This window comes from Mycobacterium sp. WUMAC-067, assembly GCF_020217485.1.
Taxonomy (GTDB): Bacteria; Actinomycetota; Actinomycetes; order Mycobacteriales; family Mycobacteriaceae; genus Mycobacterium.
In genome coordinates, this window is the sequence record NZ_JAEKMI010000015.1 from 1 (window position 1) to 57,671 (window position 57,671).

The 57,671-nt window shown below is 67.5% G+C and carries 49 protein-coding genes and 1 pseudogene (1 of these 50 running past the window's edge); 25 read left to right on the top strand and 25 right to left on the bottom strand.

The features are described 5' to 3' along the window. The 4 genes from JF781_RS12820 to JF781_RS12835 all read right to left on the bottom strand — a co-directional run. Nucleotides 1-420: DUF222 domain-containing protein (locus JF781_RS12820; protein ID WP_225341172.1), on the bottom strand; the 420-nt coding region annotated here is incomplete at its 3' end. Between the two features lie 211 nt (nucleotides 421-631). Further along, nucleotides 632-1,903 (bottom strand): alpha/beta hydrolase, encoded by a 1,272-nt coding sequence (locus tag JF781_RS12825; RefSeq protein WP_225328603.1) that lies wholly within the window; start codon nucleotides 1,901-1,903, stop codon nucleotides 632-634. Beyond that, the gene (gene fadD12 / locus JF781_RS12830) at nucleotides 1,903-3,534 is read right to left on the bottom strand and encodes an acyl-CoA ligase FadD12 (protein WP_225328604.1); all 1,632 of its coding nucleotides are present in this window, start codon (nucleotides 3,532-3,534) and stop codon (nucleotides 1,903-1,905) included. The genes JF781_RS12825 and fadD12 overlap by 1 nt, the downstream gene beginning before the upstream one ends. Before the next feature lie 3 nt (nucleotides 3,535-3,537). Then, on the bottom strand, nucleotides 3,538-4,347 hold the full coding sequence (locus JF781_RS12835; protein ID WP_374109697.1) for a lysophospholipid acyltransferase family protein: 810 nt from the start codon (nucleotides 4,345-4,347) through the stop codon (nucleotides 3,538-3,540). Nucleotides 4,348-4,527: 180 nt separating this feature from the next. Between JF781_RS12835 and JF781_RS12840 the strand changes: the two genes are divergently transcribed. Then, entirely contained in the window at nucleotides 4,528-6,273 is a 1,746-nt protein-coding gene (locus JF781_RS12840) for a DUF3556 domain-containing protein (RefSeq protein ID WP_225328605.1), read from the top strand. Next, nucleotides 6,270-7,697, top strand: a complete 1,428-nt coding sequence (locus JF781_RS12845; RefSeq protein WP_225328606.1) for an NAD(P)/FAD-dependent oxidoreductase — start codon at nucleotides 6,270-6,272, stop codon at nucleotides 7,695-7,697. The genes JF781_RS12840 and JF781_RS12845 overlap by 4 nt, the downstream gene beginning before the upstream one ends. Nucleotides 7,698-8,073: 376 nt before the next feature. Here JF781_RS12845 and JF781_RS12850 read toward each other — a convergent pair whose 3' ends face one another. The 4 genes from JF781_RS12850 to JF781_RS12865 form a co-directional block, all read right to left on the bottom strand. Then, nucleotides 8,074-8,454 (bottom strand): hypothetical protein, encoded by a 381-nt coding sequence (locus tag JF781_RS12850; protein WP_225328607.1) that lies wholly within the window; start codon nucleotides 8,452-8,454, stop codon nucleotides 8,074-8,076. 221 nt (nucleotides 8,455-8,675) lie between these two features. After that, entirely contained in the window at nucleotides 8,676-10,289 is a 1,614-nt protein-coding gene (locus tag JF781_RS12855; RefSeq protein WP_225328608.1) for a wax ester/triacylglycerol synthase family O-acyltransferase, read from the bottom strand. A gap of 222 nt (nucleotides 10,290-10,511) precedes the next feature. Then, nucleotides 10,512-10,694, bottom strand: a complete 183-nt coding sequence (locus JF781_RS12860) for a DUF6307 family protein (protein WP_225328609.1) — start codon at nucleotides 10,692-10,694, stop codon at nucleotides 10,512-10,514. Between the two features lie 122 nt (nucleotides 10,695-10,816). Next, on the bottom strand, nucleotides 10,817-11,578 hold the full coding sequence (locus JF781_RS12865) for a TetR/AcrR family transcriptional regulator C-terminal domain-containing protein (RefSeq protein WP_225328610.1): 762 nt from the start codon (nucleotides 11,576-11,578) through the stop codon (nucleotides 10,817-10,819). 365 nt (nucleotides 11,579-11,943) lie between these two features. On the opposite strand from JF781_RS12865, the gene gap reads away from it, so the two are divergent. From gap to JF781_RS12895, 6 genes are all read left to right on the top strand, one after another. Then, nucleotides 11,944-12,963 carry a type I glyceraldehyde-3-phosphate dehydrogenase gene (gap, locus tag JF781_RS12870; RefSeq protein ID WP_225328611.1) on the top strand — a complete coding sequence of 340 codons (1,020 nt, stop codon included), beginning with the start codon at nucleotides 11,944-11,946 and terminating at the stop codon, nucleotides 12,961-12,963. A gap of 3 nt (nucleotides 12,964-12,966) precedes the next feature. Next, the gene (pgk, locus tag JF781_RS12875; protein WP_225328612.1) at nucleotides 12,967-14,196 is read left to right on the top strand and encodes a phosphoglycerate kinase; all 1,230 of its coding nucleotides are present in this window, start codon (nucleotides 12,967-12,969) and stop codon (nucleotides 14,194-14,196) included. Between the two features lie 14 nt (nucleotides 14,197-14,210). Then, nucleotides 14,211-14,996, top strand: a complete 786-nt coding sequence (gene tpiA / locus JF781_RS12880; protein WP_225328613.1) for a triose-phosphate isomerase — start codon at nucleotides 14,211-14,213, stop codon at nucleotides 14,994-14,996. Between the two features lie 30 nt (nucleotides 14,997-15,026). Next, nucleotides 15,027-15,260: a preprotein translocase subunit SecG gene (gene secG, locus JF781_RS12885; RefSeq protein WP_225328614.1), complete on the top strand. Its 234-nt coding sequence runs from the start codon at nucleotides 15,027-15,029 to the stop codon at nucleotides 15,258-15,260. Between the two features lie 108 nt (nucleotides 15,261-15,368). Further along, nucleotides 15,369-18,185: a phosphoenolpyruvate carboxylase gene (ppc, locus tag JF781_RS12890; RefSeq protein WP_225328615.1), complete on the top strand. Its 2,817-nt coding sequence runs from the start codon at nucleotides 15,369-15,371 to the stop codon at nucleotides 18,183-18,185. 130 nt (nucleotides 18,186-18,315) lie between these two features. Further along, nucleotides 18,316-19,305: an aldo/keto reductase gene (locus tag JF781_RS12895; RefSeq protein WP_225328616.1), complete on the top strand. Its 990-nt coding sequence runs from the start codon at nucleotides 18,316-18,318 to the stop codon at nucleotides 19,303-19,305. A gap of 12 nt (nucleotides 19,306-19,317) precedes the next feature. Here the strand turns inward: JF781_RS12895 and JF781_RS12900 are convergent, their stop codons facing one another. The 7 genes from JF781_RS12900 to tkt are packed head-to-tail and all read right to left on the bottom strand — an operon-like array spanning nucleotide 19,318 to nucleotide 27,150. Then, nucleotides 19,318-20,247, bottom strand: a complete 930-nt coding sequence (locus JF781_RS12900) for a histone deacetylase family protein (RefSeq protein ID WP_225328617.1) — start codon at nucleotides 20,245-20,247, stop codon at nucleotides 19,318-19,320. Nucleotides 20,248-20,267: 20 nt separating this feature from the next. Further along, nucleotides 20,268-20,666, bottom strand: coding sequence for an ATPase (locus tag JF781_RS12905; RefSeq protein WP_225328618.1), 399 nt, complete (start codon nucleotides 20,664-20,666; stop codon nucleotides 20,268-20,270). A gap of 45 nt (nucleotides 20,667-20,711) precedes the next feature. Next, nucleotides 20,712-21,467, bottom strand: coding sequence for a 6-phosphogluconolactonase (gene pgl / locus JF781_RS12910; RefSeq protein WP_225328619.1), 756 nt, complete (start codon nucleotides 21,465-21,467; stop codon nucleotides 20,712-20,714). Next, nucleotides 21,464-22,375: a glucose-6-phosphate dehydrogenase assembly protein OpcA gene (opcA, locus tag JF781_RS12915; RefSeq protein ID WP_225328620.1), complete on the bottom strand. Its 912-nt coding sequence runs from the start codon at nucleotides 22,373-22,375 to the stop codon at nucleotides 21,464-21,466. Before opcA ends, pgl begins: the two co-directional genes overlap by 4 nt. Continuing rightward, nucleotides 22,372-23,916 (bottom strand): glucose-6-phosphate dehydrogenase, encoded by a 1,545-nt coding sequence (gene zwf, locus JF781_RS12920; protein WP_225328621.1) that lies wholly within the window; start codon nucleotides 23,914-23,916, stop codon nucleotides 22,372-22,374. The genes opcA and zwf overlap by 4 nt, the downstream gene beginning before the upstream one ends. After that, nucleotides 23,913-25,034 carry a transaldolase gene (gene tal, locus JF781_RS12925; RefSeq protein WP_225328622.1) on the bottom strand — a complete coding sequence of 374 codons (1,122 nt, stop codon included), beginning with the start codon at nucleotides 25,032-25,034 and terminating at the stop codon, nucleotides 23,913-23,915. The genes zwf and tal overlap by 4 nt, the downstream gene beginning before the upstream one ends. 16 nt (nucleotides 25,035-25,050) lie before the next feature. Further along, nucleotides 25,051-27,150 (bottom strand): transketolase, encoded by a 2,100-nt coding sequence (gene tkt / locus JF781_RS12930; protein WP_225328623.1) that lies wholly within the window; start codon nucleotides 27,148-27,150, stop codon nucleotides 25,051-25,053. Between the two features lie 255 nt (nucleotides 27,151-27,405). On the opposite strand from tkt, the gene JF781_RS12935 reads away from it, so the two are divergent. Continuing rightward, on the top strand, nucleotides 27,406-28,332 hold the full coding sequence (locus JF781_RS12935) for a heme o synthase (protein ID WP_225328624.1): 927 nt from the start codon (nucleotides 27,406-27,408) through the stop codon (nucleotides 28,330-28,332). Between the two features lie 12 nt (nucleotides 28,333-28,344). Here the strand turns inward: JF781_RS12935 and JF781_RS12940 are convergent, their stop codons facing one another. After that, nucleotides 28,345-29,319: a quinone oxidoreductase gene (locus JF781_RS12940; RefSeq protein WP_225328625.1), complete on the bottom strand. Its 975-nt coding sequence runs from the start codon at nucleotides 29,317-29,319 to the stop codon at nucleotides 28,345-28,347. A 19-nt stretch (nucleotides 29,320-29,338) separates the two neighbouring features. Here JF781_RS12940 and JF781_RS12945 point away from each other — a divergent pair, with 19 nt between their 5' ends. Then, nucleotides 29,339-29,989, top strand: coding sequence for a hypothetical protein (locus tag JF781_RS12945; RefSeq protein ID WP_225328626.1), 651 nt, complete (start codon nucleotides 29,339-29,341; stop codon nucleotides 29,987-29,989). Here JF781_RS12945 and JF781_RS12950 read toward each other — a convergent pair. From JF781_RS12950 to mptB, 4 genes are all read right to left on the bottom strand, one after another. Continuing rightward, entirely contained in the window at nucleotides 29,939-30,892 is a 954-nt protein-coding gene (locus JF781_RS12950) for a heme A synthase (protein WP_225328627.1), read from the bottom strand. The genes JF781_RS12945 and JF781_RS12950 overlap by 51 nt on opposite strands. A 62-nt stretch (nucleotides 30,893-30,954) precedes the next feature. Further along, nucleotides 30,955-31,731, bottom strand: coding sequence for an ABC transporter permease (locus JF781_RS12955; RefSeq protein WP_225328628.1), 777 nt, complete (start codon nucleotides 31,729-31,731; stop codon nucleotides 30,955-30,957). After that, nucleotides 31,728-32,675, bottom strand: a complete 948-nt coding sequence (locus JF781_RS12960; protein ID WP_225328629.1) for an ABC transporter ATP-binding protein — start codon at nucleotides 32,673-32,675, stop codon at nucleotides 31,728-31,730. The genes JF781_RS12955 and JF781_RS12960 overlap by 4 nt, the downstream gene beginning before the upstream one ends. A 61-nt stretch (nucleotides 32,676-32,736) precedes the next feature. Continuing rightward, on the bottom strand, nucleotides 32,737-34,449 hold the full coding sequence (mptB, locus tag JF781_RS12965) for a polyprenol phosphomannose-dependent alpha 1,6 mannosyltransferase MptB (protein WP_374109698.1): 1,713 nt from the start codon (nucleotides 34,447-34,449) through the stop codon (nucleotides 32,737-32,739). A 46-nt stretch (nucleotides 34,450-34,495) separates the two neighbouring features. On the opposite strand from mptB, the pseudogene JF781_RS12970 reads away from it, so the two are divergent. The 9 genes and pseudogenes from JF781_RS12970 (at nucleotide 34,496) to JF781_RS13010 (ending at nucleotide 44,405) form a co-directional block, all read left to right on the top strand. Next, nucleotides 34,496-35,348 (top strand): annotated as a pseudogene (locus tag JF781_RS12970) (helix-turn-helix transcriptional regulator). Continuing rightward, a complete protein-coding gene (gene sufB / locus JF781_RS12975) occupies nucleotides 35,345-36,793 on the top strand; it encodes a Fe-S cluster assembly protein SufB (RefSeq protein ID WP_225328631.1) in 1,449 nt (482 codons plus the stop codon). Before JF781_RS12970 ends, sufB begins: the two are co-directional and overlap by 4 nt. After that, on the top strand, nucleotides 36,793-37,977 hold the full coding sequence (gene sufD / locus JF781_RS12980) for a Fe-S cluster assembly protein SufD (protein ID WP_225328632.1): 1,185 nt from the start codon (nucleotides 36,793-36,795) through the stop codon (nucleotides 37,975-37,977). The genes sufB and sufD overlap by 1 nt, the downstream gene beginning before the upstream one ends. Beyond that, nucleotides 37,977-38,750: a Fe-S cluster assembly ATPase SufC gene (gene sufC, locus JF781_RS12985; RefSeq protein ID WP_225328633.1), complete on the top strand. Its 774-nt coding sequence runs from the start codon at nucleotides 37,977-37,979 to the stop codon at nucleotides 38,748-38,750. Before sufD ends, sufC begins: the two co-directional genes overlap by 1 nt. 1 nt (nucleotide 38,751) lies before the next feature. Next, on the top strand, nucleotides 38,752-40,080 hold the full coding sequence (locus JF781_RS12990) for a cysteine desulfurase (RefSeq protein WP_225328634.1): 1,329 nt from the start codon (nucleotides 38,752-38,754) through the stop codon (nucleotides 40,078-40,080). After that, nucleotides 40,077-40,577 (top strand): Fe-S cluster assembly sulfur transfer protein SufU, encoded by a 501-nt coding sequence (sufU, locus tag JF781_RS12995; protein WP_225328635.1) that lies wholly within the window; start codon nucleotides 40,077-40,079, stop codon nucleotides 40,575-40,577. Before JF781_RS12990 ends, sufU begins: the two co-directional genes overlap by 4 nt. Further along, nucleotides 40,552-40,899 (top strand): metal-sulfur cluster assembly factor, encoded by a 348-nt coding sequence (locus tag JF781_RS13000; RefSeq protein WP_008258091.1) that lies wholly within the window; start codon nucleotides 40,552-40,554, stop codon nucleotides 40,897-40,899. The genes sufU and JF781_RS13000 overlap by 26 nt, the downstream gene beginning before the upstream one ends. A 141-nt stretch (nucleotides 40,900-41,040) precedes the next feature. Then, nucleotides 41,041-41,463, top strand: a complete 423-nt coding sequence (locus JF781_RS13005; RefSeq protein ID WP_225328636.1) for an MmpS family transport accessory protein — start codon at nucleotides 41,041-41,043, stop codon at nucleotides 41,461-41,463. Further along, nucleotides 41,460-44,405, top strand: coding sequence for an RND family transporter (locus JF781_RS13010; RefSeq protein ID WP_308011560.1), 2,946 nt, complete (start codon nucleotides 41,460-41,462; stop codon nucleotides 44,403-44,405). Before JF781_RS13005 ends, JF781_RS13010 begins: the two co-directional genes overlap by 4 nt. A gap of 540 nt (nucleotides 44,406-44,945) precedes the next feature. Here JF781_RS13010 and JF781_RS13015 read toward each other — a convergent pair. The 3 genes from JF781_RS13015 to JF781_RS13025 form a co-directional block, all read right to left on the bottom strand. After that, a complete protein-coding gene (locus JF781_RS13015; RefSeq protein WP_225328658.1) occupies nucleotides 44,946-45,671 on the bottom strand; it encodes a DUF5666 domain-containing protein in 726 nt (241 codons plus the stop codon). A 125-nt stretch (nucleotides 45,672-45,796) separates the two neighbouring features. Then, nucleotides 45,797-46,585, bottom strand: coding sequence for a DUF5666 domain-containing protein (locus JF781_RS13020; RefSeq protein WP_225328637.1), 789 nt, complete (start codon nucleotides 46,583-46,585; stop codon nucleotides 45,797-45,799). A gap of 74 nt (nucleotides 46,586-46,659) precedes the next feature. Beyond that, on the bottom strand, nucleotides 46,660-48,489 hold the full coding sequence (locus JF781_RS13025) for an acyl-CoA dehydrogenase (protein ID WP_225328638.1): 1,830 nt from the start codon (nucleotides 48,487-48,489) through the stop codon (nucleotides 46,660-46,662). A 143-nt stretch (nucleotides 48,490-48,632) separates the two neighbouring features. Between JF781_RS13025 and trxA the strand changes: the two genes are divergently transcribed. The 4 genes from trxA (at nucleotide 48,633) to JF781_RS13045 (ending at nucleotide 51,821) form a co-directional block, all read left to right on the top strand. Then, on the top strand, nucleotides 48,633-48,986 hold the full coding sequence (gene trxA, locus JF781_RS13030) for a thioredoxin (RefSeq protein ID WP_225328639.1): 354 nt from the start codon (nucleotides 48,633-48,635) through the stop codon (nucleotides 48,984-48,986). 43 nt (nucleotides 48,987-49,029) lie between these two features. Continuing rightward, nucleotides 49,030-49,839, top strand: a complete 810-nt coding sequence (locus JF781_RS13035; protein WP_225328640.1) for an enoyl-CoA hydratase — start codon at nucleotides 49,030-49,032, stop codon at nucleotides 49,837-49,839. 27 nt (nucleotides 49,840-49,866) lie between these two features. Further along, on the top strand, nucleotides 49,867-51,504 hold the full coding sequence (locus JF781_RS13040; RefSeq protein ID WP_225328641.1) for an ABC-F family ATP-binding cassette domain-containing protein: 1,638 nt from the start codon (nucleotides 49,867-49,869) through the stop codon (nucleotides 51,502-51,504). A gap of 116 nt (nucleotides 51,505-51,620) precedes the next feature. Beyond that, nucleotides 51,621-51,821: a helix-turn-helix domain-containing protein gene (locus JF781_RS13045; protein WP_225328642.1), complete on the top strand. Its 201-nt coding sequence runs from the start codon at nucleotides 51,621-51,623 to the stop codon at nucleotides 51,819-51,821. A gap of 69 nt (nucleotides 51,822-51,890) precedes the next feature. Here JF781_RS13045 and JF781_RS13050 read toward each other — a convergent pair whose 3' ends face one another. Next, nucleotides 51,891-52,454, bottom strand: a complete 564-nt coding sequence (locus JF781_RS13050) for a TetR/AcrR family transcriptional regulator (RefSeq protein WP_225328643.1) — start codon at nucleotides 52,452-52,454, stop codon at nucleotides 51,891-51,893. Between the two features lie 21 nt (nucleotides 52,455-52,475). Then, a complete protein-coding gene (gene acnA / locus JF781_RS13055; RefSeq protein ID WP_225328644.1) occupies nucleotides 52,476-55,310 on the bottom strand; it encodes an aconitate hydratase AcnA in 2,835 nt (944 codons plus the stop codon). Between the two features lie 260 nt (nucleotides 55,311-55,570). On the opposite strand from acnA, the gene JF781_RS13060 reads away from it, so the two are divergent. Both JF781_RS13060 and ripA read left to right on the top strand, forming a co-directional pair. Further along, nucleotides 55,571-56,143 (top strand): DUF6676 family protein, encoded by a 573-nt coding sequence (locus JF781_RS13060; protein WP_225328645.1) that lies wholly within the window; start codon nucleotides 55,571-55,573, stop codon nucleotides 56,141-56,143. A gap of 203 nt (nucleotides 56,144-56,346) precedes the next feature. Continuing rightward, a protein-coding gene (ripA, locus tag JF781_RS13065; protein ID WP_225328646.1) for an NlpC/P60 family peptidoglycan endopeptidase RipA crosses the window boundary here: on the top strand, nucleotides 56,347-57,671 show its 5' portion. It continues 112 nt past the right edge of the window; the window shows 1,325 of its 1,437 coding nt (coding positions 1-1,325); it begins with the start codon at nucleotides 56,347-56,349; its stop codon lies off the right edge, out of view.

Below are 57,671 nucleotides of genomic sequence, written 5' to 3' on the forward strand. Positions count from 1 at the left end.
GTGGTGGTAGAAGTTGCGGATCACCGTCACCTGGCCGGCGCCGAGTTCGCCGCGGCGTTGGGCGGCTGCGGTCGCGGCCAGGACCGGCGGCAGGGGTTCACCGGTCAGGGCATGGCGTTGACCTAAATCGGCGGCCTCTTGGATGCGCCGAGAGGCTTCGTTGCGGCTGATCAGGGTGCGCTCGACCAGGGCGTGGGAGAGCCCGGCGCCCAGTTCCTGGGACGGGACTTGGCGGGCAAGGGAATTGAGCAGCGGATGCTCGATGACCGGAAGACGCCGGCGCAGCCGCTCACAGCGCTCCAACACCGCCAACTGCTGCTGGATCGTCAACGCATCGAGCACCAACCCGCACGCGCGGTCCACCTCGGCATCGAGCGCATCGAACACCGCATCGACCTCGGGCAAACCAGTGGAACTCACACCGCCAAACTAACGACACCCTCTGACAAAAACCCTCGCATTGTGACCACTGAAACCACAGTGACACAAGGGAATTCGCTATGCGTTTCCGATATCCGAAATCGTGTCGGGGGAAGGTGTTGGCCCGGGGCGACACCTCTGGAAAGCCCGGGCGCACAGCCTCAAGCGACAAAAGCCGCCGCCTCAGCCGCGCTCGAGCGAAAGAACCGCCTCAGTCGCGCTCGGGCGGACGCGTCGCGTACACCCACGACAAGAAGCGCGCCACGGCCTCCGCGGACCGATGCGCGCGCGGCGAACTGAAGATGTCGAAAGCGTGCTGGGCATGCGGCAATTCGGCGTAGGCGACCGGCGACTTCGACACCGCGCGCAGCTCCTCGACGAACTCCTGCGCCTCACCCACCGGGATCAGGGAATCGTCGTGGCCGTGCAGGACGAAGAAGGGTGGCGCGTCGGCGCGCAGCCGCCGGATCGGCGAGGCGTCGATGTAGATGTCGCGGTGGGTGCTGAATTTCCGCTTGACGACGAACTTTTGGAGCAACTCCACGAATTCGCGCCGGCCCTCGCCCTCGGTGGAAAACCAGTCGTAGCGCCCGTACACCGGGACGGCGGCGACCACCGACGTGTCGGCGTCCTCGAAGCCCGGCTGGAACGCCGGGTCGTTGGGTGTCAGCGCCGCCAGCGAACACAGATGGCCGCCGGCCGAACCGCCCGTGATCGCCACGAAATTCGGATCCCCGCCGTAGCGGGAGATGTTCTCCTTCACCCAGGCCAGCGCGCGCTTGACGTCGACGATGTGGTCGGGCCAGGTGTGCCGCGGCGACACCCGGTAGCCAATGGACACGCACACCCAACCGCGCGCGGCCAGGTGGCTCATCAGCGGATAGGCCTGGGGCCGGCGCATTCCGATCACCCATGCGCCGCCGGGCACCTGGACCAGCACCGGCGCCTTGCCGTCGCGCGGCAGATCGTGGCGGCGCCAGATGTCGGCGAGATTGGCGCGGCCGTGCGGTCCGTAGGACACCACGTTCGTCTTCTCGACGTAGCGGCGCCGCGCGACCGTATTGCCCAGCGGCAGGGTGCGACGCCCGCTGCGGGTGGGCTTGGTCTGCGGCAGCTTGTCGAGCGCCTCTTCGTAGTCGTCACCGAGTTGCTCGCGCAGCCCCGCCTCCAGCGCCGGGCCGGGGGTCGTCACGCCGCGGTACTTGATCACCGCCAGGATGGCCCAGGACGCCGCCGTCAGCGCCAGCGCCACTTTCCCGCGCCGTCCCGCGAAGTCGCCGCGGCGCCCGCGCCGCAGCACGTCCAAAAGCGAAGCGGAGAAGTACACGCCCGGCACCTCGGACGCCGGCCACCCGAACCAGAACACCAGCACCGTGCTGTAGCCCTTGCGGGCCAGCGGCCGTAATCCGTTGGCGGCGTTGGCCAATTCCAGCGCGGCGCGCGCCAGCGGCCTGGGCCTTCTGATCACCCGGATGAACCGCATCAGCCGCCGACCCGTGCTCTCAGCTCCGCCCGCAGGATCTTGCCGGTGCTGCTGCGGGGAAGTTCATCAAGGACCGCGATCTCGCGGGGCACCTTGTAGTTGGCGAGGTTGTCCCGCACGTGTTGCTTGAGGGCGTCGGGGGTGGCCTTCTCAGTAAGGTGGCCGCCCGGTTCCAGCACCACGAACGCCGCCAGCCGCTGCCCGTACTGCTCGTCGTCGACGCCGATCACCGCCGCCTCCGCCACGTCGGGGTGTGCGGCGAGCGCCTTCTCCACCTCGATCGGGTAGACGTTCTCACCGCCGGACACGATCATCTCGTCGTCGCGGCCGACGACGAACAGCCGGCCCGCGGAATCCAGATACCCGACGTCCCCCGACGACATGAATCCGGCGTGAAAGTCTTTCGTGCTGCCCGAGGTGTAGCCGTCGAACTGGGTGTTGTTGCGCACGTAGATGCTGCCGACTTCGCCGGCGGGCAGCTCGTTGAATTCCGGGTCCAGGATGCGGATTTCGGTTCCGCCCGCGGGCCGGCCCGCGGTGTCGGGCGCGGCGCGCAGGTCGGCCGGGGTGGCGGTGGCGATCATGCCGGCCTCGGTGGCGTTGTAGTTGTTGTAGATCACGTCGCCGAACGCGTCCATGAACGCGGTGACGACGTCGGGGCGCATCCGCGAGCCCGAGGCCGCGGCGAACCGTAGCGACCGGCCGCTGTAGCGGCGCCGAATCTCGGGCGGCAGGTCCATGATCCGGTCGAACATCACCGGCACCACCACCAGGCCGGTCGCCCGGTGCCGGTCGATCAAATCCAGCGTGGCCTCCGGGTCGAATTTGCGCCGGGTGATCACCGGGCAGGCGAACGACGCCGCGAGCAGCAGTTGGGAAAAGCCCCAGGCGTGAAACATCGGCGCCACGATCACGACGGGCTCCTCGGCCCGCCACGGCGTGCGGTCCAGGATCGCCTTCAGCGTGCCGATTCCCGCGTTGCCGCCAGATTGCTTGGCGCCCTTGGGGGTTCCGGTGGTGCCGGAGGTGAGCAGGATCATCTTGCCCTTGCGTCCGGTGCGCTTCGGTTGCGCCCCGCTGTGGACGGCGATCAGCTTCTCGATCGTCAGCTCATGCTCGGCATCGGTCCACGCCACGATGCGGGTCGCGCCGGGGGTGCCGGCCAGCGCGCGGTCCACCGTCTCGGTGAACTCTTCGTCGTAGATGACGGCGTCGACGCCCTCGCGGGTCACGACGTCGGCCAGTGCCGGCCCGGCGAACGACGTGTTGAGCAGCAGGATGTCCGAGCCGATCCGGTCGGCCGCCACCAACGCCTCGACGAACCCGCGGTGATTGCGGCACATGATCCCGATGACCCGGGGCTGGCCCGACGGCAACCCCTGCAGCGCCGCGGCGAGCGCGTTGCACCGCTCGTCGAGTTCCCGCCAGGTCAGGCTGCCCCGCTCATCGATCAGGCCGGGCCGGTCCGGGCAACGTTGGGCGGCGCTGGCGAATCCGGAGGTCATGCCCATGCCTTCGCGGCGCATGGCCGCGGCGATCCGCACGTAGCGATCCGGGCGCATGGGCGCGATCAGCCCGGCGCGGCGCATGGTTCCGATCAGACCAAGGGTCTCGCTGAAAGGATTCGGCATGATTCAGCCGAGAATCGGGAATCGGCGCTTGGCGGCGAGCTCGGTCAGGGCCTCCTGCATCACCGATCGCACATACTCGTCGACCTCGTCGACGTCGGGGTCCTCGCCGAACTCCTTGGCGATGTCGATCGGCTCCAGCACCCGGGTCACGATTTTCGTCGGCAGCGGCAGGTTGGGCGGGATGACGGCGCTCAAGCCGAAGGGGAAACCGAACGACAGCGGCAAAATGGCGCTGCGCAGCAACCGTTTGATGCCCAGTCGCTCGGCGAGCCAGGTGCCGCGGGTCAGGTAGAGCTGGGTCTCCTGCCCGCCGATCGACACCGCCGGCACGATCGGGACGCCGGCGTCGATCGCGGTGCGGATGTAGCCCTTGCGGCCGTTGAAGTCGATGACGTTCTCCGACAGGGTGGGCCGGTAGGCGTCGTAGTCGCCGCCCGGGAACACGATCACCACCCCGCCGGACCGCAGCGCGACGGCCGCGTTCTCCCGATTGGCCCGGATGTACCCGGTGCGGCGGAAGAAGTCCGCGGTGGGGCCGGTCATGAGGATGTCGTGACTCAACGTGTAGACCGGCCGGTCGTAGCCGAGCTTGTCGTAGAAGTGAGCGCTGAAGATCGGGACGTCCATGGGGAACATGCCCCCCGAGTGGTTGCCGACCACCAGCGCCCCGCCGGGCGGGAACGAATCCAGGCCGTGCACCTCGGACCGGAAGTAGGTCTTCAACACCGGGCGCATCACCGCCATCAGGCGCTGGGTCAAGACGGGGTCGAATTTGCCGATGTCCCCGCCATCGGCGTTGTCGCTGTCGGTCACGTTCCTCCCTTGACGCTCGCGCCGGGCCAGATCGCCGAGTCGAGTCCCTCGATGGTAGCGACCGGGGCGGCGCCGCTGTGATGGTGTTTCGGCATTTTCGCCCGCGTAAACCGTTTAGCCGGCTGCGGTGCCGATACATTCGATGGGCTAGCTGGTTTTCCGACAGGAACGAGGCCGCCCATGGGATTCATGTCACCGGAACTTCCGGACGTCGACCGCAGCACCTGGCACACCTTGCCCCGGGCGACCCGGCTGCAAGTCGTGACCCGGCACTGGGCGGAACACGGATTCGGAACGCCATACGCCGTGTATTTGCTGTACCTGCTCAAGATCGCGCTCTACATCGCCGCGCCCGCCGCGATCATCTCGTTCACCCCCGGCCTGGGCGGCCTGGGCCGCATCGGCGACTGGTGGACGCAACCCATCGTCTACCAGAAGGTCGTCATCTTCACGCTGCTGTTCGAGGTCACGGGCCTCGGCTGCGGATCCGGGCCGCTGACCGGGCGGTTCATGCCACCGATCGGAGGCATCCTTTATTGGTTGCGGCCCAACACGATTCGGCTACCGGCCTGGCCCGGCAAGGTTCCGTTCACCCGTGGGGATACCCGCACCGCCGTCGATGTCGCGCTGTACGCCCTCGTTCTGATCGGCGGGGTGTGGGCGCTGCTGTCGCCCGGTCACGGCGGGCCCGTCACCGCCGCGGGCGATGTCGGCCTGATCGACCCCGTCCTGGTCGCCCCGACGATCGTGGCGCTGGCCCTGTTGGGTTTACGTGACAAGACGGTGTTCTTGGCGGCCCGCGGTGAACACTATTGGCTGAAGCTGTTCGTGTTCTTCTTCCCGTTCACCGACCAGATCGCGGCCTTCAAGATCATCATGCTCTGCTTGTGGTGGGGCGCAGCGGTTTCCAAGCTCAACCACCATTTCCCCTACGTGGTGGCGGTGATGACGAGCAACAACGCGCTGCTGCGTCCCAAGCTGTTCACTCCGATCAAGCGCCTGCTCTACCTCGACCATGTCAACGACCTGCGACCGTCGCTGCTGCCCAAGCTGATGGCCCACGTCGGCGGCACCACAGCGGAATTCGTGGTTCCGACGGTCCTGGTCTTCTTCGCCGCCGATCATCCGTGGCGGTGGTTCCTGATCGGGTTCATGGTGCTGTTCCATCTCAACATCATTTCCAACCTCCCGATGGGAGTCCCCTTGGAATGGAACGTGTTCTTCATCTTCTCGCTGTTCTATCTGTTCGGGCACTATGGCGCGGTCCGGGCCACCGATCTTCGCTCGCCCGTGCTGCTCGCGCTCGTGATCCTCGCGGTGGTGGTGGTCATCGTGGGAAACATGTTCCCCGAAAAGATTTCGTTCCTTCCGGCAATGCGGTACTACGCCGGCAACTGGGCCACCAGCGTGTGGTGTTTCCGCGCGGGCGCCGAGGAGAAGATCGACGCCGACATCGTGAAGAGCTCCGCGCTCGTCGTCAATCAGCTGGCGAGGCTCTACGACCCGGACACCGCCGAACTCTTGGCAGACAAAATCGCCGCCTTCCGCGCGATGCACGTGCATGGCCGGGCGCTCAACGCGCTGCTGCCGCGCGCGATCGACGACGAAGCCGACTACAAGATCCGTGAGGGCGAAATAGTCGCCGGGCCGCTCGTCGGCTGGAACTTCGGCGAGGGCCACCTGCACAACGAGCAACTGGTGCAGGCCGTGCAACGGCGCTGCCACTTCGAGGACGGCGACGTCCGGGTCATCGTCCTGGAGGGCCAGCCCATCCACGCCCAACGGCAGTCGTATCGCATCCTCGACGCCAAGGCCGGCGTGATCGAGGAGGGCTACATCGACGTCAAGGACATGCTGACCCGCCAGCCCTGGCCCGAGCCCGGCGACGACTGTCCCGTCCACGTCGCCACACAGCGCACCAAATGACGACCGCGGTGGTGGTCGGCGCCGGGCCCAACGGCCTGGCCGCGGCGATCCATCTCGCCCGCCACGGTGTCGACGTACAGGTGCTGGAGGCCCGCGAGACCGTCGGCGGGGGAGCGCGCTCGGCCGAGCTGACGGTGCCCGGGGTGATCCACGACATCTGCTCGGCCTTTCACCCGCTGGGCATAGGTTCGCCGTTCTGGAAAGAGATCGACCTGCAGCGGTACGGGCTGGCCTGGAAGTGGCCGGAGGTCGACTGTGCGCATCCGCTCGACGACGGCACCGCCGGCGTCCTGTACCAATCCCTCGATCGGACGGTCACCGGCATGGGGCCGGACGCCAGTCGGTGGCGACGCGCCGTCGGGGGCCTGGCGTCCGGATTCGATCAGCTGGCCGAGGACCTGCTCCGCCCGGTGATCAACGTTCCACGCCACCCGGTCCGCCTCGCGGGCTTCGGGCCCCGCGCGCTGCTGCCGGCGACCGTCCTGGCCCGCTGGTTTCGCACCGAGCAGGCGCGGGCGCTGTTCGGTGGATCGGCCGCGCACATCTACACGCGGCTGGACCGCCCGCTCACCGCATCCCTCGGGCTGATGATCCTGGCCAGCGGGCACCGCTACGGGTGGCCGGTCGCCGAAGGCGGTTCCGGGTCGATCACCAAGGCGCTGGCCGCCGCCCTGGAAGCGCACGGCGGCGCCGTCACCACCGGAATCACCGTCGCAAGCCGCCGCGACATCCCGGACGCCGACATCGTCATGCTCGACCTGGGCCCCGCCGCGGCGCTGAACATCTACGGCGACGTGATGCCCGCCCGAATCAAGCGGTCCTATGCGCGCTACCGCCAGGGGTCCTCGGCGTTCAAGGTCGACTTCGCCATCGAAGGCCACGCCCCCTGGACCAACCCCGACTGCGGTCGCGCCGGCACCGTCCATCTGGGCGGCACGTTCGACGAGGTCGCCGACACCGAACGTCAACGCGCGCAAGGCACGATGGTGCGGCGGCCGTTCGTCCTCGTCGGACAGCAGTACCTGGCCGACCCGTCGCGCTCGGCGGGCGACATCAACCCGATCTGGGCGTATGCGCACGTGCCCTTCGGCTACACCGGCGACGCCACCGCGGCCGTCATCGACCAGATCGAGCGCTTCGCCCCGGGATTCCGCGACCGTGTCGTCAACACCGTCAGCAGGGGGACCGCCGATCTAGAGGCCTATAACCCCAATTTCATCGGCGGCGACATCATCGGCGGCGCCAACGACGGGCTCCAGGTCATCCTGCGCCCGCGCGTCTCGGTCAACCCGTATGCGACCGGTGTGCCGGGCGTCTACCTGTGCTCGCAGTCCACGCCGCCGGGCGCCGGCATCCACGGGCTGTGCGGCTATTACGCCGCCGAGGCGGCGCTGGGCCGGCTGCGCAAGCGTCGCAGCGATTGACGGCGTAGCCCCGTCGACGGGACGGGCGGTCATACCGCGCCGCCGCCGCGGTTATCGCGTGGTGCCGCCCAACGGCACGTCGGTTGTCCACGGCTTGCCTACGCCGCCGTCGGAATCCCAGATCGATTGCCGGGCCATTCCCTTGCGTCTGGCCCTGCGGCGCATGCCCGCACGGAGTACGTCCTGGACCCTCAAGGGGCCATTATGGATCAACGAGATCCCGGATTCTGTTGAGGGCGTTGCGCGCTCGTCAGCGGTGACGACGGAATGCGTGTCAGTGGTGTGCATCATGTTCGTGCATCTTTCTGTTCGTTGAAGGCAGTTGCTGTTTGGTTGGGTCCTGAACCGCGTGCCGGGCCACCTCGAACGGTGTGCGCTAGTCCGGATGGCGGATGGTCGCGCGCTTGAGCCGGCGATTGTTCATCGGATCGTGTGTCGACTTCTGGTGTTCGAGCTGCCGGCTCAATTCGCGCTTTGCATCGCACAGAGCACGGGTGATGTCCGGGTTTTCCGCGACTGCTACGAGCAGTGGATGGCCGGGAAGGGTTGTGCGCAACGTGATGCGCTGTTCCTTGCCGCCGCGGTCCTGCAGGGTGACTTCGATGTCCACATCTTTCGGATGCCATCTGCCTAGCTGCGCCTCGAGCGTGGACAACGTCTGTGTGACGTGGAGACGCTCCTTCGCGAGAAAGCCTGCGCCCACGTGGATCACGTTCTCGCGGAAAGTGTTTCGCTTTGCGTGGTCAGAGTTCCTCATGGTGGCCTCATTCCGGGTGTCAAGTTCCGAGGGTCTTGATCTGAGTTGGTCGACGCGTGGCCAGACGAATGTCATGCTGGCCGGCGACCGAAACAGCCAGGCCCAGAGCGGTCACAATGCCGATCGTGAGCACCAAAGTGCGGTGTGCTGCGGCGAACTCGTGAACGCCGATGACCAGTTTCCGGACTAGAACTCCAGTAAACGCCCCGTCAGACCGGTTGTCAACGCTGTGGGCCTACGGCGTGGGACTGTCCTCCGAGGAAGTGGGCTATGCCGGCATTTCGTGCCGCGAGGCCGCGGTCGCGCCGGCCTGCTTCGCCCCCGGCGAATTGCGTTGTGGCAGTGCCATTCATGGCGGGTTCCGGCTCGCTGGAGCGGGATAAGACTGCGCCCTGGCCGGACTTTTCGTCGGCGGCGATTTTCAGTTCACCGACCACGTCTTCGATGCAGGTCGCGATCGATGCGACGTCATCGACGTTATCGGGACACGCGACGATGCCGACAGCCAGGGTGGAGCTGTAGGACACCGCGGTGATGTTGAGATTTGAGCCCTCAAACAGCGGGGCCAGGGCGTGAATTCCCAGGACATGAGCTCCGGCGCAATAGATTTCGTCGCGAGGGCCCGGAACGTTGGAAGCGATGACATGAGCCACTGGCGAGTGGAATCGCGACAGTTGCAGACCGGTGTACACACCCATCACCAAGCCGATGACGACCGGTGGAACGAGATCGATGACATCGGCGAGATTGACGGGCCGCACTGCCCGTCGCCCGTCCTTGATCCTGGATGTCGCATCGTGAATGTTGGCCAACTGCTGTGCCGGGTCGGCCAGATCCACCGGCAATTTGACGACAACAGGCGACCAACTATTGGACGCGTCGCCGTCGACACCGCGGGTCGAGATCGGCATCATGGTGCGCAGCGGATGACTGGGCACCGTGTCGTGGCTTGCCAACCATCGGCGCAGCGCCGATGTCGTTGCGGTGAGGAAAACATCGTTAACAGTGACGTCGAACGCGGCGGTGATGGCGCGCACATCGTCCATGGCCACCGCGGCGAACGCAACGCTACGTCGCGCGGTGAGTGGGGCGTTCAGCAGCGTGCGCGGCGAACTGTCGTCCTCCTCGGAATCCGAACCGTCGGACCGTTGCGGTCCGGCGCCCGGGAGGAGTTGGCGTACCGATCTCAGCGCGGTTCCTATCGTCGACTTCACCGCGACGGGACCCAGCCTGACGGCGATCCGAATGCCCACAGCGGTGTTGGCGGCGACCTCGTCGACCACGTCCCACACCCTGGTGGCCGCACCGGGCATCGTGGCCTCGGCCCGCTCTGGTGCCACCGCGAATTCAGCGGCGGCATCGACGGTCATCAGTTCGGGCAACATCGACGTCACTGCGCCCACACCGTCGGTAATGGCGTGGGAGAACTTGATCAACACCACCAATCTGCCGTCGGCGAGACCCTGCACGACCCAGGCGTCCCACAGCGGGCGGTCGCGGTTCAAAGGCTGCCCATGCAACTCGCCGATAAGGGTGGTCAACTCCCGCATGGTGCCGGGTTGGGCCAGCCGCACACAATGCAGATGGCTTTGGACATCGAATGCGGGGTCCTCGATCCATGACGGCTGGCCCAACCCGAAGGGCCTGGTGAGCAGACGCTGCCGGAAGCCCGGCATCGTCGCAGTGCGCTGAGCCAGCAGCTTGCAAATCGCGTCGGCGGTCACTGCGCCGTTCGCCTCGGGGTCGCAAAACAACACGGCCGTGACGTGGGTGGGCATCACTGATGTTTCGCCGTGCAGCGTGACACCGTCCAGGCCGGTCAATCGTTTCATCATGCTGCTCCGTCCGTATATCCGAGAGTCAGCTCAAAGCTTGGCTCGCGGCTTTTCGCGCCGCGCTCAGCAGCGACGGCCAAAGCGCCCGGCCGCAGGGTGATTCGTGATACCCGGAACCGTCTGCCAATTCGTGCGGGCGGCACTTCGGTCAGGGCGAAATGAACGCGCACCAACGGCAATCCGTGCGGTCGCCGCTGTGTTGAAGCCCAGCCGGGCCGTCGCTCAGCGCACCTTTTCGGGGATTGAGTTCAACGCAGCCAGGACATGCACGGCGAGTTTGACCGCCGCATCATTGTTCACCTTGGAGTGCGCGCTAATGGTGTCCGTGACCAGTTGGAGACGAATCTCGTAGGGAGTGCGAAACGTTGTGAGCGCTGCCATCGAATGTCCTTTGTAGTCGAGCATGTTCGCTCGCAACCGAGCTGCTCGATATCGATCAGCGTACGCCGATTCGCGGTCGCCGCGTGCGCGACGAGCGTGCGGATCTTGGGCCCGCCGATTTTGAAAGAGCAGGATCTTCGGATGGGCTACTTCCTCGCGCGTTTGCGGGCCGAGCGCCTTGGCGCCGGCACGGTGGCGGCCAGACCGATGAACAACACATCCAGAGCGCGGTCGAGTTCGGCCGCACCGTCGTAGTAGCCGAGCGCTGGGGCCAGCGCGCGCACCTGAGGGAACTCGGTGATCGCCAGTCGGTGCAACCCGAGGCGCAGCACATCATCGGACTCCTCGGGCCGCTCGACGACCTCCTGCAGCTCGGTGAGGATGTGGCCATAGAGATAGCCGAAGAGCACCCGGTAAATATGTAGCGCGTCGACCCCGCTGAAGCCCACCGAAGTGAGCAGCGCGACGACGTCCTCCAGTGGCCGTAGCATGCCCGGGGGTCGCTGCCCCAGCGGCGTGGCTAATGGCCGAGTCACCAATAACGGCACCACATTCGGGTGCTCGAGGGTCAGTCGGCGGAAGTCATGTGCCACCGCGCGCAGCTGTCCTGCCCAGTCCGGGTCTGCGGTGTCCACCCGCAATTTGCCCAGCACGATCTCGGCGATGCCGTCGAGCAGCGCCGCCTTGTTCGGCACATGCCGATAAATCACCGTCGGGTCGCGACCCACCGCCTCACTCAGGCGCCGCATCGACAATCCATCCACACCGTCGCGATCGACCAATCGCAACGCGCACCGCAAAACCACCGACCGGCTGACCAGGCCGCGTTCTGGGCGGCGGGCGGCGGACGCGTCCAGTCCATCGCCGGCAGCTGTCGTTTGCTCCGGCAAACCAGCGGAACTCGCCATCGTGGGCGTCCCTTTCCTCCATGTGTTCTACGCGTTTTGCGGCGCCCATCCTAACGCCGCTGGCCAACATTGTTGACACCCAGCGTGGGGACGAGTGCGGGGGTCTGCAAGGGCTTCCACCCGGAATTGCAGGCTCGTCACGGCGCGCCCGCCCGGGCCGAAGCCCGGCTGGACCCGCAACCGCTCGGGTGATGTTGCGCACAGGTTGTGGCGTCTACCGACGGCCATCCTGCAAAGGCGATGGTCCACACTCTTACCGGCGCGCCAACCGAGTGTGTCGCTGATCTAGGCTGACCAGAGGCAGTGTCCGCGGACATGCAAAAGACATCGATGAAGACGGCTCAGGAAACACAGAGGAGAGACAAGTGACGGTCCGAGTAGGTATCAACGGCTTCGGTCGAATCGGGCGGAACTTCTACCGGGCCTTGCTGGCTCAACAGGAGCAGGGCGCCGCTGATATCGAGGTGGTCGCGGTCAACGACCTCACCGACAACGCCAGCCTGGCGCACCTGCTGAAGTTCGACTCCATCCTGGGCCGCCTGCCGCACGACGTCACCCTCGAGGGTGACGACACCATCGTCGTCGGCAACGCCAAGATCAAGGCGCTGGAGGTCAAGGAAGGCCCGGCGGCGCTGCCCTGGGGCGACCTGGGCGTCGACGTCGTCGTCGAGTCCACCGGCATCTTCACCAACGCCGCCAAGGCCAAGGGCCACCTGGACGCCGGCGCCAAGAAGGTGATCATCTCCGCGCCGGCCACCGACGAGGACATCACCATCGTGCTCGGCGTCAACGACGACAAGTACGACGGCAGCCAGAACATCATCTCCAACGCGTCGTGCACCACGAACTGCCTGGGGCCGCTGGCCAAGGTGCTCAACGACGAGTTCGGCATCGTCAAGGGCCTGATGACCACCATCCACGCCTACACCCAGGACCAGAACCTGCAGGACGGCCCGCACAAGGACCTGCGCCGCGCCCGCGCCGCCGCCCTGAACATCGTGCCGACCTCCACCGGCGCGGCCAAGGCCATCGGCCTGGTGCTGCCCGAACTGAAGGGCAAGCTCGACGGCTACGCGCTGCGGGTGCCGATCCCCACCGGGTCGGTCACCGACCTGACCGCCGAGCTGAAGAAGTCCGCCACCGCCGACGAGATCAACGCCGCGATGAAGGCCGCCGCCGAGGGGCCGATGAAGGGCATCCTCAAGTACTACGACGCGCCGATCGTCTCCAGCGACATCGTCACCGACCCGCACAGCTCGATCTTCGACTCCGGTCTGACCAAGGTGATCGACGACCAGGCCAAGGTGGTGTCCTGGTACGACAACGAATGGGGCTACTCCAACCGCCTGGTGGACCTGGTCGCCCTGGTCGGCAAGTCGCTGTAACCCGTGGCCGTCCACACTCTCAAAGACCTTCTCGGCGAGGGGGTTTCGGGTCGCGGCGTGCTGGTTCGCTCGGACCTGAACGTGCCGCTCGATGGCGGCAAGATCACCGACCCCGGGCGCATCACCGCCTCGGTGCCGACGCTGAAGGCGCTCGTCGAGGCGGGCGCCAAGGTGGTGGTCACCGCGCACCTCGGGCGCCCCAAGGACGGGCCGGACCCGAAGCTGTCGCTGGCGCCGGTCGCCGCGGCGCTGTCCGAGCAACTCGGCCGGCACGTGCAGCTGGCCGGTGATGTCGTCGGCACCGACGCGCTGGCCCGCGCCGAGGGGCTGACCGACGGTGACGTCCTGCTGCTGGAGAACATCCGCTTCGACCCCCGCGAAACCAGCAAGGACGACGCCGAGCGGCTCGCCCTCGCCCGGCAGCTCGCCGAATTGGTCGGGCCCACAGGCGCTTTCGTCTCCGACGGCTTCGGCGTGGTGCACCGCAAGCAGGCCTCCGTGTACGACATCGCCACCCTGCTGCCGCACTACGCCGGCACGCTGGTGGCCGAGGAGATCGAGGTGCTGGAGCAGCTGACCAGCTCCACCAAACGTCCTTACGCGGTGGTCCTCGGCGGGTCGAAGGTGTCCGACAAGCTCGGTGTCATCGAGTCGCTGGCCACCAAGGCCGACAGCATCGTCATCGGCGGCGGCATGTGTTTCACTTTCCTGGCCGCGCAAGGCTTTTCGGTCGGCAAGTCGCTGCTGGAGACCGAGATGGTGGACACCTGCCGCCGGCTGCTGGACACCTACGTCGACGTGCTGCGGCTGCCGGTGGACATCGTGGTGGCCGACAAGTTCGCCGCCGACGCGACACCGCAGACCGTCGCCGCCGACGCCATCCCCGACGACCTGATGGGCCTGGACATCGGTCCGGGATCGGTCAAACGGTTCACCACGTTGCTGTCCAACGCCGAGACCGTCTTCTGGAACGGGCCGATGGGCGTGTTCGAGTTCCCCGCGTTCGCCGCGGGCACCAAGGGCGTCGCCGAGGCGATCGCCGCGGCGACCCGCAAGGGCGCCTTCAGCGTGGTCGGCGGCGGGGACTCCGCGGCCGCCGTGCGCGCGCTGGGCATCCCGGAACGCGACTTCTCGCACATCTCCACCGGCGGGGGAGCGTCGCTGGAATACCTTGAGGGCAAGACGCTTCCGGGTATCGAGGTGTTGAGCCGACCCCAGCCCGACCACAACTAGGGAGGCCCAGAGTCGTGAGCCGCAAGCCACTGATCGCCGGCAACTGGAAGATGAACCTCAACCACTTCGAGGCGATCGCGCTGGTGCAAAAGATCGCGTTCGCGCTGCCGGACAAGTACTACGACAAAGTCGACGTGACGGTGCTGCCGCCGTTCACCGACCTGCGCAGCGTGCAGACCCTGGTCGACGGCGACAAGCTCCGGCTGACCTACGGCGGGCAGGACCTGTCCCAGCACGACGCGGGCGCCTACACCGGCGAGGTCAGCGGCGCCTTCCTGGCCAAGCTGGGTTGCACGTTCGTCGTCGTCGGGCACTCCGAGCGCAGGACGTACCACCACGAGGACGACGCGGTCGTGGCCGCCAAGACCGCGGCCGCGCTCAAGCACGAACTGACCCCGATCGTCTGCATCGGCGAGCACCTTGATGTCCGCGAGGCCGGAAACCACGTCATTCACTGCGAGGAGCAGCTGCGCGGGTCGCTGGCCGGGCTCTCCGCCGAACAGATCGGCAAGGTCGTCATCGCCTACGAGCCGGTGTGGGCGATCGGCACCGGGCGGGTGGCCAGCGCCGCCGACGCCCAGGAGGTGTGCGCGGCGATCCGCAAGGAGTTGGCGTCCCTCGCCTCGCCGAAGGTCGCCGAGGCCGTGCGGGTGCTCTACGGCGGCTCGGTCAACGCCAAGAACATCGGCGAGCTCATCGCCCGCGACGACATCGACGGCGGTCTGGTCGGCGGGGCGTCGCTGGACGGCGAGCAATTCGCGACGCTGGCGGCCATCGCCGCCGGTGGGCCCCTGCCGTGATGCGGCGTCGGCACCGGTAGGCTGGCCGTCATGCAGTTGGCTTTGCAGATCACGCTGGTCGTCACCAGCATCCTGGTGGTGCTGCTGGTGCTGCTGCACCGCGCCAAAGGTGGCGGCCTGTCCACGCTGTTCGGTGGTGGCGTCCAGTCCAGCCTGTCCGGGTCCACCGTGGTGGAAAAAAACCTGGACCGCCTGACGCTGTTCATCACCGGCATCTGGCTGGTGTGCATCGTCGGCATGGCGTTGCTGATCAAGTATCACTGACCGCGCCCCGCCACAACGCCGAGTGTGAAATCTACGACGCGACCCGCCGGCGATGCGTCGTGAATTTCACTTTCGCCGCGAACGAGCACCGCGTCGATACTGGGACGCATGGCTGACGCCTCCGAAGTCTCCGACAGCACGCTCGAACCCATCGGCGCCGTCCAGCGCACCCTGGTGGGGCGCGAGGCGACCGAGCCGATGCGGGCCGACATCCGGCTGCTGGGCGCCATCCTGGGCGACACCGTGCGCGAGCAGAACGGGAACGAGGTCTTCGAGCTCGTCGAACGCGCCCGGGTGGAATCGTTCCGGGTGCGGCGCTCCGAGATCGACCGGGCGCAGATGTCCCAGATGTTCGATGGCATCGACATCCACCAGGCCGTCCCGGTCATCCGCGCGTTCAGCCACTTCGCGCTGCTGGCCAACGTCGCCGAAGACATCCACCGCGAGCGCCGCCGCGCGGTCCACGTCGCCGCCGGCGAACCGCCCCAGGACAGCACCCTGGCCGCCACCTACGCCAAACTCGATGAGGCACAACTCGATTCGGCCACGGTTGCCGACGCGCTGAAGGGCGCCGTGGTCGCCCCGGTGATCACCGCCCACCCCACCGAGACCCGCCGGCGCACCGTCTTCGTCACTCAGCACCGGATCACCGAGCTGATGCGGCTGCACGCCGAGGGGCACGCCGACACCGACGAGGGTCGCAACATCGAACTCGAGTTGCGCCGCCAGGTCCTCACGCTGTGGCAGACCGCGCTGATCCGGTTGTCCCGGCTGCAGATCACCGACGAGATCGAGGTGGGTCTGCGCTACTACGCCGCCGCGTTCTTCAAGGTGATCCCGCAGGTCAACGCCGAGGTCCGCAACGCCCTGCGGGACCGCTGGCCCGACGCCGACCTGCTGGACGAGCCGATCCTGCAGCCCGGGTCCTGGATCGGCGGGGACCGCGACGGCAACCCGAACGTGACGGCCGATGTGGTGCGCCAGGCCACCGGCAGCGCCGCGTTCACCGCGCTGGCGCACTACCTGGCCGAGCTGACCGCGCTGGAACAGGATCTGTCGATGTCGGCGCGCCTGGTCTCGGTCACCCCCGCGCTGGCCGAACTGGCCGAGGGCTGCGGCGAGAAAGCCCGCGCCGACGAACCGTACCGGCGGGCGGTGCGGGTGATCCGCGGCCGGCTCAGCGCGACGAGCGCCGCCATCCTGGACCGCACGCCGCAGCAGGTGCTGGATCTGGGGCTGCCGCCGTATGAAACCCCGGCCCAACTGGGGGCCGATCTCGACACGATCGACGAGTCGCTGCGCGGCCACGGCAGCGCGCTGCTGGCCGACGATCGCCTGGCGCTGCTACGAGAAGGCGTGCGGGTCTTCGGGTTTCACCTGTGCGGCCTGGACATGCGGCAAAACTCCGACACGCACGAAGAGGTGGTCTGCGAGCTGCTGGCGTGGGCCGGCGTGCACCCGGACTACCGTTCGCTGCCCGAAGACGAGCGCGTCGAGCTGTTGGCGGCCGAGCTGGGCACCCGCCGCCCGCTGGTCGGGGACGACGCGCAGCTGTCCGACCTGGCCCGCGCCGAGCTCGGAGTGGTGCGCGCGGCCGCGCACGCCATCAAGCGCTACGGACCGTCCGCCGTCCCCAATTACGTGATCTCCATGTGCCGTTCGGTCTCCGATGTCCTCGAGGCCGCGATCCTGCTCAAAGAGGCGGGGCTGATCGATGCGTCCGGGGATGCGCCGTACTGCCCGGTGGGCATTTCCCCGCTGTTCGAGACCATCGACGATCTGCACAACGGCGCGGCGATCCTGCACGCGATGCTGGAACTTCCGATCTACCGGGCGCTGGTGGCCGCCCGCGACGACAGCCAGGAAGTGATGCTCGGGTATTCGGACTCCAACAAGGACGGCGGATATCTGGCGTCCAGCTGGGCGGTGTACCGGGCCGAGCTGGCGCTGGTGGAAGTGGCGCGCAAAACCGGAATCCGGTTGCGGCTCTTCCACGGTCGCGGCGGCACCGTCGGCCGCGGCGGCGGGCCGAGCTACGAGGCGATCCTGGCGCAGCCGCCCGGCGCGGTGAACGGCTCGCTGCGCCTGACGGAGCAGGGCGAGGTGATCGCCGCCAAATACGCCGAACCGCAAGTGGCGCAACGCAACCTGGAAAGCCTGCTGGCCGCCACGCTGGAGTCCACGCTGCTGGACGTCGAGGGCCTGGGCGACGCCGCGGAACCGGCGTACGCGGTGCTCGACGAGGTGGCCGTGCTGGCCCAGCGCGCCTATGCCGAATTGGTGCACGACACACCGGGTTTCGTCGACTACTTCATGGCCTCCACACCGGTCAGCGAGATCGGCTCGCTGAATATCGGAAGCCGGCCGACGTCCCGCAAACCCACCGAGTCGATCTCGGACCTGCGCGCCATCCCGTGGGTGCTGGCGTGGAGTCAGTCGCGGGTCATGCTGCCCGGCTGGTACGGCACCGGGTCGGCATTCGAGCAGTGGATCGCCGCGGGGCCGCAGAGCGAGTCCGAGCGGGTGGGCATCCTGCACGACCTGTACCAGCGGTGGCCGTTTTTCCGCAGCGTGCTGTCCAATCTGGCTCAGGTGCTGGCCAAGAGCGACCTCGGCCTGGCGGCTCGCTACGCCGAACTGGTCGACGACGAGGAGTTACGGCGCCGGGTTTTCGACAAGATCGTCGACGAGCACCGGCGCACCATCGCCATGCACAAGCTCATCACCGGGCAGGACAACCTGCTCGCCGACAACCCCGCGCTGGCGCGGTCGGTATTCAACCGCTTTCCGTATCTCGAGCCGCTCAACCATCTCCAGGTGGAGTTGCTGCGCCGCTACCGTTCCGGCGACGACGACGAACTGGTGCAGCGCGGGATTCTGCTGACGATGAACGGGCTGGCCAGCGCGCTGCGTAACAGCGGCTGACGACGCGCGCACTTTCCGCGCTGACCACCGGTGTTGCGGCCCGCGGTGTCGGCCTCGTTATGGTTGAGTCGTGGCTTGCCTGCGCGGGCCGCGCACGCAGGGACGACTATCCAACGGGGGAGGTTGGCATTTGAAATCCATCACATTCGGCAAGACGGGGCTTGAAGTTTCCCGGTTGGCCTTTGGTACCTGGGCGTTCAGCAGCGACTGGGGCCAAGCCGACGAGGACGCCGCGATCACCATGATCCATCGCGCGCGTGACCTGGGGATCAACTTTTTCGATACCGCCCAGCAATACGGGTTCGGGGAATCCGAGCGCATCCTCGGCAAGGCCCTGCGCGCCGATTTCGCGCGGGCCCGCGACGAGCTGGTGATCGCCACCAAAGGCGGGTTGCGCAAAACCGAAACCGGACTGGTCCGCGACGCCAGCCGCGAGTACCTGCGCAGTGGTGTCGAGTCCAGCCTCCGCGCGCTGGGTGTGGATTACATCGATCTCTACCTCGTGCACTGGCCGGATCCCACGACTCCAGCGGCCGAGACGGGTGAAGCGCTCGCAGAACTGGTGTCGGAGGGCAAGATTCGGCACGTCGGTGTGTCGAACTATGACACGACCCAGATAGAGGAACTCTCGGCCACGCTTCCGGTGGAAGCGGTGCAGCCGCCGTACCACCTGTTCCGCCGGGACATCGAGGGCGACCTGCTGCCCTACTGCCACGCCCACGACATCGGGGTGATGGTGTACGGACCGTTGGCGCACGGCCTGCTCACGGGAACCATGAAGCCCGACACCAGCTTTGCCGACGGCGACTGGCGCGGCAAGAGTCCCATCTTCACCGGCGAGGATTATCTGCGCAACCTGAAAGTCGTTGATGACCTGAGCCATTTGGCCATCGATCTCGGCGTCACGACGAGCCAGTTGGCCATCGCCTGGACGCTCGCGCAACCCGGCGTGCACACCGCCATCATGGGCGCGCAACACGTCACCTACCTGCAGGACAGCGCCGGTGCGGCCGACGTCACGCTGACCGACGCGGACCTGGCCGCGATCGAGGACATCATGAAGTCGGCGACGCCGGTCGGCGGCCCGGCCCCCGAGATGCACGAGAAAAAGGCGAGCTGACCGGGGGAGGGCTCAGCCTTTCACCAGCTCGCCGACGTGCGCGGTGACCGAATCGGCCAAAGCTTGCAAGTCATAACCGCCTTCGAGCACCGCCACCAGCCGGCCGTCGCACAGCGCCTCCGCCGACTTCATCAATTCCCTGGTGACCCAGGCGAAGTCGTCGGTCGTCATCGTCAGTGAGCCGAGCGGATCGCGCTCGTGTGCGTCGAACCCGGCGGACACGATGATCAGTTCGGGCGAAAAGGCGTGCAGCGCGGGCAGTATCCGGTCGGCAAAGGCGGCGCGCAGTTCGGCGCCGCCGTCGCCGGGCGCCAGCGGCGCGTTGAAGATGTTGCCGACCCCGGTTTCCCCCGCCGCACCGGTGCCGGGAAACAGCGGCATCTGATGCGTCGACGCGTAGAGCACGCTCGGGTCGTTGTAAAAGATCTGTTGCGTCCCGTTGCCGTGATGGACGTCGAAATCGACGATGGCGACCCGCATCAGCCCGTGTTTGCGCTGCGCGTGGCGCGCGCCGATGCTGATGTTGTTGAACAGGCAGAAGCCCATGGCGCGCTCGGTTTCGGCGTGATGGCCCGGGGGCCGGCACGCGACGAACGCGTTTTGCACGTCGCCGCCCACCACCTGGTCCACCGCCCGTAGCGTGGCGCCCACCCCGCGCAACGCCGTCTCCCACGTCGAGGGCTCCATCATGGTGTCGCCGCCGTCGAGATAGACGTAGCCGTGCTCGGGACGCGCCGCCTCCAGCGCGTCCACGTAGCGGTTGGAGTGCACGCAGCGCGTGGCCCCCGGATCGGCCGGCTCGGCCGTCTCGCGCACCAGCGCGTCGAACTGGGGCCGGCGCAGCGCCGCTTCCACCGCGCGGTAGCGGTCCGGCCGCTCCGGATGCCCGGGGGCGGTCCGATGGGCGGCGAAGGCGGAATGGTGCAGCAGCAACGTGGCCATCAGGGGTCCCGACGGCCCGCCTATTGGGCGGTCCGGTTGCGCAGCCTGTCCATCAGACCGCGCACCGCGTGCTCGGTGATCGACAGCGGCGACATCATGGTCTCGCCCACCTTCACCATCTCGTCGATCCGCGCGACGATGGCTTCCACGGGTTCGACCAGCACGATCAACCGCTTGGCCAAGTCGTCCAGGCTCGCCATGGTGCCGTCCAGGTGGTCCAGGCCGGCTTCCAGGCGTTCCACCGTGGCGTTCAGCGCTGACAGGGAACTGCTGAGCTCTTTCATGGTGTTGCTCAAACCGTCGAGGACGTCTTCGACCTGCTCCACCGTCTTGTCCGCGTTCAACGCGGCCTGGGTGAGCGTCTTGATCCGGCTTCGCTCTTGCCCCCCGCGCACGGTTCTGTCTGCCATGACCGCCATTATGACCCGGACGGGCCCGCTGGGAACCCCGCGGCAGGAATCGCGTCAGGCCACGCCGGACGGGTCCGACGGCAGCTTGGACGCGGCGTCCTCGTCGAGCAGCCACAGCGTGGTGTCCAGCCCGATCGCCCCGGCGGCCGGCACCGAGACCGGTGCGGCGCCACCGATGGCCGCCGCCGCGGCGTCGGCCTTGCCCGCGCCCGACACCATCAGCCAGACTTCGCGGGAACGCGCAATGGCGGGCAGCGTCAAGGTGATTCGTTGCGGCGGCGGCTTGGGGGAGTCGTCGACCGATACCACCATGCGGGTGGTCTCGAGCACGGCCGGGGTGTCCGGGAACAGCGAGTTGATGTGGCCCTCGGGCCCCATGCCCAGCAGGTGCACATCGAAGTTCGGCACCGGCTGACCGGGCGCGGCGTTGGCAGCCAGCAGTTGCTCGTAGGCCAGGGCCGCCGCGGCGAGATCGCCGCCGAATTCGCCGTCGCTGGCCGGCATCGGGTGCACCTGGCTGGACGGAATGTCCACATGGTCGAGCAACGCGGCCCGCGCCTGCTTGTCGTTGCGCTCGTCGTCGTCTTCGGGGACGTAGCGTTCGTCGCCCCAGAACAAGTGCACCTTCGACCACTCGATGGGTCGGTCCACGAGCGACTGCAACAGCCCGATGCCGTTGCCCCCGCCGGTCAGCACGACGAGCGCGCGCCCCCGGGCCGCGACGGCGTTCGCGATGGTGTCGGTCAGTCGCGTGGCCGCCGCGGCGACCAGGGCCTGGCTGTCCGGGAAGATTTCGATGCTGGTGCTCACACGTATTGCACTTTCTCAATGCCTTCCAGCGCGGTTTGGTAAATCTCGTCGGGATCCAGGCGACGCAGGTCTTCGGCGAGGCACTCGCCGGTTTCCCTGCGCGCCAACGGAAGCAGGGCGTCCGGCCGCGACGTCCGGCTCAGCGTGGCCGTCCTGCCTTCTTGGGGGCGGCTCAACACGATGGTCTCGCTGCTGCGCGTCAATTCGATTTTGAGGTCGCCGACCGCCCGGCGTACCGGGCCGTCGATCCGGCTGGCCAGCCACCCCGCCAGGACGTCGAGGGCCGGTTCGGTGGCCAAACCGGACACCAACGCCGACTCGATCGGTTCGTGCGGCGTCAAGTCGACGGCCGAGGTGAGCAGCGCCCGCCAATAGGTGATGCGGGCCCAGGCGAGATCGGTGTCACCCGCGGTGTACCCGGGCAGTCGGCTCTTGATCGCCGCCAGCGGGTCGGCCCCGTTGGTCGCGTCGGTGATGCGCCGAATCGCCAACCGGCCCAACGGATCCTGTGCGGGGACCGCCGGCGCGACGTCGGGCCACCAGGCCACCACCGGAATGTCGGGGAGCAGGAACGGGGTGACGACGCTGGCGGCGTGGCCGGACAGCGTACCCGAGAGCCGCAGCACCACGACCTCGCTGGCGCCGGTATCGCCGCCGGCGCGCAGCTGTGCGTCCAAGCGGGGCTTGTCCGCGTACGGATTTCCCCTCATCGTGACGATGATCCGGCTGGGGTGTTCGTGGCTGGCGTCGTTGGCCGCCTGCAGCGACTCCTCGAGGATCTCCTCGCTGTCCGGCGCGATGATCAGCGTCAGGACCCGGCCCATCGCGACGGCGCCGACCCTCTCGCGGAGTTCGTCGAGTTTCTTGTTGACGGCGGTGGTGGTGGTGTCTTCCATATCGATTATCACGGGCGCCGCCATTCCCGGCCCGTGCGGTGCAGCATCTCGAACGCGGAGTCCGGGCCCCAGGTGCCCGCCTCGTACGGCTCGGGCTTGCCGCCGGCCGCCCAGTTATCCAGCACGGGATCGAGTATCTGCCAAGCCAATTCGACCTCTTCATTGACCGGAAACAGCGACGGCTCGCCCAGCAGCACGTCAAGGATCAGCTGTTCGTAGGCCTCCGGCGATTCCTCGGCGAACGCCGAGCCGTAGGAGAAGTCCATGTTGACGTCGCGCACCTCCATCGCGGTGCCCGGCACCTTGGAGCCGAACCGCAGCGTGACGCCCTCGTCGGGCTGCACACGGATCACCATGGCGTTGGTACCCAGCTCGTCGGTCATGGTCGCGTCGAACGGCAAGTGCGGTGCGCGCTTGAAGATCAGGGCGATCTCGGTCACCCTGCGGCCCAACCGTTTTCCGGTTCGCAGGTAGAAGGGCACGCCCGCCCAGCGGCGGGTGTCCACCTCGAGCGTGATGGCGGCGAACGTCTCGGTGGTCGAGTCCTTGGCGAACCCTTCTTCGTCGAGCAGCCCGACCACCTTCTCGCCGCCCTGCCAGCCCGCGGCGTACTGGCCGCGGCTGGTGGTCTCGTCGAGCGGCTCGGCGAGCTGCGTCGCCGAGAGCACCTTGATCTTCTCGGCCTGCAACGCCCTGGGGCTGAAGCTGACCGGCTCTTCCATGGCGGTCAGCGCCAGCAGCTGCATCAGATGGTTCTGGATGACGTCGCGCGCGGCGCCGATACCGTCGTAATATCCGGCGCGGCCGCCCAGGCCGATGTCCTCGGCCATGGTGATCTGCACGTGGTCGACGTAGTGCGCGTTCCAGATCGGGTCGAACAGCTGGTTGGCGAACCGCAGCGCCAGGATGTTGCGGACCGTCTCCTTGCCCAGGTAGTGGTCGATCCGGAACACCGACTCCTCGGGGAAGACGGCGTTGACGGACTGGTTCAGCGCCTGCGCGCTCTCCAGGTCGTGGCCGAACGGCTTCTCGATGACCACCCGGCTCCACCGCTCGCCCTGCGGGCGGGCCAGGCCGGACCTGTGCAGCTGATCGCACACGACCGGGAAGGACTTCGGCGGGATGGCCAGATAGAAGGCGTGATTGCCGCCCGTGCCCCGCTCGGCGTCCAGCTTGTCCAGGGTCTCGGCGAGCCGGCCGAACGCCTCATCGTCGTCGAAAGCACCTGGCACGAAACGGAACCCCGCGGCCAGCCGCTCCCAGTTCTCCTCCCGGAAGGGAGTGCGGCAGTGTTCCTTGACGGCCTCGTACACCACCTTGCCGAAATCCTGCGTGCTCCAATCCCGGCGGGCGAAGCCCACCAGCGAGAAGCTGGGCGGCAGCAGCCCGCGGTTGGCCAGGTCGTAAATGGCGGGCATGACCTTCTTGCGCGCCAAATCGCCGGTGACACCGAAAATGACCATCCCGCACGGCCCCGCGATGCGCGGCAGCCGCTTGTCGCGCTTGTCCCGTAACGGGTTATGCCATTGTTGCGCGGTGCGGGCTGGGCTCATTTGGAGGCGGAACCCAGCTGCTTCTGCGTTTCCTCCAGCAGCTCGGTCCACGAATCCACGAACTTCTCCACGCCCTCGTCCTCCAACACCCTGAAGACGTCGGTCAAGTCGATGCCGATCTGGTCCAGCTTGTCGAACACCGCCTGGGCATCCCCGGCGGTGCCGGTGACCGTGTCGCCCTTGATGTCGCCGTGGTCGGCGACCGCGTCAATCGTCTTCTCCGGCATGGTGTTCACCGTGTTGGGCGCCACCAGCTCGGTGACATAGAGGGTGTCGGAGTAGTCGGGGTTCTTGACTCCGGTCGACGCCCAGAGCGGGCGCTGCACCCGGGCCCCGTCGGCCTTGAGCGCCTGGTAACGCTCGCCGCCCTCGAACACCTCCTGGTAGGCCGCGTAGGCCAGGCGGGCGTTGGCCACCCCGGCCTTGCCGAGCAGCGCCTTGGCATCGTCGGACCCGATCTTTTCCAGCCGCTTGTCGACCTCGGTGTCCACCCGGGACACGAAAAACGATGCGACGGAATGGATCTTGGACAGATCATGTCCCGCCTCGCGCGCCTTCTCCAGGCCGGCCAGGTAGGCGTCCATCACCTGGCGGTGCCGCTCGACGGAGAAGATCAACGTGACGTTGACCGAAATGCCTTCCGCCAGAACGGCGGTGATCGCCGGAATGCCGGCCTTGGTCGCCGGAATCTTGATGAACAGGTTCGGCCGGTCGACGATCTTCCACAGCTCGACGGCCTGCGCGGTGGTCTTCTCGGTCTCGGCGGCCAGCCGCGGGTCGACCTCGATGGACACCCGTCCGTCGACGCCGTCGGAGGCCTCCCACTCCCGCTTGAGCACGTCGCACGCGTTGCGGACGTCGTCGGTGGTGACGGTGCGGATGGTGGCATCGACGTCGGCGCCGCGCTCGGCCAGTTCGGCGATCTGGCCTTCGTAGGAATCGCCCTCCGCCAACGCCTTCTGGAAGATCGACGGGTTGGTGGTCACGCCGACGACGCTCTTGGTGTCGATCAGCTCCTGCAGGTTGCCCGACTCCAGTCGCTGACGCGACAGGTCGTCGAGCCAGACGGATACGCCGGCGGCGGACAGCGCCGCCAGATTCGGGTTCTGAGCGGTCATGTGAATTACCCTTTCCTCAGTTATCCACTACTTGTTCCGCGGCGGCAGCGACGGCTTCGGCAGTGAAGCCGAATTCACGGAATAAGGTCTTGTAGTCGGCGGATTCGCCGTAGTGCTCGATCGAAACGATCTTCCCGGTGTCACCGACCAGCTTGTGCCAGCTCTGCGCGACGCCGGCCTCGACGGCCACCCGGGCCGACACCGACGGGGGCAGCACGCTGTCGCGGTAGTCGTCGGGCTGCGACTCGAACCATTCGACGCACGGCATGGAGACCACCCGCGCGACAATGTCCTTGTCCGCCAACAACTTCTGCGCCTCGACGGCGAGCTGGACCTCCGAGCCCGTCGCGATGAGAACCACGTCGGGGTCCTGGCCGGCCTCCTCACCGTCGGAGGCCAGGATGTAACCGCCCCGGGCGACACCGTCGGCGCTGGTGCCCTCGAGCACCGGCACGCCCTGGCGGGTCAGGATCAGCCCCACCGGGCCGCTGCCGTTGCCGCGGGCCAGGATCGTGCGCCAGGCGTGCGCGGTCTCGTTGGCGTCGGCCGGGCGCACCACCGACAGCTTGGGGATGGCGCGCAACGCCGCGAGGTGCTCGATCGGTTGGTGGGTGGGCCCGTCCTCGCCGAGCCCGATGGAATCGTGCGTCCACACGTAGATGGTGTCGATGTCCATCAGCGAGGCCAGCCGCACCGCGGGGCGCATGTAGTCGGAGAACTGCAGGAACGTGCCGCCGTACGCGCGGGTGGGGCCGTGCAGCACGATGCCGGACAGGATCGCGCCCATTGCGTGCTCGCGAACACCGAAGTGCAGTGTGCGCCCATACCAGTCGGCGGTGTAGTCCTTCGTCGAAATGGACGGCGGACCAAAGGATTTGACGTCATCCATGGTGGTGTTGTTGCTGCCCGCCAGGTCGGCCGAGCCGCCCCACAGCTCGGGCAGTTTCGGCCCCAGCGCGGAGAGCACCTTGCCGGAGGCCGCGCGGGTGGCCAGGTCCTTGGAGCCCGGCTCCCAGTGCGGGATGTCGGCATCCCAGCCGTCGGGCAGTTCCTCGGCGGTCAACCGGTCCAGCAGCGCTTTGCGGTCGGGCTCGCGCTGCACCCAGGCGTCGAAATCCGCCTGCCACTTCTCGTGCGCCTCCTTGCCGCGGTCGACCAGCTTGCGGGTGTGGGCGATCACCTCGTCGCGCACCTCGAAGTTCTTGTCCGGGTCGAAGCCGAGGATCTTCTTGACGGCGGCGACCTCCTCGTCGCCCAGCGCCGCGCCGTGCGCCTTGCCGGTGTTCATCAGCTTCGGCGCGGGATAGCCGATGATGGTGCGCAACTCGACGAACGACGGCCGGTCGGTGACGGCCTTGGCGGCCGCGATGGCCTCCTCGATGGCGACGACGTTCTCGCCGCCCTCGACCTTCTGCACGTGCCAGCCGTAGGCCTCGTAGCGCGCTGCGGTGTCCTCGCACAACGCGATGTTGGTGTCGTCCTCGATCGAAATCTGGTTGTGGTCGTAGAAAACGATCAGGTTGCCCAGTTGCTGGACGGCCGCGAGCGACGAGGCTTCGGAGGTGACGCCCTCTTCGATGTCGCCGTCGGAGGCGATCACGTAGATGAAGTGGTCGAACGGGCTGTTGCCCGGGGCGGCGTCGGGGTCGAACAGGCCGCGCTCGTAGCGGGCGGCCATCGCCATGCCCACCGCGGATGCCAGGCCCTGCCCGAGCGGGCCGGTGGTGATCTCGACGCCCTTGGTGTGCCGGAACTCCGGGTGCCCGGGGGTCTTGGATCCCCAGGTGCGCAGCGATTCGATGTCGGAGAGCTCCAGGCCGAAGCCGCCCAGGTACAGCTGCAGGTACAGCGTCAGGCTGCTGTGCCCGCAGGACAGGACGAACCGGTCGCGGCCCAGCCAGTGGGCGTCGCTGGGGTCGTGGCGCATGGTCCGCTGGAACAGCGTGTACGCCAGGGGGGCCAGGCTCATCGCCGTCCCGGGGTGGCCGTTGCCGACCTTCTGCACCGCGTCGGCGGCCAGCACCCGAACGGTGTCGACGGCAGCCGAGTCGAGTTCGGACCAGTCGTCCGGGAGATGCGGTTGGGTCAGCGTGGAGATCTCTTCGAGTGTCGTCACAGACTCAGTCCTTGGGTCATCGAGCTGATCAATCCCACCCTAGTGCGGGAGGGCCGGCTCTTGCAGAGCAGGATTTCGGGTACCCGCGGCCGGCAGGTGTGAAAATTACGCGTCCGTCGAAAGCCATTAACATTCAGTTCGGAAATCTGGGAAAAGTCTGCGGGAACCGACCCACGGGCGAGGCATCGCCGCTACTCGGTCTACCATCGTCTGTAGTAGATGCTGCGCGCCGCTGCGACCCCGAGGAGTTATTGCGTGAGCGTTCGCGGGCGCGCCGCGCCGAGCCGATTGCCAAGCCGGGTACAAGGCACGGTGCTGGCTTATCTGGCGCTGACCAAGCCGCGGGTCGTCGAGCTGCTGCTCGTGACCGCGATCCCGGCGATGCTGCTCGCCCAGCGCGGGACGGTCAATCCGCTGCTGATCGTGAACACGCTGATCGGCGGAATGCTGGCCGCCGGCGGCGCGAACACGCTGAACTGCGTGGCCGACGCGGATATCGACAAGGTGATGAAGCGCACCGCGCGCCGGCCGCTGGCGCGGGCCGCGGTGCCCACCCGCAACGCCCTGGTGTTCGGGCTGGTGCTGACGGTCGGGTCGTTCTTCTGGCTGTGGTGGACGACGAACCTGCTGTCGGGGCTGCTGGCCCTGGCGACGATCGCGTTCTATGTGTTCGTCTACACGCTGCTGCTCAAGCGCCGCACCTCGCAGAACGTCGTGTGGGGCGGCGCGGCCGGCTGCATGCCGGTGATGATCGGCTGGTCGGCCGTGACGAACACCATCGGCTGGCCGGCACTGGTGATGTTCGCCATCATTTTCTTCTGGACGCCGCCGCACACCTGGGCGCTGGCGATGCGCTACAAGGACGACTACAAAGCGGCGGGCGTCCCGATGCTGCCGGCCGTTGCGACCGAGCGCCAGGTGACCAAGCAGATCCTGATCTACACCTGGCTGACGGTGCTGGCCACGCTGGCGCTGGCGCTGGCGACCGGCTGGCTGTACGCGGTGGTCGCCGCGGTCGCCGGGGTGTGGTTCCTGGCCATGGCGCATCAGTTATACGCGGGGGTGCGCGCCGGCGAGCCGGTCAAGCCGCTGCGGCTATTCCTGCAATCGAACAACTACCTGGCGGTGGTGTTCTGCGCATTGGCGATCGACTCGGCCATCGGGCTGCCGCACCTGTTCTAGCCGCCAGGGGAGTTACGGCACCAGCACGATCGAGCCCGTCGTCTTGCGGCCCTGCAGATCCCGGTGGGCGCGGGCCGCGTCGGCCAGCGGGTAGCGCCCGCCGACCTCCACGGTGATCTCGCCGCCGGCGATCGCGGCGAACAATTCCTCTGCCCGCCAGCTGAATTCCTGCCCGGTGCGGACGAAATGCGCCAGCGACGGCCGGGTCAAAAACACCGAGCCGGCGGCATTGAGGCGCTGCGGATCGAACGGCGGGACGGGCCCGCTGGCCGCGCCGAACAACGCGAGCGTGCCCCGCACGGCCAGGCTGGCCAAGCTGGCGTCGAACGTGGTCGCCCCCACGCCGTCGTACACCGCGGCCACCCCGGCTCCGTCGGTCAACGCGCGAATCCGCTCGCCGAACTCGTCGGCGTCGTCGGGGTAGGACAGCACCTCGTCGGCGCCGGCGTTCGCCGACATCCGCGCCTTCTCCGGGGTCGAGACCGTCGTGATCACCCGCGCGCCGAGCAGGCGCGCCCACTGCGTCAGGATAAGGCCGACACCGCCCGCGCCCGCATGCACCAGCACCGTGTCGCCCGCCTGCACCGGATACACCGACTTCAACAGGTAGTGGGCGGTCAGGCCCTTCAGCAGCGCCGAGGCCGCCACGTCGGCGGGGACGCCGTCGGGCACCGGGGCGGTGAAAGAGGCTGGGGCGGTGGCATATTCGGCGTAACCGCCGGAAGCCGCGGCGGTCACCACCCGGTCGCCCGCGGCGACACCGTCGACGCCCTCGCCGGTGTCTACCACCGTGCCGCTCATCTCCTGGCCGAGGATGAACGGCACCTGGCGCGGATACTGCCCCGAGCGGAAATACATGTCGATGTAGTTGACGCCGATGGCCTCGGCCTTGATCAGCACCTCACCCGGGCCGGGCGAGGGTTGTGGAGTATCGACGTAGCGCAGTACCTCGGGGCCACCGGTTTCGCCGACTTCGATTGCGTGCATGTGCTTATCATGCCCGGGCATGAAGCTCGCTCGTCCGGACGTCTTCCATCCCCGCATCGTGCTGGCGGGGCGCGGTGGCGACCCCGACGACGCCGGACTGGTGCCCGCCCTGCGCCGGCGGGGCCTGCACGCGCGCTGGCTGCCCTGGGACGATCCGGAAACCGCCCAGGCCGACCTGGTCATCCTGCGCGCCGCCCCGGTCGAGCCGGACCGACGTGTCGAATTCCTGGCCTGGACCCGGCGGACGCGCCACCTGCTCAACCCGCCCGACGCGGTCGCCTGGAATATCGATGAGCGGTATTTGCGCGACCTCGAGGACGTCGGGGTCCCGACGGACCCCGGCGCGACGGCGCGGTCGGCCTTGATCTTTCTGGGCGGGGAGCAATCGCACGCCTGGCCGGGCGAGCCGGAGTTCGAATCCTGGGATCTCGGCTACGCGGCGCTCGCGGCGGCCGCCCGCCGCGCCGGGATCGGCGCCCGGGAGCTGCTGTACGCGCGCGCCGACGTGGCCGGTACCCGGCTGGTGGGACTGGATCTCGTTGCGCCGCAGCTGGGTTGGCGCCGCCTGGACGCCGCCACCCGCGAGCTCGCCCAGCGCCGGTTCGCCGTGGAGGTCGAATCAGGCTGCGAGCGGCTCGGGCTCGGCCCGTTCCCGCATGGAAGCCCATAGCGCCGCGGTGGCCGCGGTGCATGCCGCCGCCCCCGCGACGTGCAGGGCGACCAGCGCGGCGGGGACACCGGTGTAGTACTGGGCGGTGCCGACGGCGGCCTGCGCGCACAGCAGGACGAGCAGCACCCCGAGCCGCCGCAGCACGGGGCGGGTGGCGCGCACCGCCAGCAGCCCGAAGCCCAGCCCCACGACCAGCGCCAGGTAGGCGACCAGCAGCGACGAGTGCACGTGCACCAGGGTGGCGACTTCGACCTTGAGTCGCGGCACGGTCCGGGTGGCGCTGCGGTCACCCGCATGCGGGCCGGCGGCCGTCACCAGCGTGCCGGTGACCAGCACCGCGGCCAGGTTCACGCCGGAGAGCGCGGTCAATGCGCGCAGCGGCGTAGGGATCAGCACGCGCACGGCTGCATCGTCGGGCTCGCCGATCTTGACGTAGAGCAGCACCGCGAGCCACACCATCGTCATCGACGTCAGCAGGTGGATGGCCACCGTCCACCACAGCAGCCCGGTGCGCACGGTGATCCCGCCGATGACCGCCTGCACGACGGTCGACACCGGCATCAGCCACGCATAGACCAGGACCTCGCGGCGACGCCGGGCCCGGGTCACCGCGAGCACGGCCAGCGCCGCGGTGATCACCACGGCGAAGGTGACCATCCGGTTGCCGAATTCGACGGCCTGGTGGATGCGCGGCACCTCGGCGTGGGCCACCGGGACGAAGCTGCCCGGAAAGCACTGCGGCCAGGTGGGGCAGCCCAGTCCCGAGGCGGTGACGCGCACGATCGCGCCGGTGATGGCGATGCCGCCCTGGGTCAGGATGACGGCCACGGCGATCAGCCGCTGGACGCCCAAACTGGGATTGGGGAGCAGGTCCACCAGCCGCCACAGCGTTCGTCCAAGCACGGCCCGATCCTAAGGCACCGAAAACTACATGCCGTAGTACGCCCGGCGTCGCCGAGCACCCGTCAGGTGAACCGGAACCAGCGCAGCGCGCTCAGCGCGCCCAGCGCACCCCACGCCGCCAGGACGATCACCCCGAACCAGTCCACCGACATCGTCATCGCCTGCGACAGCGCCTCGGTGAGCGCGCCCGACGGGGTCAGCCGGGCCGCCCATTTCACCGCCGTCGGAATCATGTCGGTTTCCACGGTCAGCGCGCCCAGGCCGGCGAAGACGAACCACATCAGGTTGGCGACCGCGAGCACGATCTCGGCCCGCAGCGTCCCGCCGAGCAGCAGGCCGAGGGCCGCGAACACCACGGTGCCCAGCGCGATGACCCCCGCGCCCAGCGCCAACGCGATCAGGGCGGGTCGCCAACCGAGCGCAAAACCGATGGCGCCCAACAGGATTGCCTGCAAGAACACCACCGTGACGACGGCCAGGGACTTGCCCGCGATGATGCCCCACACCGGAAGCGGGGTGGCCCCGAGCCGCTTGAGCGCGCCGTACCTGCGATCGAAGGCGACCGCGATCGCCTGCCCGGTGAACGCGGTCGAGATCACCGCCAGCGCCATGATGACCGGGGTGAAGGTGGCGGCGCGGTGCTGGCCGAACGAGCCGAGCGGCAGCAGCGTGAGCCCGACCAGCAGCGTGATCGGGATGAACATGGTCAGCAGCAGCTGTTCGCCGTTGCGCAGCAACAGCTTGAGCTCCAGGCCGAACTGCGCGGCGAGCATTCTCGGCACCGCGCTGGGCCGCGGGTCGGGGGCGAAAGTGCCTGCGGGGAACGGTGATTCGCTCATGGCCGCAACTTCCTGCCGGTGAGGTCGAGGAACACGTCCTCGAGGCTGCGTTGCTCGACGCGCATGTCCGTGGCCAGCACGTCGATCCGGGCACACCACGCCGTGACCGTCGCCAGCACCTGCGGGTCGACCGGGCCCTCGACCAGGTACTCGCCCGGCGTCACCTCCGTGGCCTTGTAATCCTCGGGCAGCGCGGCGGACAACAGCGACAGGTCGAGCCGCGGCGGCGCGCTGAACCGCAACTGGTCCTTGGCGCCGCTGCGCATCAGCTCCGTGGGCGTGCCCGAGGCCACCGTCGCCCCGCGGTCGATGATGACGATCCGGTCGGCGAGCTCCTCGGCCTCCTTGAGCTGGTGGGTGGTCAGCACCACCGTCACGCCGTCGCGGCGCAGCGCGTCGATCAGCTCCCACACCAGCAGCCTGGCGTGGGCGTCCATGCCCGCGGTGGGCTCGTCGAGGAACACCAGTTCGGGCCGCCCGACCAGCGCGCACGCCAGCGCGAGCCGTTGCTGCTGCCCGCCGGAGAGCCGCCGGTAGGTGGTGCGCGCGGCGTCGGTGAGGCCCAGCGTGTCCAGCAGCCACGCCGGGTCCAGCGGGTCGGCGGCGTAGGCGGCCACCAGGTCGAGCATCTCGCCGGCGCGGGCCGCGGGGTAGCCGCCGCCGCCCTGCAGCATCACGCCTATCCGCGCGCGCAGCCGCGCGTTGTCCGCGATCGGGTCCAGGCCGAGCACCTCGATGGTGCCGGCGTCCGGGCGCACGAAGCCCTCGCACATCTCGACCGTCGTGGTCTTACCGGCGCCGTTGGGGCCGAGCAGGGCCAGCACCTCGGCGGCGTGCACTTCCAGGTCGAGATCGGAGACGGCCTCCACGACAGCCCCGCCGGATCCGTAGTGCTTGCTCACGCCGCGCAGTCGCACGACTACTTCAGGAACGTCCGAGTTCACGGGCGCCGCCCCTGCTCATAGGCGCCGCTCATGCGGCGCGCGGCTGGGTCGTCGGCGCGGCTCACGTGGAATCAGCGTAGGCGTCATGGGCCGGCGCCGGTCGCGGGGTCTCGGCAGGCTGCGCGGGCGACGCCGGGTCGACGGGCTCTGCGCCGACGGGTTCCCGCGGCTGCGCCGGCGGGCTCCGCCACGGCAACCGGGTGTAGGTCACCGCGATGAGCAACACCACGATGACGGTGCTGGCCAACGTGGCGTCCACGATCTGGAACAGCGCGAACCGGTCGCCGTTGGCGGTCGGGCCGAAGATGCCGACGACGAGACTGATGACGATCGCCGCCAGCCGGAAGCCGGTGCGGGTGGCCCAGCAGGCCAGCGGGATGATCGCCCACAGCAGATACCAGGGCTGCACGACGGGAAACAGCAGCACGCAGATGCCCAGCGCGACGCCGAGGCCGCCGATCGGGTGCAGCCTGCCGCGGAAGACGGCCAGCAGCAGCCACGTCACCATGACCGTGATGATCAGCACGCCGATCGCACGGGTCAGCCCCAGCACCGCGGTGGTGTGATCGCCCAGGCCCAGCAGGATGCCCACCTGCCCGGTGCCGAGCGCCAGCAGCGTCGGCGGCGACATCCAGCTGCGCACCACGTTGGCGGTGCCCAGCGTGTAGATCCAGCCGAAGCCGAGCCCGCTGGCCCAGCCGACGACGGCCATCACCGCCAGCGACAGCGCCGCCATGCCGCCGCCCGTCAACAGCAGGGCACGCAGGTTTCCTCCCCGCCGGTAGGCCAGCGCGACCGTGACGAAGCCCAGCGCCAGCAGCGACGGCAGCTTCACCTGCGACGACAGCGTGATCAGGACGGCGCCGACCAGCAGCATGCCCAGCGGTTCCCAGTCGGGACCCGGCTTCAAGGAGTGGGGCAGCAGGCGCGGGGCTTTGACGTCTGAGACGCCGCGCAGCGCGAATTCGGCCCCGGCCAGCATCAGGCCCAGCATCAGCGCCTCGTTGTGCACGCCGGCCACCAGATGCATGATCAGCAGCGGGTTGGCCGCGCCCAGCCACAGCGCGCTGACCTCGGCGACGCCGCAGCGCCGGGCCAGCCGCGGTGTCGCCCACACGATCAGTCCGACGCCGAGCAGCTCCACCAGCCGGTGACACAGCACCGCGGCGACGATGTTCTCCCCGGTGATCGCCGAAATGCCGCGCCCCATCCACAGAAACAGCGGGCCGTAGGGGGCGGGCGTCTCGCGCCACAGGGTCGGCACCGAGAGGGTGAAGATGTGGGACAGGCCCAGGCCCGAGGCCGGGCCGACCCGGTACGGGTCGAGTCCCTCCAGGGAGATCTGGCTCTGCGCCAGATAGGAGTAGACGTCCTTGCTGTACATCGGGGGGGCGATCAGCAGCGGCAGCACCCACAGCAGCAGGGTGCGGTCCAGGTCGCCGCGCGACATCCGCCGGTTGCCCAGCGCGAATCGGCCGAGCATCAGCCAGGCCAGCGCCATCATGACCGCGCCCGTCGTCGTCATCGTCAACGACACCGTCTGGATGCGCGACGGCAGGTTGAGCAGCCGCACCCCGAACGTCGGGTCCTGCACGACGGGCCGGGCGCCGGCGCCCAGCGCGCCGATCGCCATCAGCATCGTGCCGCTGGCGCCGAACAGGCGGATGCGTCGCAGCGCGCTGAGCTCGGTATCGTTCAGCGGCGAACCCACCGCTTGCTCGTCGCCGTGCAGACTCGCGATCGACGAGCTCAGCGTGTGGTGGCGGGCTGACATCTTCAGCAGCGTAGCCGCCGGGTCCGAACCCGCGGCGATCGCTCGTGTGACCAGCACGACCCTAAGACAGGGGACCCTTGCTAGACCGATCGTCGGAATTGCGTCACACTGGTGTTGTGAAAATCCGAACCAGCCCCGATGGTGCCGCCGCGCCCGACGTCGGCGCTGCCACGGGTCTCACAGCGGATCGTCACACCCGCCGCGCCATCGTGCGCCTGCTGCTGGAATCCGGAACGATCACCGCCGGCGAGATCGGTGACCGGCTGGGCCTGGCGGCCGCCGGGGTGCGCCGGCACCTCGACGCCCTGATCGAGGCGGGCGATGCCGAGGCCACGGCGCCCGCGGCATGGCAGCAGTCGGGACGCGGGCGTCCCGCGAAGCGGTACCGGTTGACCGCCGGCGGGCGGGCCAAGCTCGACCACGCCTACGACGACTTGGCGGCGGCGGCGATGCGGCAGCTTCGCGAGATCGGCGGCGAAGAGGCGGTTCAGGCGTTCGCCCGGCAGCGGATCGACGCCATCTTGACCGAAGTCACCGCGGCCGACAGCACGGCGGACGACGACGTCGAGGCGGCCGCGGAACGGATCGCCACCGCGTTGACCAAGGCCGGCTACGTCGCCAGCACCACACAGGTCGGCGGGCCGATTCACGGCGTGCAGATCTGCCAGCACCACTGCCCGGTCTCCCACGTCGCCGAGGAATTCCCCGAGTTGTGCGAGGCCGAACAGCAGGCGATGGCCGAGGTGCTGGGCACCCATGTCCAGCGTTTGGCGACGATCGTCAACGGCGACTGCGCCTGCACCACGCACGTCCCCCTGACGCAGAGCCAGGCTTCAAGCACGGCGCCCAGCCCGCGCCACATGACCGACACCACGAGCATCAAAGGAGCGTCTCGATGACACTCACACCCGAGGCCAGCAAGACGGCTACCGCGCCGCTGACCCAGGAAGAGGCGATCGCCTCCCTGGGGCGGTACGGCTACGGCTGGGCCGACTCCGACGTCGCAGGCGCCAGCGCCCAGCGCGGGCTGTCCGAGGCGGTGGTCCGCGACATCTCCGCGAAGAAGAGCGAGCCCGAGTGGATGCTGCAGGCCCGGCTCAAGGCGCTGCGCATCTTCGAGCGCAAGCCGATGCCGACGTGGGGCTCGAACCTCGACGGCATCGACTTCGAGAACATCAAGTACTTCGTGCGCTCCACCGAAAAGCAGGCCGCGACGTGGGACGACCTGCCCGAGGACATCCGCAACACCTACGACCGGCTGGGCATCCCCGAGGCGGAGAAGCAGCGCCTGGTCGGCGGCGTGGCGGCGCAGTACGAGTCCGAGGTCGTCTACCACCAGATCCGCGAAGACCTCGAGGCCCAGGGCGTCATCTTCGTCGACACCGACACCGGTCTGCGCGAGCACCCCGAGATCTTCCAGGAGTACTTCGGCACCGTGATCCCGGCGGGGGACAACAAGTTCTCCGCACTCAACACCGCGGTGTGGAGCGGCGGCTCGTTCATCTACGTCCCGCCGGGCGTGCACGTCGACATCCCGCTGCAGGCCTACTTCCGCATCAACACCGAGAACATGGGCCAGTTCGAGCGGACGCTGATCATCGCCGACGAAGGTTCGTACGTGCACTACGTCGAGGGCTGCACCGCGCCGATCTACAAATCGGACTCGCTGCACTCGGCCGTCGTCGAGATCGTCGTGAAACCGCATGCGCGCGTTCGCTACACCACCATCCAGAACTGGTCGAACAACGTGTACAACCTGGTCACCAAGCGCGCCCGCGCCGAGGCCGGCGCCACCATGGAGTGGGTCGACGGCAACATCGGATCCAAGGTCACCATGAAGTACCCGGCGGTCTGGATGACCGGCGAGTACGCCAAGGGCGAGGTGCTCTCGGTGGCGTTCGCCGGCGAAGACCAGCACCAGGACACCGGCGCCAAGATGCTGCACCTGGCGCCCAACACGTCGAGCAACATTGTGTCCAAGTCGGTCGCCCGCGGCGGGGGCCGCGCCTCGTACCGCGGCCTCGTGCAGGTGAACAAGGGCGCCCACGGATCGCGTTCGAGCGTGAAATGCGATGCGCTGCTGGTCGATACGATCAGCCGCAGCGATACCTACCCGTACGTCGACATCCGCGAGGACGACGTCACGATGGGGCACGAGGCCACCGTGTCCAAGGTCAGCGAGGACCAGCTCTTCTACCTGATGAGCCGCGGCCTGACCGAGGACGAGGCGATGGCGATGGTGGTGCGCGGCTTCGTCGAACCGATCGCCAAAGAGCTGCCGATGGAGTACGCGCTGGAGCTCAACCGCCTGATCGAACTCCAGATGGAAGGCGCGGTCGGCTAGTGACGAATCTGACCGAAGCGGTTGAGGGATCGACCCTTACCGCCTTGAACAAGGGGGAGCTGTTCTCCTCCTTCGACGTGGACGCGTTCGAGGTCCCGCACGGCCGCGACGAAATCTGGCGCTTCACCCCGTTGCGCCGGCTGCGCGGCCTGCACGACGGTTCGGCACATGCCACCGGCAAGGCGCAGATCACCGTCACCGACCAGCCGGGTGTACGCACCGAAACCGCCGGCCGGGGCGACGAGCGGCTGGGCCAGGGCGGAGTTCCCGCCGATCGCGTTGCGGCCCAGGCCTTCTCGTCGTTCAACTCCGCGACGGTGGTGACCGTGGCGCGTGACACCGAGGTCGCCAAGCCCATCGAGATCGTCGTGAACGGGCCGGGCGAGGGCGCGGTCGCCTACGGGCATCTGCAGATCCGCGTCGAAGAACTCGCGCGGGCCATCGTGGTCGTCGACCTGCGCGGCAGCGGGACGTACGCCGACAACGTCGAGATCATCGTTTCAGATTCGGCGGCGCTCGGAGTCATCTGGATCGCCGACTGGGCCGACGACATGGTCAACGTCAGCGCGCATCACGCACGGCTGGGCAAGGATTCGGTGCTCGGCCACGTCAACGTGACGCTCGGGGGAGACCTGGTCCGCACGTCGACGACGGTGCGGTTCACCGCCGCCGGCGGCGACGCTCAACTGCTCGGCACCTATTTCGCCGACGACGGCCAGCACATCGAATCCCGGCTGCTCGTCGACCACGCGCACCCCAATTGCCGCTCGGACGTGCTGTACAAGGGTGCGCTGCAAGCGGATCCGGAATCCGACCGTCCGGACGCACACGCCGTCTGGGTGGGCGACGTGCTGATCCGCGCCGAGGCGACCGGCACCGACACCTTCGAAACCAACCGCAATCTGATCCTCACCGACGGCGCCCGCGCCGATTCGGTGCCCAACCTCGAGATCGAGACCGGTGAGATCGTCGGCGCCGGACACGCCAGTGCCACAGGGCGATTCGACGACGAGCAGGTGTTCTACCTACGAGCCCGCGGCATCCCCGAAGACCAGGCCCGACGGTTGATCGTGCGCGGCTTCTTCGCCGAGATCATCCAGAAGATCGCCGTGCCCGCCGTGCGTGAGCGACTGGCCGAGGCTATCGAACACGAGCTTGAGCTGACCGAAGGAAACAAGAACTGATGACCACACTCGAAATCAAGGACTTACACGTCAGCGTCGCGCGCACCAACGAAGCCGACGCCATCGGAATCCTCAAGGGCGTCGACCTCACGGTGAAGTCGGGGGAGACGCACGCGTTGATGGGTCCCAACGGGTCTGGCAAGTCCACGCTGTCCTATGCCATCTCCGGGCACCCGAAGTACGAGGTGACGTCCGGATCGATCACGCTGGACGGCCAGGACGTGCTGGCGATGAGCGTCGACGAACGCGCCCGGGCCGGCCTGTTCCTCGCGATGCAGTACCCGATCGAGGTCACCGGGGTGTCCATGTCGAACTTCCTGCGCTCGGCCGCCACCGCCGTGCGCGGTGAGGCGCCGAAGCTGCGGCACTGGGTCAAGGAAGTCAAGGCCGCGATGGACGACCTGGGGATCGACCCGGCGTTCTCCGAACGCAGTGTGAACGAAGGCTTTTCCGGTGGTGAGAAGAAGCGCCACGAGATTCTTCAGCTGTCGCTGCTCAAGCCCAAGATCGCCATCCTGGACGAGACCGACTCCGGCCTGGACGTCGACGCGCTGCGGGTGGTCAGTGAGGGGGTGAACCGCTACGCCGAAGCCGAGCATGGCGGCGTCCTGCTGATCACCCACTACACCCGCATCCTGCGCTACATCCAGCCGCAGTTCGTCCACGTGTTCGTCGGCGGGCGCATCGTCGAAGCCGGCGGCCCCGAATTGGCCGGCCAGCTCGAGGAGCACGGATACGAGCGCTTCGTGCAGGCGGCGTCTGCGAAGGCCTGACATGACTCGGCGTGATGCGGCGGCTTCCGCTCTCGATCTCGCGGCGATCCGCGCCGACTTCCCGATCCTCAAGCGCGTCATGCGCGGCGGAAATCAGTTGGCGTATCTGGATTCCGGGGCGACGGCCCAGCGTCCGCTGCAGGTGCTCGACGCCGAACGCGAGTTTCTGCTCACGTCCAACGGCGGCGTGCATCGCGGGGCGCATCAGCTGATGGAGGAGGCGACCGACGCCTACGAGCAGGGGCGCGCCGATGTTGCGGCTTTCGTCGGCGCCGGCTCCGAGGAGCTGATTTTCACCAAGAACGCCACCGAGGCGCTCAACCTGGTCTCCTATGTGCTGGGCGACAACCGGTTCGAGCGTGCGGTTGGCCCCGGCGACGTCATCGTCACCACCGAGCTCGAGCACCACGCCAACCTGGTGCCCTGGCAGGAACTGGCCCGCCGCACCGGTGCCACGCTGCAATGGTACGGGATCTCCGGCGGAGAAAGAGATGCGGGCCGCATCGACCTGGACTCGCTGAAGCTCGACGAACGCGTCAAAGTGGTTGCCTTCAGCCACCACTCGAACGTCACCGGAGCGCTCGCGCCGGTGGGCGAACTGGTCTCCCGCGCCAAAGCCGTCGGCGCGCTCACCGTGCTGGACGCCTGCCAGTCGGTGCCGCACCGCCCGGTCGACTTCCACGAGCTCGATGTCGACTTCGCCGCCTTCTCCGGGCATAAAATGCTGGGCCCCAACGGGATCGGCGTGCTGTACGGACGCGGGGAGTTGTTGTCGGCGATGCCGCCATTCCTCACCGGCGGCTCGATGATCGAGAACGTCGCCATGGACGCCTCGACTTACGCCGCGCCCCCGCAGCGTTTCGAGGCCGGCACCCCGATGACCTCCCAGGTGGTCGGGCTGGCCGCGGCCGCCCGTTATCTGGACGGCATCGGCATGGACGCCGTCGAGGCACACGAACGTGAGCTGGTCGCCGCCGCCATCGAGGGCCTGTCCGGGATCGAGGGCGTGCGGATCATCGGGCCCACCACACTGGAAAACCGTGGTTCTCCGGTGTCATTCGTCGTCGACGGCGTGCACGCGCACGACGTCGGGCAGGTGCTCGACGATGACGGCGTCGCGGTGCGCGTGGGACACCACTGCGCGCTGCCGCTGCATCGCCGGTTCGGTCTGGCGGCCACCGCCCGGGCGTCCTTCGCGGTGTACAACACCGCCGAGGAGGTCGAGCGGTTGGTGACGGGCGTGCGCCGCGCGCTGGATTTCTTCGTCGGCGATCGCAAGCGCGGCGAAGCCGGGCGCAGCGGGTCGTCGCCATGGGTTGGGAGAGAATGACCTTGCGCCTCGAACAGATGTATCAGGACGTGATCCTCGATCACTACAAGCACCCGCAGCACCGCGGGCTGCGGGAGCCGTTCGGCGCCGAGGTCTTTCACGTCAACCCGGTCTGCGGTGACGAAATCACCTTGCGCGTTGCGCTGTCCGACGACGGCGAAACCGTCACCGACGTGTCGTATGACGGGCAGGGCTGCTCGATCAGCCAGGCGGCCACCTCGGTCCTCACCCAGCAGGTAATCGGTCAAAGTGTCGGCGATGCGCTCAAGACCATCACCGCGTTCACCGAGATGGTGTCCTCCCGCGGCACCGTCGAGGGCGACGAGGACGTGCTGGGCGACGGGATCGCGTTCGCCGGAGTGGCCAAATACCCCGCCCGGGTGAAATGCGCGCTGCTGGGCTGGATGGCGTGCAAAGACGCACTGGCACAGGCGTACTCGGAAAAATATGCAGCCCTCGAGGAGGTTACAGATGAGCGAGACCACCACACCGCATGACGAGTTGCTCGCCGACGTCGAGGAGGCGATGCATGACGTCGTCGACCCCGAACTCGGCATCAACGTCATGGATTTGGGCCTGGTGTACGGCTTGGAGGTCGAGCACGGTGAGATGGGTCCGGTGGCGCTGATCGACATGACGCTCACCTCGGCGGCCTGCCCGTTGCAAGACGTCATCGAAGACCAGTCGCGCAGCGCGCTGGTCGGTGCCGGCTTGGTCGACGAGCTGAAGATCAACTGGGTGTGGAACCCGCCGTGGGGTCCGGACAAGATCACCGACGACGGGCGCGAGCAACTGCGCGCCTTGGGCTTCACGGTCTAGCCGGCCTTTTCGCACGCCGCGCCGACGCGCGGCCACCCCCGGGAATCAACTCGACCGCTATGGCGTTCGGCTAGCCGTGGCGCACACGAAGAGATGCCTTAATATCGGCCCATCGAGCATTCCGAATCGGGGGGCACGGTGATGAGGCTTCTCAAGCGGGCATGGGTTCCGCTGGTCGTGGCGGTGGCGCTGATCATCGGCGGCGTTGCGGTCATCCGCCTCAATGGCATTTTCCCAGGACCCGGTCTGCCCAAGCCCGATCCCCGGGATGCCACCCCGCCGTATGCGGCCAAGACCGCGATCTACGAAATCCTGGGGCCGCCCGGCACTACCGGCGTCGTCAACTGGATGGATGCGGAGTCACTACCGCAGAAGGCCAGCTTCACCACCTTGCCGTGGTCGAAGACGATCGTTGCCGAGATGCCCGGCATCTTCGCTTACGTCGTCGCCCAAGGTGACAGTCCTTCCATCGGCTGCCGCATCACCGTCGACGGAAAGTTGGTCGATCAACAACAGGCCAACAACCGGAACGCGCAGGTTTCCTGCTTGGACAAGTCCGCGTGACCGACGACACGAGCGACGCTGACGACACAGCCGAAATCCCCGTCGCGCAGCGCACCCCAGTCGAGCGCAAACCACGTCTGGCCCGCACCATCCGCGTCCTGGCGCTGCCGATCATCGTGGTCTGGTTGCTGATCGCGATCGGCGTCAACATCTTCGTCCCACAGCTGGAAAAGGTCGCCGAGGAAGTCTCGGTGCCGCTTTCGCCATCCGACGCGCCTTCGGTGACCGGGATGAAGCACATCGGGGAGAAATTCAAGGAGTACGACTCCGACAACCTCGTCCTGGTGACCCTGGTCGGTGACAAACCCCTCGGCGAGGATGCTCACCGGTATTACGACGATCTGGTCAAGAAGCTGCAGCAGGACCACGAACACGTCGAGCATGCGCTGAACTTCTGGGGGCAGCGATTCACGTCGTCGGGCGTCGAGAGCTACGACCACAAGGCCGCCTACGTTCAGGTCAACCTGCGCGGCGACCAGGGCGGAGCCATCGGCGACAAATCGGTTGCGGCGGTTCGCAAAATCGTCGCGGACTCGAAGCCGCCGGCGGGGGTGAAGGCCTACGTCGCCGGTCAGGGTGCCCTGACCGCCGACACGATCGTCGTCGGCGACGCGAGCCTGGCCAAGATGACGATCATCACCATCATCATCATCGCGATCATGCTGATGTTCGTTTATCGATCCATCGGCACGGTGCTGCTGACGATGGTCATCCTGTTCGTCGGACTGGCCACCGGCCGTGGCGTCGTAGCGCTGCTGGGCGAAACCGGCATCATGGGGCTCTCGACGTTCGCCGTCAACTTGCTGACGGCGTTGGCCATCGCGGCGGGAACCGACTACGCGATATTCATGGTCGGCCGCTACCAGGAGGGCCGCGAGCGGGGGCTGGACCGCGAAGCCGCCTACTACGACACCTTCGCCGGTGTCACCAAGGTGGTGCTGGGCTCGGGTTTGACGATCGTCGGGGCGCTGGCCTGTCTGAAATTCACCCGGCTGCCGTACTTCAGTTCGCTGGCGTTTCCGTGCGCGGTGGGTCTGCTGGTGGTGGTGGCCGCGGGGGTCACGCTGACGCCGGCGCTGATCGCCTTCGCAAGCGGCTTCGGCCTTTTCGACCCGAAGCGCGAGTTCAACTACACGCGGTGGCGCCGCTTGGCGACGGCCATCGTGCGGTGGCCGGCACCCATCCTCGCCACCTCCGTCATCCTGGCGATCGTCGGCGCAATTGGCTTGATGGGTTTCACTCCGCGCTACAACGACCTGTACTACCTGCCGCAGAGCGCGTCGTCGGTGAAGGCGTACACCGCGGCCGATCAACACTTCACCCAGGCCCGTTTGAATCCTGACCTGCTGATGATCGAATCGGACCACGATCTGCGCAATCCCAGAGACATGCTGGTCCTGGACAAGATCGCCGGCGCCATCTTCCGGGTTCCCGGCATCGAACGGGTGCAGAGCATCACCAGACCCCTCGGCCCGCCGATCCAAGACGGATCCATTCCGTTCCAGCTCAGCGTGCAAAGCGCACCGATCCGCAGCAACCTGAACTACCTGAAGGACCGCGTCGCCGACATCAAGAAGATCACCGGTTTCCTCGACACCCAGATCGCGCTGTTGGAGCGCCAGTACGCGGTGACCCAGAAGCTCGCGAACGCCGCGGATGACAGCTCGAAAACCACGGGGGAGACGGCGGCCATCACGGACGAGATCCGCAACCATCTCGCGGATTTCGACGACTTCTGGAGACCGATTCGCAGTTACTTCTATTGGGAGAAGCACTGTTTCGACATCCCGATCTGCTGGTCGCTACGGTCGCTCTTCGACGCGCTGGACGGGTTCGATCAGCTGGCCGAAAAGTTCCACGCCCTCACCAGCGACCTCACCAACACGGCCAAGGCCACGCGCGAACTGCTGGCGATCATCCCCGAGAACATCGCCGTCTCGAAGTCGATCCGGGATACGACGCTGACCATCTACAGCTCGTTCGACAGTCTGATCGATCAGTTCGACCGGCTGACCGACACGAACGCCGTGATGGGCAAGTCCTTCAACGACGCCCAGGTGGAGAGCCTGTTCTACCTGCCACCCGAGATCTTCCAGAACTCAGACTTCCAGTTGGGGTTGAGCCTGATGGTGTCGCCGGACGGCAAGGCCGCGCGCTTCATCATCACTCACACCGTGGATCCGGCAACGTCGCAGGGAATCGCGTCCGTCGATCAGGAGCGCCAAGCTGCCAAGGAGGCGCTGAAACTCACCTCCCTGGAGAATGCCGACATCTACCTCGGCGGTACGGCCGCAACGTTTTACGACATCGCCAATGGCGCCAAGTACGACCTGATGATCGCCGGCGTGGCCTCGATCGTGCTCATCTTCATCATCATGGTGATCGTCACCCGCGCTCTGGTCGCGGCCGGTGTCATCGTCGGCACCATCGTGATGTCGCTAGGGGCCGCCTTCGGATTCTCGACACTGATCTGGCAACACCTCGGTAATTTCCAGCTGCACTGGGTGGCAACAGAATTCGCGTTGATCGTGCTCTTGGCGGTGGGATCCGATTACAACCTGATGCTGGTGTCGAGAATCGAGGAGGAGATCGGAGCCGGCCTGAAAACGGGACTCATCCGCGGCATGGGTGTGACCGGTCCGGTGGTGACTGCCGCCGGTGTGGTGTTCGCCGTCACGATGGGCACGATGATCACCAGCGATCTCCGGGCGATCGGCCAATTCGGTACGACGATCGGCATCGGCCTGTTGTTCGACACGTTCGTCGTCCGATCGCTCATCACGCCGTCGATCATGACGGTGATGGGACGCTGGTTCTGGTGGCCGAAGCGGGTACGGGTCCGCCCGGCCAGCCAGATGCTTCGGTCCGTCGGGCCTCGCCCGTTGGTTCGTGCACTGCTGTATCACCCGCAGCGCGGGGTCCCGTCGGATCCGCAGACCTAGCATGCGGCGCAGCACACGCCGCCCAGGGTCGCGGGTTCGGTCAGGACGCCGGATGAATTGGGCGGGAAGGGGATGGTGTACGGCCGAGGCTCGGTCTACGTTTGGCGGTGCGCCGCCATCGCGGATTCGCGCTGAGCCTTCTCTTTCGCGTGGGTCGAACAGCAATGGCCAATATCGCAATGGTAGCGGTCACTGCATTCATGCGAACAATAGACCGATGCGGCCGGAAGCCATTCCGGATCAGATAGGTCACGCCATCGGGCCTTCGGATCGAACGTATGGCCACAATGTACGCAGGTCTTGGTCTTGACCATACGGGTCAGGATACGCGCCTCGGCCCCAAATCGGTGCTCGTTTTAGCTCGCTAACGACCAATCTCCGTTTTCGCAAAACGGGCGGCGGGCTAATTCAGAGTAACTTTATTTCGCTAACGAATTAACTGTCGCCTGAAGCCAACTCGGTCGGCTTCGATTCCGCCGTCACCGCCGTTCAGCAAACCGGGCGGGTCGGACGGCCGACGCCGCCAGTGCGGCTCAACCGCTAAAGGTGGAACGGCAGGTGCGGCAGATGCAGGTGGTGGTGCGGGTGCCCCATGGGCGGGCACGTCTCCAAGCTGATCATCGCCGCGTGCAGCACGCCGCCGTCTTGAGTTCCGTTCGCCCCCAAGCACTTACCGTTGGTGATCGCTTGGGCATCCGACGGCGTCTGCCGTTGATATGAGGTCGAGTCCGCGACGGTCACGGTGGTCGGGCCGCCGGGGCCCAGCCCGGTGACGGCAATGGTGTTGCCCGACACCGACGCGACTGTCCCGTAGAACCCGGCCGGCGGTGGGCACTTGCCATCCGCGGACGCGGTGACCGTCACCGATTGCGCGGTGATCGCGCCGGGGGACGGCGCGCTCTGCGGGGTGGCGCGCACGTTCACGCAGCTGCCGGGCGTCACGTCGGCCAGCTTCGCCGGGGTGACCTGCACGACCCTCGTCTCGGGCGTGTAATCCACGGTCGCGGAGCCGGTTCGCGTCCGCAGCGCGATCGTGCCGCCCGACACCGACTGCACCATGCCCTCGACGTAATCCTTGCCGACCGGCGGCTGCGGGGGCGGCGCCGGCGGTGGCACCGCGCTCGGTGCGGCGCTGGGTGGGACGGCCGTGACGGTGGGCGGCGCGTTACTGCTCGACGTGTTGCGCGGGGAGTCGCACATGGCCACGCACAACGCGATGAAAACGATCACCGCGGCGATCGCGATGTGCGTCGGCCGGGGTTTCAACGAAGCGGCACGCACAGACTCTTCTCCATCACATGTTCGCCGTCGTGGCCAATCACCCCCGGCGGGCGCGGTTTTAGCTCGCCCCCGCCGGCGGTGACGGCAATCTCAGCTAGCTCGAGCCGGGGTCATCCACCCTGGCCGGGCTGCTTGGGCTTGCCGCATTTGCCGTCGACGGCCTGCCGTAGGTTGATGCTCGTCGCCTGCAGCGCGCCGCCGCTGTCCGTGGTGCCGCGCGCGGACAGGCATTTACCCGGCGCGATCGCGTCGGTGTTCGCGGTCGTCTGCTTGGTGTATTTGGTCTTGTCGTCGACCGTCACGGTCGTCTGCGTGGTGTTGCCGCTGGCATCCGTGCCGGTCAGGTTGATGGTGTTACCCGAGACCGAGGCCACCGAGCCCCGCACCCAGGCCGGCTTGGCGGGTGCCGGCGACGGCGAGCCGGGCGGCGGCGTGCTGCTGGCCCCGCCGGGGGCGGACTCGTGCGGTTTGGGGCAGGTGCCGTTGACGGACTCGCTGATCTTGACCTTCGCCGCGGTGACCGGCTGCCCGGGCGCGGATCCCTCGGTGGGCTTCACGCTGACGCAGCTGCCCTGGGTGACATCGGGCAAGCCGGCCGGAACGGCCTCGGTGATCTTGGTGGTCGAGGTGAAGTTCACCGCGGCCGTGGCGTTGTCTTGCTTGGTGACCTGGATGGAGTTGCCAGCCACCGACGCGATCAGGCCGCTGACCTTCGCTTCGGCGTTAGGTGTGGACGAGGGGGCCGCCGAGGTGACGGTCGCCGTCGAGGTCGACGTCGAGGTCGAGGTGGAGCTGGATTTGTTCGACGAGCCGCAGGCGGACAGGGACAGGGCGGTGGCCCCCGCGACCGCGAATACCGCGAAGCGCGTGAGCCGGGGTACGGCACAGCTGGCAGACATCAACGTTTCTCCATTCGTCGGTGAGAGCGAACGTCATGGTTTACCCGTTGGAGCTGTCTGTAACCTGTGCGTTCTCAGAACGCCTCTTCGGGCACCTTCATGATCTCGTCGTCGATCGCTTCGATGACGCCGCGCAGGGCGGTCAGCTTCGGCAACATGTTCTTGGCGAAGAACGTCGTTGTCGCGACCTTGCCCTGATAGAACGGTTCGTCATCTCCCGCCGCGCCGTCGGTCAGCGCGCGGTGCGCGACGCCGGCGTGCACCAGCAATCTCCAGCCGATCAGCAGATCGCCCACCGCGAGCAGAAACCGCACCGACGCCAGCCCCACCTTGTAGATGTCGGTGGGCTGTTGGGCGGCGGACATCAGGTAGCCGGTCAGCGCGCCCGTCATCGCCGTCACGTCGTCGTACGCGGTCTGCAGGAGTTGGGCGACCGGCTTGAGGGCCTCGTCGCACTCGTCGATGGTCGCCACGATCTGAGTGGTCAGGAACTGCAGGGCCTGGCCGCGGTCACGCACGATCTTGCGGAAGAAGAAGTCGAGCGCCTGGATGGCGGTGGTGCCCTCGTAGAGCGAGTCGATCTTGGAATCACGGATGTACTGCTCGAGCGGGTAGTCGGCCAGGAACCCCGAGCCGCCCAGCGTCTGCAGCGACTCGGTCAGCACCTCGTAGGCCCGCTCCGAGCTCACCCCCTTGACGATCGGCAGCAGCAGATCGTCGATCCGGTGCGCCATGTCGTGATCGGCGCCCGAAACACGTTGGGCCACTGCGTCATCCTGGTGAGCAGCGGCATACATGTAGAGCGCCCGCAGGCCCTCGGCGTAGGCCTTCTGGGTCATCAGGCTGCGGCGCACGTCGGGGTGGTGGATGATCGTGACCCGCGGCGCGGTCTTGTCGGACATCTGCGTCAGGTCCGCGCCCTGCACCCGCTCCTTGGCGAAAGCCAGCGCGTTCAGGTAACCCGTGGACAACGTGCCGGCGGCCTTGACGCCAATCGTCATGCGCGCGTGCTCGATCACGGTGAACATCTGCGCGATACCCCGGTGCACGTCGCCCACCAAGTAGCCGACGGCGGGCACATCCGTTGCGCCAAAGGTCAATTCGCATGTCGGCGAGGACTTGATGCCCATCTTGTGTTCCAGGCCGGTGACGAAAACCCCGTTGCGCGCACCGAGTTCGAAGGTGTCCGGGTCGAACAGGTAGTTGGGCACATAGAACAGGCTCAGTCCCTTGGTGCCCGGGCCGGCACCCTCGGGGCGGGCCAGCACCAGGTGGAAGATGTTCTCGGCGGTGTCGCCCACGTCGCCGCCGGAGATGAAGCGCTTGACGCCCTCGATGTGCCAGGTGCCGTCGGGTTGTTCGAAGGCCTTGGCGCGCCCGGCGCCGACGTCGGACCCCGCGTCGGGCTCGGTGAGCACCATCGTGGCCGCCCAGCCGCGCTCGACGCCCTCGGCGGCCCAGTGCCGCTGCTGCTCGTTGCCCTCGATGTACAGCGCTTGGGCCATCAACGGGCCGAGGCAGAAGAAGTTCGCCGACGGGTTGGCGCAGATGATCATCTCGTTGACCCCCCACGCCAGCGGCGGGGGCGCGGCCATGCCGCCGATCTCTTCGGCCAGCATCAGCCGCCACCAACCGGCCTCCTTGATGGCCTGCACCGTCTTGGCCAGCTCTTCGGGGACGCTGATGGTGTGTTCGGCGGGATCGAATTCCGGCGGGTTGCGGTCGGCGAAGGCAAAGGATTCGGCGACGGGGCCTTCGGCGAGGCGGGCTGCTTCGGCCAATATTGTGCGGACCGTTTCCTCGTCGAGTTCGCTGTAGCCTCCCGTGCCCAGGACGGCGCCGATGTCGAGGACTTCGAAGAGGTTGAACTCGAGGTCACGGACGTTTGCGATGTAGTGGCCCAACGCGATTCCCTCGCTGGTTCATTGAGGCGGCGGATGTCAGGCCCAGTCTGTCGGACGCGGGAAAACGTACGCAACCGTAACCAGGGCGGGGTGCGGTGCCGCGGGGCGGGAACACCGCGTCGGCGCCGGGCGTTACGGCAAATGTGACAACACTCGATCTCACCGCTGAGAAGTTCAACGAAACCATCGAGGGCAACGACATCGTGCTCGTCGACTTCTGGGCATCCTGGTGTGGTCCATGCCGGCAGTTCGGCCCGACTTTCCAGGCCTCATCGGACAAACACCCCGACATCGTGCACGCCAAGGTCGATACCGAGGCCGAACAACAGCTGGCCGCGGCCGCCCAGATCCGGTCCATCCCCACGCTGATGGCCTTCAAGAAGGGCAAACTGCTGTTCAACCAGCCCGGGGCGCTGCCGCCGGCGGCCCTGGAGGACCTGGTCCAGCAGGTGCGGGCATTCGACGTGGACGCGGCCGAAGCCGGGCCGGCCGAATAAGCGCGGCACCGCGCGGCCGACGGCCACGCGCTAGGTTGCTTGGGTGAGTTTGGTACTGGTAGACCACCCGCGGCCCGGCGTCGCGCTGATAACCCTCAACCGGCCCGAGCGGATGAATTCCATGGCGTTCGACGTCATGGTGCCGCTCAAGGAGGTCCTGGAGAAGGTCAGGTACGACAACTCGGTGCGCGTGGTCGTGCTGACCGGGGCCGGCCGGGGCTTTTCCTCGGGCGCCGATCACAAGTCCGCGGGCTCGGTGCCCCACGTCGAGGGGCTGACCCGCCCCACCTATGCGCTGCGCTCGATGGAGATTCTCGACGAGGTCATCCTGGGTTTGCGCCGGCTGCACCAACCGGTGATCGCCGCGGTCAACGGCCCCGCCATCGGCGGCGGCCTGTGCCTGGCGCTGGCCGCCGACATCCGCGTGGCCTCCACCAGCGCGTACTTCCGCGCCGCCGGCATCAACAACGGGCTGACGGCCAGCGAACTGGGCCTGTCGTACCTGCTGCCGCGGGCCATCGGGTCGTCGCGGGCGTTCGAGATCATGCTGACCGGTCGTGACATCACCGCCGAGGAGGCCGAGCGCATCGGGCTGGTGTCCTGCCAGGTGCCCGACAAGCAGCTGCTGGACACCTGCTACGCGATCGCCGCGCGGATCGCGGCGTTCTCGCGGCCGGGCGTCGAGTTGACCAAGCGCACGCTGTGGAGTGGACTGGACGCCGGTAGCCTGGAAGGGCACATGCAAGCCGAAGGCTTGGGACAGCTTTTCGTCCGCCTGCTCACCGCCAACTTCGAAGAAGCGGTTGCCGCGCGCGCAGAACGACGACCAGCGGTGTTCACCGACGACAAATAGGCGTCTTTTCAACTCAGGAGAGCGATCGTGATCACGGCCACGGACCTCGAGGTCCGCGCTGGCGCGCGCATCCTGCTCTCACCCGACGGCCCCGACCTGCGGGTGCAGCCCGGCGACCGCATCGGCCTGGTCGGCCGCAACGGCGCGGGTAAGACCACCACCCTGCGCATCCTGGCGGGGGAGACCGAGCCCTATGCCGGGTCGATCGCCCGCACGGGCGAAATCGGTTATCTGCCACAGGATCCCAAAGAGGGCGACCTCGATGTGCTGGCCCGCGACCGGGTGCTGTCGGCCCGCGGGTTGGACGTGTTGCTCACCGATTTGGAAAAGCAGCAGGCGTTGATGGCCGAGGTCGCCGACGACGACGCCCGCGACCGCGCGATCCGTCGGTACGGGCAGCTCGAGGAGCGTTTCGTGGCCCTGGGCGGCTACGGCGCGGAAAGCGAAGCCAGCCGCATCTGCGCGAGCCTCGGCCTGCCGGAACGGGTGCTGACGCAGCAGCTGCGCACCCTGTCCGGTGGGCAGCGCCGCCGGGTGGAGTTGGCGCGCATCCTGTTCGCCGCCTCGGAGGGCGGCGCGGGGACCTCGGGCTCGGAGACCACGCTGCTTCTCGACGAGCCCACCAACCACCTGGACGCCGATTCCATCGGCTGGTTGCGGGATTTCCTGCGGGCCCACACCGGCGGGCTGGTGATCATCAGCCACAACGTCGAACTGCTCGCCGACGTCGTCAACCGGGTGTGGTTCCTGGACGCCGTGCGCGGCGAGGCCGACGTCTACAACATGGGCTGGCAGAAGTACCTCGACGCCCGCTCCACCGACGAGCAGCGTCGTCGCCGGGAGCGCACCAACGCCGAACGCAAGGCCGCCGCGCTGCGCACCCAGGCCGCGAAGCTCGGCGCCAAGGCCACCAAAGCCGTTGCCGCACAGAACATGTTGCGCCGCGCCGACCGGATGATGGCCGCGCTCGACGCGGAGCGCGTCGCCGACAAGGTGGCCCGCATCAAGTTCCCGACTCCGGCGGCGTGCGGGCGCACCCCGCTGGTCGCCAAGGGGCTGAGCAAGTCGTACGGGTCGCTGGAGGTGTTCACCGGTGTCGACCTGGCGATCGACCGCGGCTCGCGGGTGGTGGTGCTGGGGCTCAACGGCGCCGGCAAGACCACGCTGCTGAGACTGCTGGCCGGTACCGAGGCCCCCGACACCGGAGGGCTCGAGCCCGGACACGGCCTGCGGATCGGCTACTTCGCGCAGGAGCACGACACCCTGGACAACGATGCGAGCGTCTGGGAGAACATCCGGCACGCCGCACCGGATTCCGGCGAGCAGGACCTGCGCGGCCTGCTGGGCGCGTTCATGTTCAGCGGTCCGCAGCTCGACCAGTTGGCGGGCACGCTGTCCGGCGGTGAGAAAACCCGCCTCGCGCTGGCCGGTTTGGTGGCGTCGACCGCCAACGTCTTGTTGCTCGACGAACCGACGAACAACCTCGACCCGGCGTCGCGCGAGCAGGTGCTCGACGCGCTGCGCAGTTACCAGGGTGCGGTGGTGCTGGTGACGCACGACCCCGGCGCCGCCGAGGCGCTCGACCCGCAACGGGTGGTGCTGCTGCCCGACGGCACCGAGGACTACTGGTCCGACGAATACCGGGATCTCATCGAGCTCGCCTGACTTTGATGGTGGCGACCCGCTGGCGATTTGGCGAAATCCGCCCGCGGCCGACAACGGCTTCTTACTCTAAGTTCTTGCGGTCGTGTCCCGGCGTCGGAGGAGCCATGAGAAGAACAATGCACAGGTCGACCAAGGCGCGCGACCAGTTGTTGGACGAGCTACGCCACGCCTACGAAGGCGGGGCCAGTATCCGCAGCCTGGTTGCCACGACCGGCAGGTCGTACGGGTCGATCCACAGCCTGCTGCGGGAGTCGGGCACCACGATGCGCAGCCGCGGCGGGCCCAACCGGACCGCGAAGGTCGCGCACGCGCGGTGAATCCGCCGAGCGTGAACCCCGCGACAATGAATCGGCGTGTCGTGTCGTGAGATTCACAGTCGGCGCGGCTTAAGTGCGGCGCACCGAGTTCTCCACCAGGTCGAGCACCGAGGCCAGGCGTCGCGGATCCTCGCCGGACGCCAACCGGGCCACAAGGCCGTCGAGCACCAACTCCAGATAGCACCGCAGCACGTCGCCGGGCACGTCGTCGCGCACCCGGTGTGCCTCCGTCTGCCTGCGCAACCGATCGCTGGTCGCCGCCGCCACCTCGGCCGAACGCTCCGCCCACCCGCGGCTGAACGCGGGATCGTTGCGCAGCTTGCGGGCGATCTCCAATCTGGTGGCCAGCCAATCGAACTGGTCGGGCGCGGCGAGCATGTCGCGCATCACCTGAATCAGTCCGGCGCGGGAGGCCACGTCGGCCATCCGCTCGGCGTCCTCATGGGCGAGGGCGAAAAACAGCGCGTCCTTGTCCCGGAAATGGTGGAAGATCGCGCCGCGCGACATCCCGATCGCCTTCTCCAGCCGGCGCACCGTGGCCTTGTCGTAGCCGAATTCGGCAAAGCAGCGGCGGGCGCCGTCGAGGATCTGGCGGCGGCGGGCCGCCAGATGGTCCTCGCTGACCTTGGGCACGAGTGGCTGGGCCGGCTCGCGCTAGTCGGACTTCTGGCCCGACTTGAGCATGTTGCGCAGCACGTACTGCAAAATGCCGCCGTTGCGGTAGTAGTCGGCCTCACCCGGGGTGTCGATGCGCACCACCGCGTCGAATTCGACTGCCTTGCCGCCATCTTTGGCGGCCTTGACCTTCACCGTCTTGGGCGTCTTGCCGTTGTTCAGCTCTTCGATGCCGGTGATGTCGAACACCTCGGTGCCATCCAGGCCCAGGTCCTTGGCCGACTTGCCGTCCGGGAACTGCAACGGGATGACGCCCATGCCGATGAGGTTGGAGCGGTGGATCCGTTCGAACGACTCGGCGATCACCGCGCGCACTCCCAGCAGCCGGGTTCCCTTGGCCGCCCAGTCGCGTGACGACCCCGACCCGTACTCCTTGCCGCCCAGCACCACCAGCGGAATGTCTTGCGCCGCATAGTTTTGCGCCGCGTCGTAGATGAACGCCTGCGGGGCCTTCCCATCTACGGGGTCCTGGGTGAAGTCGCGGGTGTAGCCGCCGGACACGTCGTCGAGCAACAGGTTGCGCAGCCGGATGTTGGCGAAGGTGCCGCGGATCATCACCTCGTGGTTGCCGCGCCGCGAGCCGAAGGAGTTGTAGTCCTTGCGCTCCACGCCGTGCTCGTCGAGATACTGCGCCGCCGGGGTGCCCGGCTTGATGCTGCTGGCGGGGGAGATGTGGTCGGTGGTCACCGAATCACCGAGCAGCGCCAGCACCCGCGCGCCGGTGATGTCGGCGACCGGCTCGGGCTCGGCGGGCATCCCGTCGAAGTACGGGGGCTTGCGCACGTAGGTCGAATCCGAGTTCCACTCAAAGGTGTTGCCGCTCGGCGTGGGCAGGTTGCGCCAGCGCTCGTCGCCCTTGAAGACGTCGGCGTAGTTCTTGGTGAACATCTCCTGGTTGATCGCCGAGGCGATGGTGTCGGAGACGTCCTTCTGCGACGGCCAGATGTCTTTGAGGAAGACGTCATTGCCGTCCTTGTCCTTGCCGAGCGGCTGCTCGTCGAAGTCGAAGTCCATGGTGCCGGCGAGCGCATAGGCGATCACCAGCGGCGGCGACGCCAGGTAGTTCATCTTCACGTCGGGGTTGATGCGGCCCTCGAAGTTGCGGTTGCCCGACAGCACGGCGGCCACCGAAAGGTCGTTGTCGTTGATCGCCTTCGAAATGTCCTCGGGCAGCGGGCCGGAGTTACCGATGCACGTGGTGCAGCCGTAGCCGACCAGATAGAAGCCCAACTTCTCCAGATACGGCCACAGGCCGGCCTTGTCGTAATAGTCGTGGACCACCTGGGAGCCCGGTGCCATGGTGGTTTTCACCCATGGCTTGGAGACCAAGCCCTTTTCGACGGCGTTGCGCGCCAGCAGCGCCGCGCCCAGCATCACCTCGGGGTTGGAGGTGTTGGTGCACGACGTGACGGCGGCGATCACCACCGCGCCGTGGTCGAGCACGAACTCGCCGAGTTCGTCGGACTTCACCGTCACCGGGCTGCTCACGCGGCCCTTGGAGTGCGCGGCGGCCGACTGCACCTTGTGGTCGTCGGCGTGGCCGTTGGTCGCCTGCCCCGGGTCACTGGCCGGGAACGACTCATCGACGACCTCGTCGAGCTTGGAGTATTCCTTCTTGTCGGGGTCGTCACCGACGTAGTCGCAAATCTGCTCGCGGAACGTGGATTTCGCGTCGGACAGCGCGATCCGGTCCTGCGGACGCTTGGGGCCGGCGATGGACGGCACGACGTCGGACAGGTCGAGTTCGATGTATTCGGAGTACTCGGGCTCGTGCTTCGGGTTGTGCCACATGCCCTGTTCCTTGGCGTAGGCCTCGACCAGCGCCAGCTGCTCGTCGTTGCGGCCGGTGAACTTCAGATAAGAGATCGTCTCCTCGTCGACCGGGAAAATGGCTGCGGTGGAACCGAATTCGGGGCTCATGTTGCCCAAGGTCGCGCGGTTGGCCAGCGGCACCTCGGCCACGCCCTCGCCGTAGAACTCGACGAACTTGCCGACCACTCCGTGCTTGCGCAGCATCTCGGTCACGGTCAGCACGACGTCGGTCGCCGTCACGCCGGGCTGGATCTCGCCGGTCAGCTTGAAGCCGACCACGCGGGGGATCAGCATCGACACCGGCTGACCGAGCATCGCGGCCTCGGCCTCGATGCCTCCCACGCCCCAGCCGAGCACGCCGAGGCCGTTGACCATCGTGGTGTGCGAGTCGGTCCCCACGCAGGTGTCGGGGTAGGCCACGCCGTCGCGTTCCATCACGACGCTGGCCAGGTATTCGATGTTGACCTGATGCACGATGCCGGTGCCCGGGGGCACCACCTTGAAGTCCTGGAATGCGCCTTGCCCCCAGCGCAGGAACTGGTAGCGCTCCCCGTTGCGCTCGTACTCGATCTCGACGTTGCGCTCGAACGCGTTGGCCGTGCCGAACAGGTCGGCGATCACGGAGTGGTCGATCACCAGGTCGGCCGGCGCGAGCGGGTTGACCTTTTCCGGGTTGCCGCCGAGCTCGCCGATGGCCTCGCGCATGGTGGCCAGGTCGACGATGCACGGCACGCCGGTGAAGTCCTGCATCACGACGCGGGCCGGGGTGTACTGGATCTCAATGCTGGGCTCCGCCTTGGGATCCCAGTTCGCGATGGCCTCGATGTGGTCTTTGGTGATGTTGCTGCCGTCCTCGTTGCGCAGCAGGTTCTCGGCCAGCACTTTGAGGCTGTAGGGGAGCTTCTCGGTATTGGGGACGGCGTCGAGGCGATAGATCTGGTAACTCTTGTCGCCGACCTCGAGGGTGTTGCGGGCTCCGAACGAGTTCACAGAATCAGTCACTTCAACTCCCAAGGATTTAGTTCTCCCGCCGACGGGCTGGTGTCGGCGGATCGTCCAAAACGATCATGCAACTTTAACAGTACGCTTGTCCTGCATTACGACGGCAGTCCTGATTGCAGTCTTATCGCGGTGGCCACCGGTTTAAACCTCCGCGAACGCGCCAATCTCGTCGAGTTGGATCGCGGGGCGAGCGCCGCCGGGCGCAATACGGCACCCTCGCGTCGCGTACGGTGCCTCTAGCACTACGGCAGGAGGCGCAGATGACCGGGCAAGACTCTCTCGGACCGCTGCCGCAAACGGTTCCGGTCCTCCCGACCTACATTCCGGTGGACGTCGACATGACGATGGTCAAGGCCCAGGTCGCCGCCACCGGGGTCAGCGCTCCGCCGGCGGCCATGCCCGGACTGCTCGAGGTGGTCAACCAGGCGCACGCCGAGGGCATCAACCTCAAGATCGTGCTGCTCGACCACAACCCCCCGAACGACACCCCGCTGCGCGACATCTCGACGGTGGTCGGCGCCGACTACCACGACGCCACCGTCCTGACGCTGAGCCCGAGTTACGTCGGCAGCTACAGCACGCAGTTCCCGCGCGTCACCCTGGAGGCCGGCGAGGACATCGCCAAGACGGGCAACCCGGTGGTCTCGGCGCAGCATTTCCTGCACGAGCTGGACACGCCCGAGTTTCCCTGGACCGGCCTGACGATCTTCCTGCTGATCGCGGTCTTCGCCGCCGCCGTCGGCACCCGGTTGCTGCAGGTGCGCAGCACGCGCTCAGCAACCTCGGACGACACCGCGACCGCTGAGGACGTCGAGGCCAATACCGGGTCCTGACGACTCGCGGCTAATTCGGCAAACGGGGCAGGTCACCGTTCGGTCACATTAAACGCACGTAGAGAGTGCGATTTCGGTGGAGCGTTTGCGCGCCCACCCATGTGACGTACGGTGCAAATGATGCTGGTGTTGTCTTTGGCGCCTTACGAGAATGCTGTGGCCGGCGCCGCCCGTCGCGTCGAGCCGTAGGAGACCTGAGTCGAATGAGACGCACACGCTGGGGGTCTTCCGCGCGACCGGCCGCAAGGCTGATGCGGCCTCTCGTTCCATCGGTGCTGAGCGTGGCCTTCTTGGTGTGCACCCCGGGACTGGCGCAGGCCGATCCCACCGCCGACAACCTGGCCTCGCTGATCGCGAACGTCGCCAAGGCCAACCAGCGCCTGCAGAACCTGAGTGCCGAAATCCAGACCGAGCAGGAAAGCGTCAACAAGGCCTTGGTCGACGTGGAGACCGCGCGGGACAATGCGGCCACCGCCCAACACGATCTGGAGACCAGCCAGCAGGCGGTCAAGGACGCCAACGCGGCGATCGCCGGGGCGCAGCAGCGCTTCAACACCTTCGCCGCGGCCACCTATATGAATGGACCGTCGAGCAGCTACCTGACCGCCAGCAGCCCCGACGACATCATCGCCACCGAAGCTGCGGCCAAGAACCTGACCGCCAGTTCGCAGACCGTGATGGCCAAGCTGCAGCAGGCCCGCACCGAGCAGCTGAACAAGGAATCGGCGGCGCGGCTGGCCAAGCAGAACGCCGACAAGGCCGCCGCCGACGCCAAGTCCAGCCAGGATGCCGCCGTCGCGGCGCTGACCAACTCCAGGCAGAAGTTCGACGAGCAGCGCGAGGACATGATGCGGCTGGCCGCCGAGCGGAACCAGGCGCAGGCCAAGCTCGAGGCGGCCAAGCGCGAGGCCGCCGCCCGGCAAGGGTCGACCGGCCCGGGCGCGTCGGGCGATCGGTGGGAGACGGGAACGCCCGGCGCGGCGGCGCCGTCGGGCGGGGCCCGCAAGTGGGACGGCGCCTGGGACCCCACGTTGCCGATGGTCCCGAGCGCCAACATCCCCGGCGACCCGATCGCGGTGATCAACCAGGTGCTGGGCATCTCGGCCACCTCGACACAGGTCACCGCCGGCCTCGGCCGCAATTTCCTGCAGCAGATGGGCATCCTCAAGCCCGACGACACCGGCATCACCAACGCGACGCCGGGCGGGGTCGGGGGGCGGATCCCCCGGGTCTACGGGCGGCAGGCCACCGAGTACGTGATCCGGCGCGGCATGTCGCAGATCGGTGTGCCCTACTCCTGGGGTGGCGGCAACGCGGCCGGCCCGAGCAAGGGAATCGACTCCGGGGCCGGCATCACCGGCTTCGACTGTTCGGGTCTGGTTCTGTATTCGTTCGCCGGGGTGGGCATCAAGCTGCCGCACTACTCGGGCTCGCAGTACAACCTGGGCCGAAAGATCCCGTCCTCGCAGATGCGCCGCGGCGACGTCATCTTCTACGGCCCGGGCGGCAGCCAGCACGTGACGATCTA

Excerpts from the sequence above, each read along its gene's own strand:
- JF781_RS13045 (WP_225328642.1), top strand. The coding sequence starts at position 51,621 with ATGCACAGGTCGACCAAGGCGCGCGACCAGTTGTTGGACGAGCTACGC.
- JF781_RS12855 (WP_225328608.1), bottom strand. The coding sequence starts at position 10,289 with ATGATGAAACGATTGACCGGCCTGGACGGTGTCACGCTGCACGGCGAA.
- JF781_RS13060 (WP_225328645.1), top strand. The coding sequence starts at position 55,571 with ATGACCGGGCAAGACTCTCTCGGACCGCTGCCGCAAACGGTTCCGGTC.
- JF781_RS12860 (WP_225328609.1), bottom strand. The coding sequence starts at position 10,694 with ATGCTCGACTACAAAGGACATTCGATGGCAGCGCTCACAACGTTTCGC.
- zwf (WP_225328621.1), bottom strand. The coding sequence starts at position 23,916 with ATGAGCCCAGCCCGCACCGCGCAACAATGGCATAACCCGTTACGGGAC.
- JF781_RS13005 (WP_225328636.1), top strand. The coding sequence starts at position 41,041 with ATGAGGCTTCTCAAGCGGGCATGGGTTCCGCTGGTCGTGGCGGTGGCG.
- JF781_RS12955 (WP_225328628.1), bottom strand. The coding sequence starts at position 31,731 with ATGAGCGAATCACCGTTCCCCGCAGGCACTTTCGCCCCCGACCCGCGG.
- ppc (WP_225328615.1), top strand. The coding sequence starts at position 15,369 with ATGGCTGACGCCTCCGAAGTCTCCGACAGCACGCTCGAACCCATCGGC.
- JF781_RS12990 (WP_225328634.1), top strand. The coding sequence starts at position 38,752 with ATGACTCGGCGTGATGCGGCGGCTTCCGCTCTCGATCTCGCGGCGATC.
- sufC (WP_225328633.1), top strand. The coding sequence starts at position 37,977 with ATGACCACACTCGAAATCAAGGACTTACACGTCAGCGTCGCGCGCACC.
- JF781_RS12825 (WP_225328603.1), bottom strand. The coding sequence starts at position 1,903 with ATGCGGTTCATCCGGGTGATCAGAAGGCCCAGGCCGCTGGCGCGCGCC.
- JF781_RS12905 (WP_225328618.1), bottom strand. The coding sequence starts at position 20,666 with ATGGCGGTCATGGCAGACAGAACCGTGCGCGGGGGGCAAGAGCGAAGC.
- secG (WP_225328614.1), top strand. The coding sequence starts at position 15,027 with ATGCAGTTGGCTTTGCAGATCACGCTGGTCGTCACCAGCATCCTGGTG.
- JF781_RS12945 (WP_225328626.1), top strand. The coding sequence starts at position 29,339 with ATGAAGCTCGCTCGTCCGGACGTCTTCCATCCCCGCATCGTGCTGGCG.
- fadD12 (WP_225328604.1), bottom strand. The coding sequence starts at position 3,534 with ATGCCGAATCCTTTCAGCGAGACCCTTGGTCTGATCGGAACCATGCGC.
- JF781_RS12940 (WP_225328625.1), bottom strand. The coding sequence starts at position 29,319 with ATGCACGCAATCGAAGTCGGCGAAACCGGTGGCCCCGAGGTACTGCGC.
- sufU (WP_225328635.1), top strand. The coding sequence starts at position 40,077 with ATGACCTTGCGCCTCGAACAGATGTATCAGGACGTGATCCTCGATCAC.
- JF781_RS13020 (WP_225328637.1), bottom strand. The coding sequence starts at position 46,585 with ATGTCTGCCAGCTGTGCCGTACCCCGGCTCACGCGCTTCGCGGTATTC.
- tal (WP_225328622.1), bottom strand. The coding sequence starts at position 25,034 with ATGACCGCTCAGAACCCGAATCTGGCGGCGCTGTCCGCCGCCGGCGTA.
- JF781_RS12840 (WP_225328605.1), top strand. The coding sequence starts at position 4,528 with ATGGGATTCATGTCACCGGAACTTCCGGACGTCGACCGCAGCACCTGG.
- JF781_RS12845 (WP_225328606.1), top strand. The coding sequence starts at position 6,270 with ATGACGACCGCGGTGGTGGTCGGCGCCGGGCCCAACGGCCTGGCCGCG.
- JF781_RS13000 (WP_008258091.1), top strand. The coding sequence starts at position 40,552 with ATGAGCGAGACCACCACACCGCATGACGAGTTGCTCGCCGACGTCGAG.
- mptB (WP_374109698.1), bottom strand. The coding sequence starts at position 34,449 with ATGTCAGCCCGCCACCACACGCTGAGCTCGTCGATCGCGAGTCTGCAC.
- JF781_RS12865 (WP_225328610.1), bottom strand. The coding sequence starts at position 11,578 with ATGGCGAGTTCCGCTGGTTTGCCGGAGCAAACGACAGCTGCCGGCGAT.
- JF781_RS12900 (WP_225328617.1), bottom strand. The coding sequence starts at position 20,247 with ATGGCCACGTTGCTGCTGCACCATTCCGCCTTCGCCGCCCATCGGACC.
- sufB (WP_225328631.1), top strand. The coding sequence starts at position 35,345 with ATGACACTCACACCCGAGGCCAGCAAGACGGCTACCGCGCCGCTGACC.
- JF781_RS12850 (WP_225328607.1), bottom strand. The coding sequence starts at position 8,454 with ATGAGGAACTCTGACCACGCAAAGCGAAACACTTTCCGCGAGAACGTG.